Origin of the sequence: Humidesulfovibrio mexicanus, assembly GCF_900188225.1 — a bacterium.
GTDB lineage: Bacteria > Desulfobacterota > Desulfovibrionia > Desulfovibrionales > Desulfovibrionaceae > Humidesulfovibrio > Humidesulfovibrio mexicanus.
The window spans coordinates 651,634-706,773 of sequence record NZ_FZOC01000001.1; the positions used below are offsets into that span (position 1 = coordinate 651,634).

A 55,140-nucleotide genomic window follows, 5' to 3' on the forward strand; every position below is an offset into this window, starting at 1 on the left:
CGGGAAAAACCTTCTTGCCCTTCTGGATCATGCAAGCCTCCACCTCGCGGATCATGGCCACAAGTTCGGCCAGCTCCGCAGGCTCCAGCGAGGCTTTGTGGTCGGTGCCGACCTGGTTCTTGTCCAGGGTGAAGTGGCGCTCCACCACGCAGGCGCCCAGGGCCACGGAGGCCACGCTGGGGGCCAGACCGCGCTCGTGCCCGGAATAGCCCACGGGCAGGCCATAGCGTTCGCGCAGGAACTCCATCACCGGCAGACCGATCTGCTCCGGAGCGCAGGGATAGGAGCTGTTGCAGTGCAGCAGCACAAGCCTCTCGTTGCGCTGGCGGATGAGGGACACCGCGGCGTCAACCTCCTCCAGGGTGCTCATGCCCGTACTCATGATGATGGGCAGCCCGCTCGCGGCGATCTTGCGCACAAGGGGCACGTTCACCAGGTCTGCAGAGCAGATCTTGATGAGCTGCATTCCAAGACCCAGCATCTCTTCAAGGCTCACCTCGTCCCAGGCGGAGGCGAAGAACACCAGCCCGAGCGACTCGGTCAATTCCTTGAGTTCGGCCATCTGCTCCACGGAAAGTTCGAGCGCCTTGCGGTGCGCGCCGTAGGTGGGGCCAAAGCTGTTGGCGCCTGTGTAGGGAGCCTCGCGCCCGGCGCGCGTCAAAAGCGACTCCATGTGGCGCTTCTGGAACTTCACGGCGTCCACTCCGGCGCGCGCAGCCTCCTGGACCATGCGCCGGGCCTGTGCCATGTCGCCCTGGTGGTTGTTGCCCACCTCGGCCACGATGAAACAGGGATGCCCCTGGCCGATTGCACGCCCGGACGGAAGCGTTATGCTGTTGACCTGCGCCATGCTTACAACCTCACGATCTCGAGCCCCCTCCTGGTGGAGAGGGGCTGCAGTTGCTGATGAATCTCGTCCTGGCGGCCGAAAGAAGTGATGACCACGGCCTGGCAGTCCACCTGCTCCAACACCACGGGAGCGGAGATGACGTAGCGGTGGAACGGCGCGCCGTGCTTGCCCGTGTCGTTGTCCACCACGGCCACAACCTGGAAGGCGGTGTCGCGCAGGGCGGAAAGCACCACCTCGCAGGTCTCGGACGCGCCGAACAGCGCGATCCTGCGGCGTCCGCGAGCCTCCAGGCCGCGCAGGCGGTTGGCGATGAAATCCTTGATGTTGGTGTACAGGCGAATGGTCTCGCTGGAGTAGTCGCTGAACATCTGTCGGCGGCTCTTTTCGCCTCCGCTGGTGAGGACATAGCGGTAGCTTTTGCCGTTCACCGGCCGGTACTCGATGAGGTTCTGCTCCTGCAGGAGCTTCAGGTACTGGTTGACCATGGCTCCGCTGAGCTTGAGCCGCCGTCCCAGTTCGTACTGCGACAGGCCGGAATCCTGGGACAGGGAGTCCAGAATGGCCAGCACGCGCGTCTCCTTGCTGGGCTTGAGATATTTCCCTTCAGAAAGCAGCATGTTCGTTCACTCAGTGGTTGGTGCCTGGGTCCTGTTCCGCGCTATTTCGGCTTGCTCCTGGCTGCGGAAGCCTCTGCCGCATGAAGTCCACGCCACAGGCCATGCAATTTCCGGGCAACAATGCGCAAATCATTCACCTGGTCAATAATTTTCATAAAAAATCAAAGTCCAGAATAGGATTGGAATAGCCCACCCCCGCAAGCGGTGTCAAGAAGCCCCCACCTCCACGGCAGGCTGCGAACCAGTCCCGCCGCGCTTCCGGGCAGGCTTGATCATTCATGGAGCCAATGAACCGTCACTGTCAAACTTCCGCCAACAGCGTGTTTCAAACCCCGAAGCCCGGACGGGCTCATTTCCCCTTGCCACCATGTTTGCGGCCAACTATAGTCCACCGGCGCTTTTAAAGCGCCACGACGCCGCACGAGGGTTCACAATGTCTGAGATCGACCGTCCCTGGCTTTCGCATTATGATCAAAATGTCCCGGCAGCGCCCAAACTTGCCGTCAAGCCGGTGTTCGATCTGCTGGACGATGCCGCGTCGCGCTGGCCGGACCGCCCTGCCGTCGTATTCCAGAACACCAGCATCAGCTACGCCAAGCTCAAGAAATATTCCGGCCTGGTGGCGGCCAACTTGCGCAAGCAGGGGCTCAGGCGCGGCGACCGCGTGGCCGTCATGCTGCCCAACACCCCGCAGACGGTCATCGCCTACTGGGGCGTGCTGCGCGCGGGAGGCACGGTGGTCTTCACCAACCCGCTCTACATGGAGACGGAGATTCTCCACCAACTCAAGGACTCCGGCGCGCGCTTCGTCATCACCCTGGATTTGCTGTGGCCCAAGCTGGAACCCCTGCGCCCCCAGCTTGGCGTCGAAAAATTCTTCGTCACCAGCATCGCCGACTCCCTGCGCTTCCCCCTGTCCATTCTCTACAAGCTGCGCGCCTGGCGCGAGGGCCAGAACCGCAAGGTGCCCTTCGACGGTGACACCGTGCATACCTGGGGTTCGCTGTTGGGCGGGCTTTCCACCTACACGGTCAAGGGAATCATACCGGAAAAGGACCTGGCGCTCTTGCAGTACACCGGCGGCACCACTGGCCTGGCCAAGGGCTGCATGATCACCCACGCCAACCTTTGCGCCAACGCCCTGCAGTGCACCGCCATGCTGCCCGGCATGGGCGAAAAGCAGGAACTCTTCCTCGGCGTGCTGCCCTACTTCCACATCTACGGCCTCACCGTGTGCCTGAACCTGTGCACCGCGCTGGGGGCCACACAAATTCCCTTCGCCCGCTACGTCCCGGCAGACGTGCTCAAGACCATCCACAGGGAACGCCCCACGGTGTTCCCTGGCGCGCCCTCGGTGTACATCTCCCTGTTGCAGCAAAAGAACGTCGGCACCTACGATTTGTCCTCCATCCGCTACTGCGTGTCCGGCTCCGCCCCCATGCCGGTGGAGTGGTTCGAGCAGTTCCGGCAGGCCACGGGCGCGCGCATCTGCGAGGGCTACGGCCTGTCCGAGGCCAGCCCGGTGACGCACATCAACCCCCTGCACGGCGTGGCCAAGCACGGGTCCATCGGCCTGCCCGTGCCCGGCACCGACGCCAAGATCGTGGACATGGACCTGGGCGGCCCGGCCCTGCCGCCGGGCAAGCTGGGTGAACTGGCCGTGCGCGGCCCGCAGGTCATGGCCGGATACTACAACCGCCCGGACGAAACCGCCGACGTGCTCCGCAACGGCTGGCTCTACACCGGCGACATCGCCTACATGGACGAGGACGGCTACTTCTTCATCGTGGACCGCAAGAAGGACCTCATCATCAGCGCGGGCTACAACATCTACCCGCGCGAGATCGACGAGATTCTGCACCAGCACCCCAAGGTGCAGGAGGCCGTGGCCGTGGGCATCCCCTGCGATGCGCGGGGCGAAGTGGTCAAGGTGTACGTGGTGCCAAAGCCCGGGGAAACCCCCACCAAGGCAGAGATCATCGCCTTCTGCCGCCAGAAGCTGGCCGGCTACAAGGTGCCCCGCCATGTGGAATTCCGCGAAAGCCTGCCCAAGACCATGGTGGGCAAGGTGCTGCGCCGCGCCCTGCGCGCGGAGGAAGCCGAACGGACAGGGACCGGCGCCTCGCCCAAGGTGGTGGACGACACCAGCGCGGAATCCTGACCCGCCGCATCCACCGCGGCAAGACGAACCACAGCGCCCCGCCCCTCCAAGGCCGGGGCGCTTTCTTCTTCAGCGCGCATCATGTCACACGGTCGGCGTGTGCGCGACACCGGACGCAAGCATACTCTCCCCATAGGACAGCGTTCAGGCGTTGCGCAAAGTGCGCCCGCCCCTGTCCAAGGGAGGCCCCAAGCATGGACCGCACCCCGCCTGCCACGGCAGCAAAGCCCAGACACGTCACGCCCGCCTCCTCCACCGCTTCGGTCCGAGGCCTGGCGTACACCCTCTTCCGACACGGCCGCGGCCTGTCCCACGAGGAATCGCTCCGCAGGATGCGCGCATCCCTGCCCATGGGGCCGGATTGGCCGCCCAAGGCCGCCTAAGGTCGGCCGGGGGACATGAAAAAAGACGGCCCCCGCCTGAAGCGGAAGCCGCCCTGCCCTGGCGAAAACGTTCCCGGCCTACTGGGCCAAAATGCTGGCCTTCTTGATGATCACGGGCTGCACGGGCACATCGTCGAACATGCCCTTCTTGCCAGTGCGCACGCCCTTGATCTCGTCCACCACGCGCTTGCCGTCCACCACCACGCCGAACACGGCGTAGCCCCAGCCCTCGTCGGTCTTGCCGCGATGGTCCAGAAAACGGTTGTCGCGCACGTTGATGAAGAACTGGGCAGACGCCGAGTGCGGGTCCGAGGTGCGGGCCATGGCAACGGTATACAGGGTGTTTTTCAGGCCGTTGCCCGCCTCGTTGCGGATGCCGGGGCCCGTGGGCTTTTCGCGCATGTTGGCGTCGAAGCCGCCGCCCTGGACCATGAAGCCGTTGATGACACGGTGGAAAATGGTGCCGTCGTAGTGCCCGCTCTTCACGTAGGACAGGAAGTTGGCCACCGAGAGCGGGGCCTTGTCTTTGTAGAGTTCGATGACAATGTCGCCCTTGCTGGTTTCGAGCTTGACCAGGGTCTTGCCTGCCGTGGAGCCGGGCTGGGCGGCACTCTGGGCCAGGCAGGGCGCGGCCAGGGCAAGCGCCAAGCCAATGCCCATGAACAGACGGAGGAAACGCTGCATGGTGGATTCTCCTTTGTTGTCCGGATGTTCGCGGGCTTTCCCGCTTGCGGGACCCTAGCAGACGCGCCCGCCCAGGGCAATGGCGCGCATTCCCGTCTGCGACGGGGAAAATCCGCGTCCCCCGGTTGTCAGCACGCGGTCGATGGGCTAGCCTTGGGTCACCGCTCCCGCCGAACCAGGAGGCTTCGCCATGCAGACAACACCCCGCCCGTTCCGGGCCTGTCCAGTCGGGCTGGCCCTGGCCGCGCTGCTGGTCCTGGCAGTTGTTTGCCCGGCCCAGGCACAAGAGCCGGCCCAGGCCGCGCCGGAGGCGTTGTCGGCCGACCGCGCCATCGCCACAGCGCCCGTGCGGCATGTGCTGGTCAAGGCCATGGGCCAGGGCGCCACCCCCAAGGAGGCCGAAGCCCAGGCGGTGCGCAACGCGCGCGCCCTGGCCGCCGAACGGCTCAAGGCCCTTGGCGGCGAAAACGCCCTGTTCCCCGGCGAGGCCTTCCAGCGCATCGTGAGCCTGCGGCACTTCCCGGCCATGGGCTTCAGCCCGGCTCGGGCGGTGCTGCTGCTTGAACTGCGCCTGCGCGGCCAGGCCGAGCCTACACCCTCTGACGCGAAGCTTCTGACGCTCCGCGCCACGGTTCAGGATGCGGAACTCAACCTGATGGCCGACCGTCCCTGCGAAGCAGCCGTCCTGCACCTGCCCGCCGGTGCAGACGAGCCCGAATTCCTTCCAGGCGGCACGCAGGTTCTGCGCTTGACGCCTGGACGCTCCGCATCGGTGGCCCTGCCGCACGGCGCCCATGACGTTGTTGCGCTTGGCTGCACAGGGGGCCTGGCCCTCCCGGCCGATCCGGCCACGGTCAACGAAGCGCTGACAAAGGCCCGCGCGGGCAGGCCCCGCCCGGCCCAGCTGGAAGGAGTGGTCTCCGACTGCGTGGAGTTGCGGCTCGATCTTGGCGCGACGCGGCAACGCTCCATGCGCCTCAAGGGGCCGGACACGCCCGTCAACATGACCGGCGCGGCCGGACGCGACGCCGGACTTCCCGATCCCCCGGCCGCGACAGCGCCCTGACGGCCATGCCCGCGCTCTTGCCCCCACTGCCGCCGCCCGCACGCGGCCTGCTGGTCGCAGGACTGGCGGTGGCCCTGCTGAGCCTCACCTTCGCCCTTGCTCCGCAGCCCTTCGAGCGGCTGGAACTGGCGGCCTCCGACCTGCGGCTCCGCCTTGCGCCGCGACCCCAGCCCAGCCCGGATGTTGTGCTGCTCACCATCGACGACGCCACCCTGGGCGCATACGGCGGCTGGCCCCTGCCCAGAGCGGTCCATGCGCGGGTGATCGACACCCTCACCCGCTGCGGGGTCTCGCTGGTGGCCTTCGACATCGTGTTCCGGGGCGCGGCTTCCGGAGAATCCGGCCCGGCCGAGGACACGGCCCTTGAGGAAGCCATCCGCCGCAATGGGCGCGTGCTGCTGCCTGTGGGGGTGGCTCTTGTGCGCGAGACGGAAGTGGTGCGGCTGTCACCGGAACCGGACGACCTGCCGCTGTTGCCGTCGCTCATCGCACCCGGCGACCTGCGCGTTCAGAAACTGCTCCAGACCGAGCAAACGGTGCTGCCTGCGGCGCGTTTTTCCCGCCACGCCTTGGGGCTTGGGCACATCGCCGCCACCCCGGACGCGGACGGCGCGTACCGCCGGATGCCGCTGCTTGTCGGATACCATGGCCAGGTTCTGCCCGCCCTTGCCCTGCGCCTTGCGGCCAGCCACCTCAAGGCCTCCATCGAACCGCACCAGGGCCGGGTGGACCTTGTGCGCGAAGGACTGCGTCTGCCGATCCCCACGGACGCTTCTGGAGTGCTGGCGGTCAACTTCGCGGCCCCATGGGGGCGAGGATTCTGGCATCTCTCCTACGCCGAAACGCTTGATGCCGCCGGAGACCCCGCGCGCATGGCCTTCCTGCGGCAAGGGCTTGAGGGCAAGGCCGTGCTGGTGGGGCTGGCCGCCTCCGGCACCACGGACATCAAGGCCACGGCGCTCTCACGGGCCGACCCGCTGGTCACCCTGCACGCCAATCTGGCGAGCCAGATCCTGACCCGCGCCAGCCTTCCGGCCACGCCTCCCTGGGCCGGAGCGGTGATGGGAGCCGTGTTCCTTGCCGCCGCCGCCCTGCTCTATCTGCGCCTGCCGCTGCGGCTGTTCCTGCCCTCCGGGATTCTCCTCGCCCTGCTCTGCCCGGCCGCCAACATGGCCCTGTACGCAGCCACGGGCCTCGCGCCTGGACTTGTGGCACCAAGCCTCGCCGTGACCACGGGCGTACTGGCCCTGCTGGCGGACGCCCTGGCCCGCACCGCGCGCGACACCGCCCGCCAGCGCCGCATCCTGGAGGCCTACTTCTCCCCCAGCATCGCCCGGCAAATCCTGGACTCCGGCGAGGACATCATGCAGGGCAGAAGCGTGGACCTCACCATACTCTTTGCGGACATCGCGGGCTTCACCGCCATGAGCGACCGCATGGATCCCGCCGAGGTACAGCGGTTCCTGGGCGAATACTTCGAGGAAATGACGGCCTGCGTGTTCCGGAACCAGGGAGCCGTGGACAAGTACATGGGCGACGGCCTCATGGCCTTTTTCGGCTATCCGGAAACGGACACTGCGGATTCGCTGGAAAACGCCAGACTTTCGGCCGTGAACGGAGTGCGCGCGGCGGTGGAGATGCAGGCCGCCGTATCCCGCCTGAACCTCCGCTGGCGTGAGCAGGGCAGGCAGGCCGTGGCGGTGCGCATCGGGGTCAACACCGGCCACGCCATCGTGGGCGACATGGGCAGCGCCAGCCGCCGCGAGTTCACTGTGCTCGGGCGCAACGTCAACATGGCGCAACGGCTGGAAGGGGCGGCGTCTCCGGGCGACGTGCTCTTGAGCGCCCGCACGGCCGCGCTGGTCCGAAGCCAATTCCGGCTGCGCGAACCCATCGCCCTACGGCTCAAGGGGTTCGACAAGGAGATGGAAGCCCGGCCCGTGGAGCTGCCCGAGGTCTAGCCGGGCGTTGCCCCGTGCCCGGAGCGGAAACGCAGGGCCGCGCGCACGAAGGCCGGAGCCCAATGCGGCGCGCCCAGCGCGTGGATGTGCGTGTACGAAGCAAAGACATTGCCCGCGAGCAGACCATCCCGGCCGGACAGCATTCCATGCCCGCGCAGCATCCGCAACGCCAAGGGCGGCAGACTGGAGCCAGCATCGGTTTCAGTGCAGGCAGAATAATGGAATTCATGCCCGCTGAGGCGCAGGCCAAGCGGATGGAACGGGTTGTCGGCCTCCACCAGGGCCTCCACATAGCCGAGGCCCTGCGGCTTGGCGCACAGGCGGGTCGAAAGCGGGAACACGCCCGCCAAATCGTGCCGAGCGTCGTCCAGTTGCACCGCGCGGCACAGGTACATGAACCCGCCGCACTCTGCGTACATGGGCAGCCCGTGCTCCGCCAACGCGCGCACATGGCTGCGAATGCCCACGTTCGCCGAAAGGGCCGCGGCCTGGGTCTCTGGAAATCCACCGCCCAGATACAGCCCATGCAGCTCCGGCCAGGGCTCGTCCGAAAGCAGGCTCACGCGGCGCAGCTCGGCCCCGGCGCGCGCAAGCGCCTCAAGATTCTCCGGGTAATAGAACCACAGGGCCGCATCGTGAACATAGCCGATGACCGGCGCCTGCTCCGGCGTGCACACCCGTTCCGGCCAGGGGACCAGAGCGGTCGGCGCAAGGGGCGCCGCAGCCCGCGCGGTATCGAGCACGCGATCCAGCTTGACGCAGCGCTCCACCACATCGGCGATGGCGTCCAGCGCCGCCTCGCGCGCGCCGTGCTCCTGGTCGGACACAAGCCCCATGTGCCGCTCCGGAATGGGATTTGCGGTCATTTTGGGCAGGCAGCCAAGCACGGGAACCCCGGCCAGTTCCTCAATGCAACGGGTCAGGATGGCGCGGTGCCGCTCCCCGGCCGTGCGATTCAGAATGACTCCGGCGAGGGCGAGCCCTGGCTCAAAGGCCTTGCACCCGGCCACAATGGCTGCGGCGGTGCGCGTCATCTTGGTGGCGTCCAGCACAAGAATCACCGGTGCGGAGAGCTGCCGCGCCAGTTCAGCTGTGGAGCAGGTGCCCTCAACGTCCTTGCCGTCAAACAGCCCGCGATTGCCCTCGATGACGGAAATGTCCGCCGTACGGGCGCGCTCGGCGAACAGCGCAGCCACCACCTGGCGGTCAAGCAGGAAGGGATCGAGGTTGCAGGCGGGGCGACGGGAGGCGTGGAACAGCCATGCCGCGTCGATGTAGTCCGGTCCCTTTTTGAAGGGCTGGACCGCGAGTCCCTGGCGCGCAAGGGCGCGGCACAGGCCTATGGAAACAAAAGTTTTACCCGAGCCGCCGGACAGGCCGGCCAGAACGATGCGGGGTGGGTTCTGCATGGCGTTGGGCTCGCGTTCGGAAACGAGAAAAGCCTTGCCCGTCCGGGCAAGGCCCTCTCGTAACAAGCGGTGGGAGCGAAAGGTCTAGTCCTCGCCATCGGCGTGCTTGCCGGCGCCGGACAGGCCGTACATGGTGGTGCTGCCGGAAGACCAGAACACCAGAATCTCCTCGTTGACCATCTGGGTGAGGATCTTCTTCACATCGCGACCCTTCTCATCCGGGAACAGGCCGGTGAAGTCGTTGAAGTAGAACTTGCTCTTGCTCTTGGCCTTGGAATTGATGAATTCAATGATCTTGGCTTTCGCCTCTTCATACACAAGCGCCATGGTGTTGCCCCTTTGTTGAGTGAGGGGCGCGGAGAGAATCCCCGCGCCCCGTATATCTCAAGCGCTAAATTAGAACTTGAACTGGGTGGTCTGGCGCCAGGTGTAGTACGCCGGATCACGGAAGTCGTCGATCAGGTGGGCGGAGAACTCCAGATCGCACTTCTCGAAGAAGCGCTCCCAACCGATGCGGTTGGCCCAGTCGCCCAGGCGCTCGTACTTGCGGGCATCGGCGGCGTAGGCGTCCAGGATCTTCTTGATGACCTTGGTCATGGTCGGCCAGCGGGGCGGCTCGTTGGGGATGAAGGGCACCACGACCTTGGAGAAGGAGGGCTTGGTCATGCGGTTGCTGATCTTGCCGCCGACCATGAGGGCGATGCCGTCACCGTCCTTGTCGGCCAGGGGCATGGCCGGGCACATGGTGTAGCAGTTGCCGCAGAACATGCAACGCTCGTTCTTCACGGCAACGGTGTTCACCTGCTTGCCCTGGTACTCGATTTTGGTGGGACGGATTGCGCCGGTCGGGCAGGCGGCCACGGCCAGGGGCACTTCGCACACGTTGTCGAGGTTCTCGTGGTCGATGATCGGGGGCTTGCGGTGAATGCCCAGGATGGCGATGTCGGAGCAGTGCACCGCGCCGCACATGTTCAGGCAGCACGCCATGGAGATGCGCACAGGGGCGGGCAGGCGCATGTTCTGGAACTCCTCGAACACCACGTCCATGGTGGCCTTCACGGTACCAGAGGCGTCGGTGGCGGGGGTGTGGCAGTGGACCCAACCCTGCGTGTGCACGATGTTGGTGACGCCGGCGCCGGTGCCGCCGACGGGGAACTTGTGCGAGCCGCCCGCGAACTTCATGCCGTTCAGCTCGGCCTTGAGGGCCTTGGCGGCCTCAAGGGTTTCGACCATGAACTCGATGTTGTTGCGGGTGGTGAAGCGCAGGTGACCGCCGCAGTACTTGTCGGCGATGTCGCAGATCTCGCGGATGTGGGTCACGGACATGAGGCGCGCGCCACCGCAACGGATGGTGAACACCTTGTCGCCGGAGAGGGCGACGTGCATCAAGAGGCCCGGCTCCAGGATCTCATGGTAGTCCCAGTTGCCCTTGTTCTTGGCGATGATCGGGGGCAGGAACTTGGTGAAGTGCTGGGGACCGATGTCCGTGATGCGGTTCTGCATCGGTTTTTCGGGATTGTATCCGGAAGAAATGAAGGCCATGTTATGCGTCCTCCTTCAGGTTAGCGCTGGTGCTTGGAGCGGTAATCGGCGATCTCACGCTGCCAGCCGCCCTTCACGTCATCTTCCTTCCAGAAAATGTACGGATTGTGGCGGGGCTCCCTCACGTGGCGGGGATCGGCGGTCAAGCCGGTCACTTCCAGGAGCTTGGCGAAGCCGAGGCGCTTCAGGGTCTCGCCGATACGCTCGCGGTTCTTGCCTTCTTCCATCCACCAATCCCAGGTGGCTTCGATGAACTCCTTGATCTCGTCGTAGGGTTCCTCGACCTTGATGAAGGGGATGGTGAGCGAGCCCATCTGCGGGCCGTCGAGGATCGGGGCCTTGGCGCCGACCAGGATGGAGCAGCCGCGATCGTTGCCGATCTTGAGCGCGCGGGGCATGACGCAGATGCAGTGCATGCAGCGCACGCATTCCTTGTTGTTGATCTCCAGCTTGCCGTTTTCGTAACGGATGCACTGGCTCGGGCAGCGCTCGACGACTTCCTTCTGGATGTCGAACTTGCCCCAGTCGCGGCCGGCGTAGGCGCCGGCGTTGGGGGCCAGCTCGCCGCCGACGTAGGCGGCCACGGCCTTCTGGTCAACGCGGATCTCGTCGCGCCAGGTGCCGATGAAGCTCATGTCGGAGCGGGCGATGGAGGCCACGCAGCCCAGCGAGCAGCCGTCGAACTTGAACTTGAACTTGTAGGGGAAGGCGGGGCGGTGCAGCTCGTCCTGATACTGCTGGGTCAGCTGGTAGCACAGCTCCTGGGTGTCGTAGCAGGCGTACTCGCAGCGGGACTCGCCCAGGCAGCAGGCCGGGGTGCGCAGGTTGGAGCCCGAGCCGCCCAGGTCGTTGTTCATGTTGTGGGTCAGTTCGAAGAAGATTTCCTCGAGCTGCGGGGTGCTGGTGCCGATGAGCACGATGTCGCCGGTGGCGCCGTGCATGTTGGTCAGGCCGGAACCGCGCAGCTCCCAAAGGTCGCACAGCTGACGGAGGAACTCGGTCTTGTAGAACATGCCGGAGGGCTGGGCCACGCGAACGGTGTGGAAGTGGGCCACGCCGGGATACTTCTCGGGCTGGTCGCAGTAACGGCCGATGACGCCGCCGCCGTAGCCGAACACGCCCACGATGCCGCCGTGCTTCCAGTGGGTTTCGCCGTCCACATAGGAAAGCTCGAGCAGACCAAGCAGGTCGTCCGGGCACTCGGCGGGAATCTGGTACTCGACGCCCTTGGGATTCGCATACCGATGCTCGATCTCCTGCTTAATGTCGGACACAAAGCTGGGCCACGGGCCGCTTTCCAGCTGGTCCAACAAGGGGGTTTTGTGTTTCGCCATTCCCTTAACCTCCGTTGTTTGAAGTAAGATGTTGCCACACTCCTGAAACTACCCGGCATGCGCCCGCTGGCGCGCGGGGCCGTCGCCGGATGTCTTTCCTCCATCAGGCGAGGCGCTTGTGAATCGGCTCACACGGGCAGGGCCAGTGCCACCAATTCCAGCGCATGATTCCTCATCTGTTACGGAAAATCCACCGTCTCTGTCAACATAAATCCGGATTTGAATGGCTTCTCATGCGTCTTTGCGCACAAGCCGCCCCAAGAGAGCCCCGGTTGATTTCCGCTGCGGGCCGGGGTAAGCAGGCTTGCCCGGAGGTCCGGGCAAAAGGCGTATGCCAGCCTGCCCGTAACCACTAGCGCAAACCAGGCTTGCCAGGCAATCACTATCTTGACTCGCACCACCGACTCCTCCACCGGCTGCAGGCGCTGCGGCGCGTGCTGCGCCGAGGGCGGCCCCGGCCTCCACGGCGAAGACGCCGCGCTCTTCCTCGGACAGGACGCGCTGCCGCTCTCCATGCTGGTGGCCTACCGCCGCGGCGAGCCCATGCGGGACCAGATCAAGGGAATCATCGCCCCCCTGACGCGCGAGATGCTCAAGATCAAGAGCGCTTCGGGCTCGCGGGCCTGCCTGTTCTACGACGGCAGAAGCCGCTCCTGCGGGCTGTACGACCGCCGCCCGGCCGAATGCCGCGCCCTGCTTTGCCTGGACACCAGCGCCCTGGCGGCCATGTACGATGCGGACCGGCTTACCCGCGCGGACCTGCTGCCCACGGGCCACCCGCTGCGCGATGTGCTGGCCGAGCACGACGCCCTGACGCCGCCAACGCGCATCGCCACGCTGGCCGAGGCCTTCCGCGCCGGGGGCGCCGCCGGGCAGGACGCCTTAGAGGAGCTTACCCGCATGGTCCTGGCGGACAGGGCCTTCCGCAACGCCCTCGCAAGCCGCGCCGGCATCGACGCCGAGTATCACGACTTCTTCCTCGGCCGGGACATGGCGGCGCTGCTGGCCGCGCACGGGCTCGCCCTGCGCGACGACGCGGGCACCGGCTTCCGCATCCAGACCGACCCGCTGTGGCGCGCACAAGGCGCAGCGGGCACCCCCATACCACGGAGACGCATATGAAAGACGAGCTTGGCGTTTACTATTATCCCGCCCCCCAGCACCCGGAGGCGCGCATGTACGTGCGCAAATACGCCGGGCGCGTAGAGTTCCGCATGTGGCACCGCGACGACACGACCGTGTGGGACAAGCACCAGTGGCTGCCCTACGCGGTCATCGAGCAGGCCGCCGCCATGTTCAAGGCCAGCGGCAAGGAAACCGATCCCGCCAGCCTCTACGACATCAGCGTGGCGGAACGCCTGCTCATGGAGGAATAGAACGCCATGCGCAAGGCCCTTCCCCTGGTTCTTGCCGCCCTGGTCACCATGCCGGGCCTGGGTCTGCGCCTGTCCGGGATCCACCTGGACGCGCCTTCCATGGCGCTGATCTCCGGCCTGGCCATCCTTGGCGCGTCGTTTCTGCTCCTGTGGGCCTGCGACGTGGCCCAGATGGACATTCCGCAGACCCTGGCCCTGGCCGTGGTGGCGCTCATCGCCGTGCTGCCGGAATACGCGGTGGACATGTACTTCACCTGGCAGGCGGGCCAGCACCCGGAGTCCGACTACGCCCACTACGCCATCGCCAACATGACCGGCGCGAACCGGCTCTTGATCGGCGTGGCCTGGTCGGCCATCGCGGGGCTGCACTGGTTCAAAACCCGCCGCCGCGTCATTCTGGATGTTGAGCAGCGCACCGAGGTGCTGTTTCTGGGCATGGCCACGGCCTACGCCTTCCTCATCCCCATCAAGGGCAGCCTGGCCTGGTACGACGGCGTGGTGTTCCTGGCCATGTACGCGTGGTACATCCGCCTGGCCAGCCAGCGTCCCTGCTCGGATTGCGAGCTGGAAGGCCCGGCCGAACTCATCGGCGCACTGCCCAGGACGCGGCGCAGGCAGGCCACGCTCCTGCTCTTCCTGTTCGCCGCCGGGGTCATCCTGGCCAACGCCGAACCCTTCAGCGAGAACCTGGTGGCCACGGGCAAGGTCTTCGGCATCAACGAGTTCCTGCTGGTGCAGTGGCTCGCGCCCATCGCCTCCGAGGCCCCGGAGTTCATCGTGGCCATCATGTTCGTGCTGCGCGGCCAGGCGGCCGTGGCCATGGGCAGCCTCATCTCCAGCAAGCTCAACCAGTGGACGCTGCTGGTGGGCATGATTCCCGGCGTGTACGGCGTCTCCAGCGGCGGGTTCGAGGTTCCGCTGCCCCTTGGCCCGTTCCAGATGCACGAGATCTTCCTCACCGCCGCCCAGTCGCTCATGGCCGTGGCGCTGCTGGCCTCGCTCTCCCTGGGGCCGCGCTCGGCCCTGCTGCTCTTCTGCATGTTCGCGGGCCAGTTGCTCAGCCCCTATGTGGTGGAGGGCCTGAACCTCCCCGAACTTCCCTGGGGCAACGGCACGGATGGCCTGCACCAGCTCTTCAGCGCGGGCTATGTGGCGCTCTTCGCCGCAATCGCCCTGGCCAAACGGCGCGATGTCTGGGAACTCCGGCTCGGAGCCAGCGTGGAGCAGCGCATCGTGTAGCGCGCGGGGCCCGGACGGGCATCGCCGGAGCGGCTTGATTCAAAAGGAGGATGCGATGGGACACGAGTTCCAGCCTCTTGGCGTGGACGTGGACGACATCCTGGCCGCCATGCGCCAGGCCGGAAGCTACCTGGACATCACGCCCTCCGATGCATTGTCCCTGTACCGCCTTGCCTTGGGCCACGCCCTGTCGCGACTGCGGCTCGGCATCTCGGTGGAGCGGCTCATGACCCGCGAGGTCCGCGTCATCGCCGCCGACGCCCCAGCCGCCGAGGCTGCCGCCCTGCTGGCGGAAACCGGCTTTTCCGGCGCTCCCGTGCTTGAAGGAGACACCCTTGTGGGTGTGTTGAGCTTCAAGGACTTCCTCCCCAGGCTCGGCCTGCCCAGGAACGCCACGCCCATGGCCCTGGTGGCGGAACGCATCGGGCGGCCGCACGGCGGCGATGCGGCCTGCGGGGAATGCGGCTTCGCCGGGCTCGCCGCCCGTGACCTCATGACCGCTCCGGCCCTGACCATCGGCCCGGAGGCGCCCATCGGCCAGGCGGCCACCCTCATGGAGACGCGCGGCGTCAACCGCCTGCCCGTGCTGCACGACGGCGCGCTTGTGGGCATCATCAGCCGGGGAGACGTGGTGCGCGCCAGCCAGTCCCTTGCCGTTGAGGAGTAGCGTATGCGGTTCTTCGAGAAAATGCGCGGCTCGGGAACCTGCCCGCCCGTGGTGCGCCCCCTGGAGACCCTCTCGTCCTTCCTGGGTTCGCTGGCTGGCATGGCGCTGCTGGGCTGGCTGCACGCAAAGCTGGCCGACCCGGCCGGACTGGCGCTGCTCATCGGCTCATTCGGGGCCTCAGCCGTGCTGATCTTCGGCGCGCCCAAGAGCCCACTGGCCCAGCCGCGCAACCTCGTGGGCGGGCACGCGCTCTCCGCGTTCGTCGGGGTGAGCGTGGGGCTCGCCCTGCCAGAGCCGCTGTGGCTCACGGCCGCCCTCGCCGTAGCCACGGCCATTGCGGCCATGCACCTGACCAGAACCCTGCATCCGCCGGGCGGGGCCACGGCGCTCATCGCCGTCACAAGCGGCCCGGCCATCCGGTCCCTGGGCTACGTGTATGTGCTGTGTCCGGCGCTGGCCGGGGCGCTCATCCTGCTGTCGGCCGCGCTCCTGACAAACGCCCTCACCCCCGGCAGACGCTACCCGGAATACTAGTGGTGAGCCTCAGCTCCCGTCTTGCTGGGCCCGCACGGCCTGCACGCCCTCGGCGTAGGCCCGGAACACGGCCCGGCGGTTCAGCACGCCCAGAAGCCGCCCATCGCCTTCACCGCCAGCGGTCGCGGCCAACACGGGCAGTTGCGCGCAGCCGCTCTCCACGAACTTGAGCAGGGCGGAATACACGTCTTCGTCCGGCGTCACGAAAAACAGCGGCCCCATGATGTCCCGCGCCACCACCAAGTCGTGCAGTTCCTCCCGGAACACCAGGGCGCGCGCCTTGTGCAGCTCCACCAGGCCGCACAGGCGGCCGTCCGGCCCACGCACGGGAAAGGTGCGCGCGGGGCTGTTGCGCATCAGGTCGGCCATCACCCGCAGGGTGGACCCGGCCTCCAGCACCACGGGCAGGCAGGGCATGTAGCGCCCGTCCACAACGGTCTTCTCCAGCACATTCACGGTGGCGTCCGCCGCGTGGGCGGGCGAATCGAACTTGCTCTCCACCTGGTTGTCGTAAAGCGACACCTTGCGGCACAGGGCGATGCACAGGGCCGAGGAAAGCATGAGCGGGGCCAGCAGCCCGTACCCGCGCGAGAGCTCGCAGACCATCACCAACGGGCCGATGGGCGCCTTGGCGATGCCGGAGAAGAAGGCCGCCATGCCCACCAGCACATAGCTGCCGGGTTCGGGCGCGATGTCCGGCCAGCGCGCGTGGGCCACCTGCCCCACCACCCCGCCGGAAAGCCCGCCCACGAAGAGCGCCGGGGCGAACATGCCGCCGCTCATGCCCGAGCCGATGCTCAGGCTGGTGGCCAGGGTCTTGGCCAGCACCATGCCCACCAGCAGCATGACCGGAATGTGCCCCAGCAGGGCCATTTCCAGCCAACCGTAGCCCCCGGCCAGGGCCGAGGGAAACAGTGCGCCGGTGCAGCCCGCCAAGAGCCCGCCCAACCCCAGGGTCCACATGATGCCCAGGCGCTCGCGCACGGGGGCGAAAAGCCTGGTCTTGCAGGCGCGGAAGCTGCCCATGAACAGGTACGCCGCGCCGGAACAGACCACGGCCATGAGGGCATAGAAGAGCAGCTCGCGCGGGTCGCGGAACTGGAAAGCGGGCGCGGCCAAAATGGCCTCGGACCCGAAAAAGAACGTGAACACGCTGTAGGCGGTCACCGAGCTCATGACCGCGGGCAGGATGGCCTCGGCCTCGAAGTCCTCGCGGTACACCACCTCCACGGCGGTGAGCGCCCCGCCAAGGGGGGCGCGAAAAATGGCCCCCATGCCGCCCGCCGCTCCGGCCAGGAGCAGGATCCTGCGCTCGCGGGCGGAGAGCTTGAGCCGCTGCGCCAGCCAGGAGCCCACTCCGCCGCCGATCTGGGCGATGGGGCCTTCCCTGCCCGCGCTGCACCCGCTGGCGATGGTGAGGATGGAGGCCAGGCCCCGGATGACAGGCACGCGTGGGGGCACCAGCCCTCCGGCCCGGTGAAAGGCCCGGGTGGTGGCGTCCGTGCCGTCGGTGCCGGCGGTGACGGTTTCGGGCACATAGCGCTGGATGAAGAAGCCCGTGAAAAGCCCGGCGGACAAGCCGAACAGGGGCACCAGCCAGGGCCGCGGATCGCCCTGCGGCATGTGGAACAGGCGCTCGCCAGCGGGGCTGGGGAGCGGCATACCGGCCACATGGCGCAGCAGATAGCCCTGCAGCCACTCCACGGCGGCGAAGTAGCCGCTGGCCGCCAGCCCGGCGGCAAGGCCCACGGCAACCCCATAGGCCAGCCAGCGCCAGGAATGGGCGTGCCGCAACGAGCGCAGGACATCGGCCAGCGCGGCCCCCAGGCGGGTGATGCGGGAAATCGGCATGGGCTTGGCTACCCCCGTCCGACTTGAGAAGTCAACGCCGGATGCTTGCTTTCGCCCCTGGCAGCACGTATTGATGCCAATTGTCGCCCCCTCGTGGGGCAAAGGAGCGTATCATGACGCAATGGTGGCACTGGGTCGGATTCAACCTGCTGGTCCTTGTCCTGCTCGCCTTCGACCTGGGCGTGCTGCACAAGAACCACCGCGAGGTGGGCGTAAAGGAATCGCTCTGGCTCAGCTTCGGCTACTTCGTGCTGGCGCTCTGCTTTTCCGGGGTGATTTTCCACTTCGAGGGGCGCGCGGCGGGGGTCGAGTTCCTCACCGGCTATCTCATCGAAAAAAGCCTCAGCATCGACAACATCTTCGTGTTCGTGCTCATTTTCACCCATTTCCAGGTGCCCAAGAAGGCGCAGCACACCGTGCTCTTCTGGGGCGTGCTGGGCGCGCTGGTCATGCGCGCGGCGCTCATCCTGGCCGGAGCCGCGGTCCTCTCGGCCTTCCACTGGGTCATTTACGTGTTCGGGGCCTTCCTCATCCTGACCGGCGTCAAGATGCTCATGACCATCAACGAGGTGCCGGACCTCTCGGGCAACCGGGTCACGCGCTTCATGCGCAGGCACTTCCGCGTCACCGAGGGCTACGAGGGCGAGCGTTTCGTGGTGCTGCGCGACGGTGTGCGGCTCATCACCCCGCTGCTCATCGTGCTGGTGCTGGTGGAGTTCTCGGACGTGGTCTTCGCCCTGGACTCCATCCCGGCCATCTTCGCCATCACCAAGGACCCGTTCCTGGTCTACACGTCCAACGTGTTCGCCATACTGGGCCTGCGGGCGCTGTTCTTCGCGCTGGCGGGCATCATCCACCGCTTCCACTACCTCAAATACGGGCTGTCCATCGTGCTGGTGGTGGTGGGCGGCAAAATGGTCGTCAACGCCGCCTTCGGGCACGTCATCCCCACCGAGTGGGCGCTGCTGCTCACTGCGGCCATCATCGGGTCCTCCGTTGCGCTCTCGGTGTACCGCACGCGCGGCCTGCCCGCGGAGGCGGCCGAAACCGTCATGCCGCGCGGCTGGGTGCCTGGCAGCCCGCCAAAGGACGAACCAGGCGCAGACAGGAAATAGCCGGACCCGACCGCCACGGCAGAAAAACGCCCCGGCCGTCCGAACAGGACAGCCGGGGCGTTTCATCGCCGCAGCGGCGCACGGCCTAAGGGAGCAGCGCCCCGTCCCGCGAATCGGCCCGGTTTTGAGCCTCCCAGGCGGCCAGCGGCAGGCAAAGCAGCAGCGCATCGCGGCCCATGTACCAGAGCATGGGCGCCGCTTCCTCCGGACTTGAGGTGAAACAGCCGCAGGCCACGTTCAAGCCCCGCGCGTAATTGAAAACAATAGCCGCGAAAAAAGCCGCCAACAGGCCGAAGGACAGGAGCACGGCCGCGCGGCTCCACAATCCCGTATACAGGCACAGGCCCAGCACCAGCTCGAACCAGGGCAGCCAAAGGGCGGTCAGGTTCACCAGGGCCTCGGGCAGCAGGCGGTAGTCGCGCACAATGCCCGCAAAGGCCTGGGGATGAATGATCTTGTCCGCGCTGGCGTACAAAAACACCACGGCCACGGCCATGCGCAGCAGCCAGGCCACGGACTCCCAGGGAAAGCCGCCGGGCGCTACTTCTTCCCGCAATCCCGGCATTGTCCCTCCGGAGCGCCAGCCGCCCGCGACATGGCCCCGCCCTTGGCCACGGGAAGGCGCTCGGCCTGCCACAAGGCCCACCCGTTCTTGAGCTCCACCACGTTCTTGACCCCAGCGCCGCGCAGGTGCTTGGCCAACGTCGCGGCAAGGGTGCAACGCTCACCATCGCAATAGGCGATCACCGCGTCCTTGCCGGCAAGAAGGGGCTTGATGTCCTGGAACTGCGAGGCGAACTCGCGCGGGGGCAGCCACACGGCCCCCTGGATGTGCCCCATCTCGTATTCCAGCTGCGAACGGGCATCGAGGAACACCGCCCGGCCGGACAAAAAGAGCAGGGCCGCGTCCTTGACGCCGATCTCACCGGAGGCGCCCACCGTGACGGCGCTTTGGGCCGCGTGAACGAGCGGCAGGCCGTCCGGCCGCAGGGCGTTGCTCCCGGCTGCAAGAACGCCGGACAGGGCGATGATGCCCAGGCATTGGCCAATGATTCTTGAAGCATGACGCATGGCAGGTCTCCGAAACGTGTCCATCCCAAATCCCCGCGCAGCACGGGGCCCCGCTTCAAACGAGGCGCAGCCTATTCCAAGTCCAGGGGAAACGCAATTTGGCGGCTGCCCTACCCCGCCGCAAGCGACCAAGCCACTGCCAACGCCGCGCAGAGCGCCCCCACCGCGACAGGCGGCAGACGCAGCAGCGCCAGCAGGGCGCCTGCGGCCAGAACCACCGCGACCCAGTCCACGCCGCCTTCAAATCCACCAGGGAGAAAAACCGCACCCCCGACAAGCAGACACAACTTGAGCAGCACCCCGACAAGGGCCGCGCCGATGCCGACCGAGGCGGCCCGGACACGCGGATTCGCGGCAAAGGCGGCGGCATGGGGCGCTACGCCAAGGGCCAGGAACAATCCGGGAAGCAGCAAGCCCAACACGGCCAGCACCGATCCCAGAACCCCCGCCGCTGCCTGCGGCAATGCGCCAGGATGCGCCCACCCGGCAACGAAGCCCACGTGCTCGGCCACCAGGGCCAGCGGCCCCGGAGCAATGGCCGCCAGGCCCAGACCCGGCGCGAGCTGTGCGGACGAAATCCATCCCTGCCGCTGGACCACATCGGCCAGGGAGGCCAGCACGCCCCAGGCACCGCCGAACGCGAAGGCACCGGTGCGCATGGCCAGGGAAAACAGCCTGGGCAGAATGGAATCCGTCCCGAGCAGCAGGTGCGCCGCCCCGGCGAGCCCGATCCAGACCCCCGCGAACAGGGCGGCCAGGCGCAAGCCCCGCCGCCAGACACCGGCATCGGCGGCGATGGGATTGCGTCGGCTTCCGCCTTCGGCTTGCGCCCCTTCCACCGGATCGAGCCCGAAGAGTTCCGGCCGCAGCCCGCCCAGCCACAAGCCCATGAGCGCGGCGGCGATGACGATCCCCGTGAACTTGAGCCGCAGCCCCCAGCTCATGAGAAAACTGGCTGCGGCAAAGGCCCAGAACACCGGATGCGCAAGGCGCGAGCGCCCCATGCGCCACAGAGCCGACAAGGCGAGCGCCACGCCCATTGCGGACAGGCCGGTCAACGCCGCGTCCATCTGCCCCTGCCACGCCGCAGCCGTTGCGCCCCAGGTCAGGGCCAGCAGCACCAGCACCCCCGGAAGCGCCCAAAGCGCCCCAGCCAGCGCACCTCCGGCAGGACCGCGCAGTTCCCTGCCAAGGCACACAGCAAGCAGGAAGCCCTGCGGACCGGGCAACAACGCGCAGGCCCCGCGCAGGCGCAAGAAGGCCGCATCGTCCATCCAGCCCAGCCTGTCCACAAGCTCCCGGCGCAGCCGTCCAGCCTGGGCCGCGCCACCGACAAAACCGACGCAGCCCAGCCGCAGCCAACACCGGACGAAATCACGCAAGGAGATCGAACTGCTCATGGACGACCTGTGCCAACTTTGGCCGCTGCTGTCGAGTGCAGCCCGCGCTTCCACGTACAAAACCCTGCACATCACATGTGCACGAACATGCACAAAACCAGATGATCCTGTAACCGCGTGGCGCATTTGCTCGTCTTATTGGTTGGCACGAAACTCGCAAACAGCGTTTCAATCGCTTGACTTTACGCCAGGATGTGAGCCATGCCAAACACCGCCAATCCGCAGCCGGTCCACACGCGGCCCCCTGCCGCCCCACGGACCCGCACCCAGGAGACCAACTTGAATTTCAGAAACATGTTCCAAGGAAAGCGCAGGGTCGCCATTCTCGCCTGCGTCCTGCTGCTCGGTCTCGGCGTAGGCTGGCAGCAACTGCGCGGGTCCAAATCCGAAACCGCCTACAAGACGACAAAGGCGGAACGCGGGGACATCTCGTCCACGGTCACCTCTTCGGGCACCATCAACCCCGTGGTTACGGTCACTGTGGGCACGCCGGTGTCCGGCATCATCAAGGAACTCTTCGCCGACTACAACTCCCCGGTGAAAAAGGGGCAGGTCATCGCCCAAATCGATCCGGCCAGCTACCGCGCCCAGGTGGACCAGAGCCGGGGCAGCTACCTGAACGCCAAGGCCAATCTGGACAAGGCCAAGGTCACCCTGGCCGATGCCGAACGCACCTTGCGGCGCTATCAAAATCTGGTGAAGGACGGCTCGGTCTCGGTGAGCGACTACGATTCCTACGCCACGGCCGCCGCCTCGGCTCAGGCGGCTGTGACCGCCGCGCAAGGCAGCGTGGACCAGGCCAAGGGCGCCTTTGACCAGGCCAAGACCAACCTCGACTACACCACCATCACCTCGCCGGTGGACGGCATCGTCATCTCCCGCGCGGTGGAGGTGGGGCAGACCGTCACCGCGAGCATGTCCACCCCGACGTTGTTCACCATCGCCCAGGACCTGACCAAGATGCAGATCAGCGCCACGGTGGACGAGTCGGACATCGGAAAAATCCGCGAGGGCGGCGAAGCGAGCTTCACCGTGGACGCATACCCAGAGACCCGCTTCACCGGAGTCGTGACCCAGGTGCGCAACGCAGCCACCACGGTCTCCAACGTGGTCACCTATGCGGTGATGGTCGGCGTGGACAACCCGGAGTTGAAGCTGAAGCCCGGCATGACCGCAAACGTCACCTTCACGGCGGAATCGCGCCAGGGGGTGCTCAAGGTCGCCACCGCGGCCTTGCGCTTCCGTCCCAAGGGGCCCAATGGCAAGAGCCTGCCCACGGCCAAGCTTCCGGCAGGGCACAAAAACGTCTACGTGCTCCGCAACGGAGCGCCCCAGGCCGTGGCCGTCACCCTCGGCGTGGGCAACGACAAGGACACCGAAATCCTGAGCGGCGCGCTCAAGGAAGGAGACGAAGTGGTGTTGGAGGCCCTGAGCGCCAGCGAGGCCAAAACGGCGAGCAATCCCCTGGGCGGGGCTCGCGGGCCGGGCATGGGCCCCCCGCCGCGCTAAGGCCCACGTTCGCGCCAACGACAAAGGGGGAGCTTTTGCTCCCCCTTTTTTTCGCCGCTGCGCGGAGTCCTGGTGTGATGCAAAGGGGCGGAGCCCCCCGGTCCTCAGCGCGGTGATGCGGCTAGCATTCGCCATCCAAAAGAAAACGCAGGGCCTTACCCGCCCGCGTGACCTTGAACTCGACGATTTCATAGGTGGCCGCGCCCTGGGTGACAAAGGGATCCTGCTCCAGCACGGCAGCCAGTTCCCAGCGGCTCCCCGCCTGGGCCAGGATGATCCCGCCGCTGCGCGGCTCGCGCGGTCCGGACAGCAGAAATATCCCGGCCTGGTAGTTGGCCTCCAGGAACTTGCGGTGGGCGGGCAGCAATTCGTCGATGACCTCAATGGGCTTTACGTAGTTCACGTGTACAAGAAACATCTGCTCTCCTGGGTTGGAAGGGGTGGCGTTCTCGACCTTGTACGGCGGAACCCGGCCAGGACTCAAGGTGTTTTCGGGAAGAAATCCCGGAAATCGCGGGAAAGAGGCCCTCGGACGGGCAACGGGTCATTCCCCGGCTGCTGTTGCAGGAACCGAAAGCCGCGCGGTCTTGAGGGCCAGCACGCGCCCGGCCGATTGCCGGATGCGCTCCGCACTGACAGCCCCCTCGGCCACGAGTTCCATGAGCGTGTCCAGCGCCCTGCGGGCGATGTCCGGGTCGTGCTCCAGGTTGTTGCCAATGAGCAGCACGTCGGCTCCGGCGTTCACCGCAAGGCCCAGCGCCTCCTTGAAGCCGTATTGTCCGGCCACGGCGCGCATCTGCAGATCGTCGGTCACCACCACGCCGGGGAAGCCCAACCGTTCGCGCAGCAATCCCGTGACGACCGCCTTGGACAGGGTGGCCGGGCGCCGGGCGTCGAGCTTGGCGTTGAACACGTGCGCGGTCATGACCATGTCCGCCCGCCCATCGCGGATGAGCGCGGCGAAGGGGGTCAGTTCGGACTCGGTCCAAGTGGCCGTGATGTCGGTGAAGCCGAGGTGGCTGTCGGCCGTCGAAGACCCGTGGCCGGGAAAGTGCTTGGCCGCGGTGAGCACGCCCTGAGCGTGCAGGCCTGCGGCGAAGGCTCCGGCGCACACCGACACGCGGCCGGGGTCCGGGGAAAAGCTGCGGCCGATGCCGCCAATGACCGGGTTGGCGGGATTCACGTCCACATCGCACACCGGGGCGAAATCCAGGTTCAAGCCCGCACCTCGCAGCATCCTGCCCGTCGCCGTCCCGGCCTCGAAGGCCGCACGGCCCAGGGCGTCGTGCTCCGGGCAGAGCTCGGCGGCAGCGGGAGAGTCCGGGAACCCGTTCGCGGCCTTCAGGCGCTGCACACGGCCGCCCTCCTGGTCCACGGCGATGAACAACGGCGGCATTGCCGCGTCGTGCGCGGCCTTGGCCAGGGCGGCCGTAAGCCTCGCCACCTGCCCGGGGTCGACGATGTTGCGGCCGGGCGCGCCGCCCAGCGCCGCATCGCGGTCGAAGAGGATGACCCCGCCCAGGTTCAGCTCCGCCACCTGCCGCAAAATGGGCAGAGGAGCGCCGGAGGCGTCCCTGGGCTCGGCCCCGCGAAAGCCCACCAGCAGCATCTGCCCGGCCTGCCGCCGCAGTTCCGCGGAAGGAGGCTCAGGCCGCGTCAGGGCGCAGCCCTGGGCCAGGGCGACCAGCAGCAGGACTGCGGCCAGGCGGACATGGCGGCGCATGGGCTAGATCCGCTCGCCGCCGAGCGAGAAGGTGCTCTCGATGTCGTAGCTGGAGATGACGCGGTAGGAAATGAGCGTCTCCGTGCCGGTGATGCCCTGGATGAGCAGCATCTTCTCCGTGACGATGGCGGCCAGATCGTCGTTGTCCTTGGCGCGGATGATGGCGACCAAGTCATAGCGGCCGCCCACGGAATGCACTTCGCTGATGCCCTCGATGGCCACCAGCTTCTGGGCCACCACGTTGATGGCCGTGGGCTGGACGTGCATGAGCACGATTGCGTTGGTCATGGCGATCCTCCGTTGCGGCACACTACCGCTTTGCCTCGGCTTGGTCAAAGGGGATGCGGTTTGGCGGGCGCAAAAAAGGGGGAACGGCCGCTGCCGTCCCCCCTTTGCGTGTCCTGGTTGCACGGGCTAGTTCAGCAGATCCTGGCGGACGATCTCCACCTTGACGGTGGCGCGCAGGTTCTTGAGCAGGGCCTCGAACAGCTCCTGCCGGAAGGCCGCCGCGCCCTGGCTCATCCACAAACGTTTTTCCTTGTCCCACTCGCCCTCCGGGGCGGGGATGCGCTCGCCCACGCGGGCAAGAACGACAGCATCGGGCAGTTCATAGGGCTGCTTGAGCCACACCCCGGCAGCTCCGGAAAAGATGTCCTGGACGAACTGCGGGTTTCCTCCGGCCAGGGCGATTGCTCCCTGGCGGTCCAGCGGGGAGCTGGTCCTGATCTCGGCCTTGTGCTGGGCCATTGCGGCGGCGGCATCGGCTCCGGAAAGCTGGGCGAGCACGGCCTTGGCCTTTTCCAGGGCCAACTTGCGGGTCTCCTCGCGCCTCACTTCGGCCAGCACCTTGTCCTTCACGGACTCAAAGGGCAGCACGGCCTCCGGCTTGCCTTCGATCCTTTCGGCCAGCAGATACCCGCGCGCGGGCTCCATGGACAGCGGGGTCTTGGCGCCCTCGCCGTCGGCCAGGGCGAACAGGGTCTCCGCGGCCTCCTTCTTGAGGCCGAACTGGCTCTGCACGGACGCCATGTCGAGCATGTCGCTCTTCTGGGTGGCCAAGCCAAGCTTCTGGGCAATCTTGCCCAGTTTGACCCCGGCGGCGATCTCGTCCATGCTCTGGTCCAGAATTTCATTGATCTTCTCGCTGGCGCGTTCCTCGGCCATGCGCTTGCGCAGTTCCGGGGCGGCTTCCTCAAGGGCCACCTTGCCCGCCGGGCGCGCGGCCTCAAGCTTGATGAGGTGCCAGCCGAACTGGGTGCGGACGGGTTCGCTCACCTGTCCAGGCTTGAGCGCCTTGGCCGCGTCCTCGAAAGGCTTGACCATCGCCCCCTCGGCGAACCAGGGCAGCTCGCCGCCCTTGCTTGCGCTGCCGGGGTCCTGGGAGAACTTCTTGGCCAAGGCTTCGAAGCTGGCGCCCTTCTTGAGCTGCTCCTGAATCCCCTTGACCGTGGCGAGCACCGTGTCCGCGACGTTCTGGGGGGCGTTTTCGGGCACCTGCAGCAGAATGTGCCGGGCGCGCAGCTGCGCGGGATGCTTGAAGGCGTCGGCGTTGGCCTCGTACTGCTTGCGCACGTCCTCGTCGCTCACCTTCTGGGCGGCGGCCAGGTCGGCGATGCTGATGGGGAGATACTCCAGACGGATGCGCGCGGGCTCCTTGTAGCGATCCTTGGAGGCCTCGTACTGGGCCTTGAGCTGCTCCTCGCCGGGGTTCACCTCACCGGCCAGGGCCGCAAGCGGAAACGCCAGGGTGTCCACGCGCACGGTCTCGCGCGCCCACTGGAACAGACCTTTGGCCTCGGGCTCGGAGACCCAGGCGGCCACGGCCGAAAAGCCCTGCAGCTTCTGAATGATCTGGCTGGTCTTGAGCTCGTCCTCAAAGACCTTGGGCGTGGTGCGGTTCTGGGCCAGGGAATTCTTGTAGATGGCGGGATCGAAAGCCCCGTTGGCCCCGTGGAACGCCGGGATGCTGCTGATGACCGCGCGCAGTTCCGGCGCGGACACGGTGACGCCCATGTCGCGGGCGGCGGCCAGCAGCAGCCTGGTGTTCACCAGTTCGGCCAGGATGGCCTGCTTGAACTGGGGCGTATTGAGCTCCTCGGCGCTGGCGCCGGGATTCTGCCGGCGCATGGACGTGACCGCGTCCTCGTAGGCCTTCTGGAACTCGCGGGCGCTGATGGCGTCCTTGCCCACATAGGCGACCACGGGCTCCTTCTTGTCAGAGAAGTTGCCCATGCCGAAGTAGAACACGAACACGACGATGATGATGCCGAAGGCGATCTTGATGCCCCAGCTCTGGGCGTTCTGGCGTAACCTTTCGAGCATGGTGTCTCCGGTGCTTGGCGGTCGGTTGGCGGCTGGCTGGCGCGCTAGGACAGGCGGACGGTGTTAAGCAGTCCGCCCGATTGGATAATCTCCAGTTCCTTGGTCGTCAAATCATTTGTTACGGCCACTTTTGCCCCGCCCTCCACGGCGATGTCCACGGCCTTGCCGGGCCGGATGTCTGCCACGGGGATGGTGAGCGAAGCGCCCTGGGCCAGGGTGTCGTAGTCGTCCTTGTTGACGAGCAGCAGCGGCAGAATGCCGAAATTGACCAGGTTTGCGCGATGGATGCGCGCCAGGCTCTTGACGATGACGGCCTTGACGCCCAGGTGGCGCGGGGCCAGCGCGGCGTGCTCGCGGCTGGAGCCCTGGCCGTAGTTCTCGCCGCCCAGAATGAAGCCGCCGCCCAAGGCCTCGATGCGGGAGACGAAGTCGGGATCGACCTTCTCGAACACGTGGCGGCTGATGGCCGGGATATTGGACCGCAGCGCCATGATGGCCGCGCCCGCGGGCATGATGTGGTCGGTGGTGATGTTGTCGCCCACCTTGAGGGCGATCTTGCCTTCCAGGCTGGCGGGCAGGGCGGAGAAGCGCTCCAGGGCCACGATGTTGGGGCCGCGCAGGATCTCAACGTCGCGGCCTTCCTCGGGCGGGAACACGAAGAGCTGGCGGATGCCCGGTACGCGCCGGGGCAGTTCGGCCTTGACCGGGGCCGAACCCCAGGTGGCGGGATCGGTGAACTTTCCGGCCAGCGCGGCGTTGGCGGCGGTCTGCGGGCTCACCAGGTACACCTGGGCGTCCTGGGTGCCGCTGCGGCCCTCGAAGTTGCGGTTGAAGGTGCGCGCGCACACGCCCTTGGAGACCGGCGAACCGCCGATGCCGATGCAGGGGCCGCAGGCGCACTCAAGAATGCGGGCGCCAGCGTCGAGCAGCACGTCCAGCAGACCCTCGGCGGTGAGCAGCTTCAACACCTGCTTGGAGCCCGGCGCAATGAGCAGGTCGCAGGCCGGGTCGATGCGCTTGCCGCGCAAAATCTCGGCCGTGGCCTTGAGGTCGGTGTAGGAGGAGTTGGTGCAGGAGCCGATCGCCGCCTGGTCCACGCGCATTCCGTCCAGATCCTTGATGCGCACCATGCGGTCGGGCATGTGCGGGGCCGCGGCCAGCGGGGCAAGGGCGGAGAGGTCGATCTCGACCTCCTCGTCGTAGGTGGCCCTGGGGTCGGCGCAAAGGGCCACGAAATCCTCGGGGCGGCCCATGCGCGCCAGGAACTTCTTGGTCTGGGCGTCGCTGGGGAAGATGCTGGTGGTTGCGCCCAGCTCCGCGCCCATGTTGGTGATGGTGGCGCGCTCCGGGACGGTCAAGGTGGCCACGCCGGGACCGGAGAACTCCATCACCTTGCCCACGCCGCCCTTGACGGACAGCAGCCCCAGCAGATGCAGGATCACGTCCTTGGCGCTGGCCCAGCCGACAAGCTGGCCCACAAGCCGGACCCGCACCACCTTGGGCATGGGCAGCATGTACGGCTCGCCAGCCATGGCGAGCGCCACGGAAAGCCCGCCCGCGCCCATGGCCAGGCTGCCCACGCCGCCCGCCGTGGGCGTGTGGGAATCGGAGCCGATGAGGGTCTTGCCCGGCTTGGCGAAATTCTCCAGGTGCAGCTGGTGGCAAATGCCCGTGCCCGGGGGCGAAAACACGATGCCGTATTTGGCGGCGATGGTGCGCAGGTAGCGGTGGTCGTCCGGGTTGCGGAAGCCGGTCTGCAGCGTGTTGTGGTCCACGTAGCTCACGGAAAGCTCGGTGCGCACGCGGGGAATGCCGATGGCCTCGAACTGCAGGTAGGCCATTGTGCCCGTGGCGTCCTGCGTCAGGGTCTGGTCGATGCGCAGGCCGATCTCGGCTCCCGGCGTCATCTTGCCGGAAACGAGGTGCTGGGCGATGATCTTCTGGACGAGGTTGCGCGCTTTGGCCATGTTTCGCTGTGCTCCTTGTGCTTCCTGGAATGTCAGGGACGCCGCTAAAAAGCGAGCCCGCCTGCGCGGGTCACGTCGTCCTCGCTGATGCCGAGACGGATGCGGTTGATCTTCTTGCGCCGGAACTCCATCTCCACCTCAAGGCGCAGCTTGTCCTGCTGCAGGCGGAAGATTTCAGCCGCGTGAAAAACCCCCTTGGCGGGGTCCTCCGCGGCCAAAAGTTCGCGGCACTTGGCCACGCAGGCGTCACGCTCCACGGCAAAGGCCGCCATCTCCGCCTCGCAGCGGGAGATGGCCTCAGCCGGAGATTCTGACTCTGCGGTTTTTGGGCTTTGCGTCATGCTTCTCGGGCTCCTTGGGGGCGGGCGCGATGTCGCGCGCCACGGGCAGGGAGTTGAACAACGCCCAGAACCTGGGCCACAGGGCGGCCAGGCCGCCGGGATTGTCCAGGGCGATGCCCGGCCGGACAAAGGAAATGAGCGCCAAGCCCAGGGTGGCCCAGGGGTCCGGCGCGGTCCACACGCCCTCCCACGGGGCGGTGGGGCCGCTCGTCACCTCAAGGCTGTCCCCGTCCGGGCCATCGTCGGCGGTAAAACGCGCGCCCAAACGATCCAGCAGGTCCATGATCCACACGCGCGCGGCGGAGCCCTGCGCGCCTGCGGGCAAGGCCACACGCGCACCGCCAGCCTTGAGGGCCAGGGCCAGGGCCAGCGGCAGGTAGCGCGGATCGCGCCCCATGCCCAAGGTCTGGCCGGGGTTGAGGGCCGCGCCCCGGCATACGGCCGCGCCGCCCTCGAAGGTCGGGGCCAGGCCAAGGGCCTTGAAATCCGCAAGAACCTGGGCGGACAGCGCCAACTCGCCGGACAGGCGGGCAAACCCGCCGGCCAGCGCGGGCACGGCCAGGGCATAGGCGCACAGCGCCGGGTCCAGCGGCAGCGCCGGGGCCTTGGGCACGCGGGGAGAACCGGCAGAAATGACATATTCGTCACCTTTGCGCCCAGCCTTCACCTGGCACAGGGTCAACACGGCCACGGCCTCGTCCAAGGCCTCGGCCTGGGCGGCGGCGGCGCGGGGCTCACGGCACAAGGCGATGCGCAGGCCCTCGGGATAGCTCCATGCGGCCGTGGCCAGGGCCTGGGCGAAGAGCGCCGGGGTTTCCGGGGCGAGCTCGATGCGCGAGGCCATGCGGCCGCCGGACTCCAGCCTGGCGGGCAGGCCGCGGGTGCGGGGGTTCATGGGCGCAAGACGTGCGCCCAGCTGGGGCAGTAGGGCGTCGAGCGGCCGGAGGTCCAGGGACTTCAGGCCCACGCCTCCGGCGAATTTGCTTCGGCCCGCGTCGCGCAGGGCCAGGGCGATGAGCGCATACAGGGTGAAGGGCTCCTCGCCGGCAAAGACGAGCGCGTCTTCGAAATGCAGGGGAAACTCGTCGGAGGTCTTCTCCAGCCCTGCGGCCTCCAGGGCGTCGTCGGTCCAGGAAAGGTGCGCCCCGCACTGGTTGAGCGCCTTCACCAGCTCGATGAGCGGGTCGGAGAGGACCACCCCGCCAATGCGCAGGGACTGCCCCGTGGCCGCGGCCAGCAGGGCCAGCAGCCTGACGCGGGCGCGGGAACGCGGGCCGGTGATGTCCATGTCCACGCTTTCGGAGCGGGGAGCAAGGGTGAAGGGCTTGTCCGCCGCACGGCGCTGGGACTGGGCCTCCAGGCCGAAAGCGCCCAGCAGCGCGAAAAGCTGGCGAGTAAGGCGCGGGTCCAGGTCCTGCTGACGGCTCATCTGGTCGAAGGCGCTCCAGAGCTGCTTCTCCAGGTCGCGGTCCAGCACCTGCCGCCCTTTGGCGGCGCGCTGCACCAGCTTCATCCTGCGGGCCACCTGGGCCAGCAGACGGGCGTCAATGTCGAGCAAATCCTCCAGGATGCCGGTCCTGTGGCGCGGTCCCTTGTCAAATGCGATGGGGCTGTCGGTCATGGATTCCCTTTTCCGGGGGTAGTGTAAAAAGGGACTCATAGCCCGAATTTACCCGGCGGGCAAGCCTGGCCGCAAACGGGAAATCCCGTCGGCGAGAAGGCTTGATTCTCGAAGAATATTCTGCGCATGTCATTTTTTTACAACAAACCCGCCGCAAAAACACGACTAAACCCTGCGCTTACATTTTTTGCAAATCTTCACGCTTGATTTTATTCACCAGGAGTCTTTATACTGCGCGCCACCTATGGCAAATCTTGAACTTTCCGACATCAGCGTCCGCTTCGGCGGCTTGCAGGCCCTGACCGACGTCTCCTTCCGCGTTCGCGAGGGCGACATCGTCGGGCTCATAGGCCCCAACGGCGCGGGCAAGACCACCGTGTTCAACGTCATCACCGGGGTCTACAGAACCAGCGCGGGCCAGGTGCGCTACGACGGCGCGCCCCTTTCCGGAATGCGGCCGCACAAAATATTGGCCATGGGCGTGGCGCGCACCTTCCAGAACATCCGCCTGTTCCAGAACATGACGGCCCTTGAAAACGTCATGGTGGCCCAGCATTGCCGCACCAGGGCCGGCGTGCTGGGGGCCGTGCTGCGCACGCGCGCGCAAAAGCGGGAGGAAGCGCGCATCCGCGAGAAGTCCCTGGCTGCGCTGGAGTTCATGGACCTGGGCGGTTTCGCCCACGAACTGGCCTCCAACATGGCCTACGGGCTGCAACGCAGGCTGGAGATCGCCCGGGCGCTTGCCAGCGAGCCCAAGACCATCCTGCTGGACGAACCCGCCGCCGGACTGAACCCGGCGGAAAGCCGCGAGCTGATGCACACCATCGCCCGCATCAGCTCTCTGGGCATCAACATCCTCATGGTGGAACACGACATGAAGGTGGTCATGGGCATTTGCCGCCACATCGTCGTGCTGGATCACGGCGTGATGATCGCCGAAGGCAAGCCTGAAGAGATTCAGCGCGACCCCAGGGTGATCGAGGCATATTTGGGGAACGAACATCACTAAAGGGGGAATTGACTGATGAAACGTGCGTTCAAACTGCTGTCCATGCTGGCGCTCGCCTCGCTGGTGGCCTTTGGCTGCGGCGGCGAGAAGAAGGAAGAGAAAACGGCCGAGGCCCCTGTGGCCGGCATCAAGATCGGCAGCCTGGGCCCCCTGACCGGCCCCTACGCCGCCGACGGCAACGACATCAAGAACGGCGTCATGGCCGCCATCGAGGTCATGAACCCCGAAATGGGCGCGCTGGGCCCCGTGACCCTGCAGTCCGAAGACGACGCCTGCGATCCGCGCCAGGCCGTGGCCGCCGCCAACAAACTCATCAACGAGAAGGTCACCGCCGTCATCGGCGCGTACTGCTCCAGCGCCACCATCCCCGCCTCCGAGCCGCTCATCAGCGCCAAGATATTCATGATCACCCCGGCCTCCACCAGCGAGAAGGTCACCGAGCGCGGAATGCCCTACATGTTCCGCACCTGCGGCCGCGACGACGACCAGAGCAAGGCCGCCATCAAGTTCATGACCGACCAGCTCAAGGCCAAGACCGTGTACATCGTGGACGACAAAACCACCTACTCCCAGGGCCTGGCCGACAACGTGGAGAAGCTGGCCGCCGACGCGGGTCTGCAGATGCTGGGCCACGAGCATGTGAACCAGGGCGACAAGGACTACTCCGCCGTGCTGACCAAGGTGAAGGCCGCCAAGCCCGACGTGTTCTACGTGAGCCTGCAGAACAGCGCTTCGGCCGCTCCCATGCTCATCCAGACCGCGCGCATGGGCATCAAGGCCAAGATCCTGGCCCAGGACGCCGTGTACCACCCGCAGTTGATGGAGCTGGCCAAGAAGGACGCCGAGGGCGTGTTTCTGACCTTCGGCTACACCGACAAGGAGACCCCGGAGTACAAGAAGTTCTACGAGGCCTACAAGGGCAAGTACGGCGAGCCCGGCGCGTATTCCGCCTACTCCTACGACTCCACCGTGGCCTATCTGAAGGCCGTGAAGGCCGCCGGATCCACCGACCCCGAAAAGGTCAAGGCCGAGCTCATGAAGCTTGAGTTCAACGGCGCCTCCAAGAAGATCAAGTACAAGGAGAACGGGGACTCCGGCTCCAACTATGTCATCCAGGTGGTGAAGGACGGCACGTTCACCAACTACTGGAACCCCGAGACCGGCGAGCTCTTCGCGAAGTAGGTCCGGCTTCCCAATCCTGTGACACAATGGCGGGGGTCCTGCGGGGCCCCCGCCTGCAAAAGGCGCATACCCACGTGGAATTCCTTCTCCAGCAGCTCGTGAACGGCATCACCCTTGGCGGGGTGTACGCCCTGGTGGCCCTTGGCTACACCATGGTCTACGGCATCATCCAGCTCATCAACTTCGCCCACGGCGAAATCTACGCCGCTGGCGGCTACATGGGGGTCATCCTCATCAGCTGGCTGTTCTCCCAGGGCTTTCCTCCGGCCGTGTGCCTGGGCGCGGCGCTCCTGCTGGCCATGGGCTACTGCGCCATGCTCGCCATGGCCGTGGAAAAGGTCGCCTACAGGCCCTTGCGCCAGTCCTCGCGGCTGTCCGTGCTGCTCTCAGCGCTGGGCATGTCCATATTTCTGCAAAACGGCCTCATGCTTACCCAGGGCGTGTACGACCGCGCCTACCCCACGGAGATGGTCCAGGGAGGCTTCGAGATGGGGGGGGCCGTGGTCTCCTGGATGCAGGTCATCATCGTGGGCCTTACGGCCTTTCTGCTGGTGGCGCTGAACCTGCTCGTGTTCAAGACGCGCATCGGCAAGGCCATGCGCGCCACCGCCCAGGATAAGACCATGAGCGCCCTGGTGGGCATCAACTCCAACCGCATCATCAGCATCACCTTCGCCATCGGCGCGGGGCTGGCCGCCGCGGCCGGCATCATGGTGGGGCTCTATTATGGCTCCGTGCGCTACGACATGGGCTTCGTCCCCGGCATCAAGGCCTTTTCGGCGGCGGTGCTGGGCGGCATCGGCAACATCACCGGCGCCATGCTCGGCGGGCTCCTCATCGGCATGATCGAGGTCTTGGCCGCGGGATACATCTCCAGCGAATACAAAGACGTGTTCGCCTTCATCATCCTCATTGCCGTGCTGTATTTCATGCCCACCGGCATCATGGGAGAAAACGTTGACGATACGCGCGTCTAAGCTCTGGCTCGGCTATGGCGTAGCCATGGCTTGGTTCTACCTGCTGCTCTGGCCGCTGCTGGGCATCAAGCCCGAGGGCCTCCAGTTCGCGGGCAGCTTCGCCGTCTGGCTCAAGGTGGCCGTGGCCGCCGCCATTCTCGTGGCGCTCTACCAGCTCAAGCAGGGCGGGCTGTTCCGCTTCCTCGAAGCGCCCAGCCGGGCCGTGGGGGAGGCCGTTTCCGCCGCCGCCGGGCGCGTGCCCCGCTGGCTGTCCTTGAGCCTGCTTTTGGCCTGCGCCATCGCCTTCCCCTTCTTCACCGAACGCTACGCCCACGACGTGGCCATCAGCGTGCTGGTGTACATCATGCTGGGCCTGGGGCTGAACATCGTGGTGGGCTTGGCCGGCCTGCTTGACCTCGGCTACATCGCCTTCTTCGGCGTGGGCGCGTACACCTATGCCCTCTTGTCCGTGCACTTCGAACTGTCCTTCTGGCTGTGCCTGCCCATTTCGGCCTGTTTCTCGGCCATCGCGGGTTGCATCATCGGCTACCCCACCCTGCGGATGCGCGGCGACTACCTGGCCATCGTCACTTTGGGCTTCGGCGAAATCGTGCGGATCGTCATCAACAACTGGATGAGCCTCACCAACGGTCCCAACGGGGTGCTCGGCATCAAGTCCCCTGGGGCCTACTGGTTCAAGGACGGAAGCTTCGAGCACATCTGGCTGAACCATCTGGAGCAGCTGTACTTCGTCATCCTGGCGCTGGCCGTGTTCACCATCCTGGCCGTGTACCGCATCAACTATTCGCGCATCGGCCGCGCCTTCGAGGCCGTGCGCGAGGACCAGACCGCAGCCGAGCTCATGGGCGTGAACACCTTCCGGCTGAAGCTCCTGGCCTATGCCCTGGGCGCGGTGTTCGGCGGCCTTGCCGGAAGCTTCTTCGCCGCGCGCATGAAGTTCGTCTCGCCGGAATCCTTCACCTTCATCGAGTCGGCCATGGTGCTGGCCATGGTGGTGCTGGGCGGCATGGGCTCCATCCCCGGCGTCATCCTGGGGTCGCTGGCGCTCATCGCCCTGCCCGAGGTGTTCCGCGGATTCGAGATGTACCGCATGTTCGTGTTCGGCGGGGTAATGGCCGTGATGATGATCTTCCGCCCGCGGGGCCTGTGGCCCGCCAAGCGCATGGGCGCCCGCAGCGAGGAGAAGGACTAGCCCATGCCCCAGACGCCCCCCCCCATTCTCGAACTCAGGAACGTCACCAGCGCCTACGGCCGCATCAAGGCCATCCACGAGGTGTCCCTCAAGGTCTACCCCGGCGAGGTGGTGAGCATCATTGGCGCCAACGGCGCAGGCAAGAGCACCACCCTCATGAGCATCTGCGGGGTGCTCAAGCCGGTTTCCGGCGAGGTCTGGTACGATGGCGCGCGCATCGACGGCCTGGCCGCCGACCTGTTGCCCGCAAAGGGCCTGTGCCAGGTGCCGGAAGGCCGCCGCATCTTCCCCCGGCTGACCGTTGAGGAAAACCTGGACATGGGCGCCTTCTTCCGCAAGGACGCCGAAGGCATAGAGCACGACAAGAACCGCGTGTTCCAGATGTTTCCCATCCTGCTGGAACGGCGCAGACAACACGGCGGCACCCTCTCCGGCGGCGAGCAGCAGATGCTGGCCATGGGCCGCGCCCTCATGGGCCGCCCCAAACTGCTCTTGCTGGATGAGCCGTCCCTTGGCCTGGCTCCGCTCATCGTGCACCAGATCTTCCGCATCATCCAGGAGATCAACGACGTGGACGGCGTGACCGTTGTGCTGGTGGAGCAGAACGCCAACTTGGCGCTCAAGCACTCCAACCGGGGCTACGTGCTGGAGACCGGCAACGTGGTCATGGAGGACGACGCCGCGTCGCTTTTGGCCAACCCGGCCATCCGCAAGGCCTATTTGGGCGAATAGCCGGGGTTGCGAACAGCGGACGAACAGTCTGCGAACACAGTTTTCCACATTTCGTTCAAACAGATCCCCCCGGTGGCCCGTGCGGCTTCCGGAGACATTTTGCCCCAGCCCCCCCACTGGCGTCCCGTGCCGTTGTCGGCTAGGATGCGGCCATGAACGCCGATCCTCAGACCCTGTTCATGGCCTTCGGGCTCACGCTCTTCGCCGGGCTCTCCACGGGCCTGGGCAGCGCCCTGGCCTTCTTCACCCGGCAGACCAACACGCGCTTCTTGTCCATGTCCCTGGGGTTCTCCGCCGGAGTCATGCTCTACGTGTCCTTTGTGGAGATCCTCTCCAAGGCGCGCGAGGCCCTGACGCCCGACTGGGGCGTGGCGGGCGGCGCATGGATCGCCACGGCGGCCTTTTTCGGCGGCATCGCCCTGATCGCCCTCATAGACAAGCTGGTACCCGGCTACGAAAACCCCCACGAGCTGCACTCCATCGAGGAAATGGACCAGCGCTACGAAACGCTGCCCAAGAACGAGGCCCACGACTTCGCCAAGCTCAAGCGCGTGGGCGTGTTCACCGCGCTCACCATCGGCATCCACAACTTTCCCGAAGGACTGGCCACCTTCACCTCCGCCCTCACGGACCCGGCCCTGGGCGTGGCCATCGCCGTGGCCATCGCCATCCACAACATCCCGGAGGGCATCGCCGTGTCCGTTCCGCTGTACTTCGCCACGGGCTCGCGCGCCAAGGCCTTCCGCTACTCCTTCCTCTCCGGCCTGGCGGAACCCGTGGGCGCGGTGGTGGGCTACGCGCTGCTCATGCCCTTCTTTTCGCCCACGCTGTTCGGCGTGCTCTTCGCCTCGGTGGCGGGCATCATGGTCTTCATCTCCCTGGACGAGCTCCTGCCCGCCGCGCGCGAGTTCGGCGAGCCGCACCTGGCCATATACGGCCTCATCGCGGGCATGGCGGTGATGGCCGTGTCCCTGCTGCTGTTCCTGTAGGCCGGAACGCTTCCATGAAACTGCGCACCAACGGCATGGAACTCCTCGGCGCGGTGGCGCCTGGCGAGGCTGCGACACTGCGCCTGCCTCTGCTTTTGACCGGCGTGCAGGCGGGCTTCCCCTCCCCGGCCGACGACTTCATCGACAAGCGGCTGGACCTGAACGAGCACCTCATCCGCCATCCGGCGGCCACCTTCTTCGTGCGCGCCGTGGGCGACTCCATGCTCGGGGCGGGCATCCACGATGGGGATCTGCTGGTGGTGGACCGCGCCGTCGATGCCTGCGCGGGCAAGGTGGTCATGGCGGCCCTTGGCGGCGAGCTCACCCTCAAGCGTCTGGAACGCAAGGGCGAGCGGCTCTTCCTCTCGCCCGCCAACCCGGACTTTCCAAGCTTCGACGTGACCAGCCGCGAGGACTTCGAGGTCTGGGGCGTGGCGACCCACGTCATCCACAGGCTGTAGCTCCGGAGGTTCCGTGCCGCTTTTCGCTTTGGTTGACTGCAACAACTTCTACGCCTCCTGCGAGCGCCTGTTCCGGCCAGGGCTCAAGGGGCGGCCCGTGGTGGTGCTCTCCAACAACGACGGCTGCGTCATCGCCCGCTCCAACGAGGCCAAGGCCCTGGGCATCCCCATGGGCGCGCCCGCCTTCCAGTGGGAACACGTGTTCCGCAGGCAGGGCGTGGCCGTGTTCTCCAGCAACTACGCCCTGTACGGCGACCTTTCCGCCCGCGTCATGCGCGTGCTGGAGGAGGCCGCGCCCGCGGTGGAGGTGTATTCCATCGACGAGGCGTTCCTGGACCTCTCCGGCGTGCAGGAGCCCGAGTCCTTCTGCCGCGAGCTGCGCCAGCGCGTGACCCGGCACACGGGCATTCCGGTGTCCGTCGGCCTGGCGCGCACCAAAACCCTGGCCAAGCTGGCCAACCGCCACGCCAAGAAGCAGCCGACCACGGGCGGGGTTTTCGACCTTGCGGCCCTGCCCGACCCGGAAGCCCTGCTGGCGGCCACGGAAATCGGCGACGTGTGGGGCATCGGCCCCAGGCACGCCAAGCGCCTCGCCGCGCGCGGAGTGGCCACGGCCCTGGATTTCATCCGCCTGCCGCGCGACTGGGTGCGCAAGGCCATGACCGTGGTGGGGATGCAAATCCACATGGAGCTGTGCGGCATCTCCTGCCTGAGCCTGGAACAGGCCCCGCCGCCGCGCCGCTCCGTGCTCTGTTCGCGCTCCTTCGGACAGCTCATCCGCGACCGCGAGCACCTGCGCGAGGCCGTGTGCTCCTTTGCCGCGCGCGCGGCCGAAAAGCTGCGCGCCGGGGGCCTGGACGCCCAGGCCGTGCAGGTGTTCGCCCTCACCCCCCGGCACCGCGAGGAGCTGCCCCAGCACCAGGGCCAAGCCACCGTGACCCTGCCCTGCCCCACGGACCACAGCCCGGACATCGTCACCGCCGCCCTGCGCGGCCTGGAGCAAGCCTTTTGCGAGGGCTTCGCCTACCAGAAGGCCGGGGTGCAGCTCCTGGGCCTCACCCCGTCCGCAAGCCGACAAGCCTCGCTGCTGGACCTGCCGCCCGAGCAGCGCCAGCGCCGCCGCGCCCTCATGGACGTGCTGGACCTGGTGAACCGCCGCCATGGCCGACACGCCCTGCGCCTGGCGCTGGCCGCGGCTCCGGAACGCCCCTGGCACATGCGCCAGCACAGGCGCTCGCCCCGCTACACCACCAGCTGGGACGATCTGCCCCGCGTGGGCGAATAGCCGCCAGCGCCCCCCCTCCAAGGCCTCACCCCCCAACGCCAAGCCCAGAACCACACTCCTCCTCCCCCTTTCTGCCGGGTCCGGGGGCGGCAAGCCCCCGGCCGCCGGAGGCATCCCCGCGCACGCCGCCAGTCCCCGCCCGTCCCTTCAGCCCTTGATCTCCCGCTCCAGGCAAAAAAAAAGGGCGGCCGCAGCCGCCCCAATACACCGTCATGGAATGCAATCAGAGAATGCCGTGTTCTCCCGTGCGGATGCGCATGGCCTGCGCCAGTTCCACCACGAAGATCACGCCGTCGCCCTCGTTGCCGGTCTGTCCGCCGGTGTTGATGGCCTCGACGGCCTTGTCCAGGAAGTCGTCGTTGACGCCGATCTCCAGGCGCACCTTCTTGAGCAGATTCACTTCCATGGCCACGCCGCGATAGGTCTCGGTGAAGCCTTTCTGCCGTCCCGCTCCCAGCACGTTGGTCACGGAGAGGGAGTATATCTCCCTGGAGTACAGCTCCTGCTTGACCGCATTCAGGCGGTCGGGCCGGATGTAGGCGATGATCAGTTTCATGTGTGTCCTCCTCGTATTGCGTCCGGCGGCGGGCTACTCGTTGGTGAAGATCTGGAAGCCGCTGTAAGCCTCCTGGCCGTGTTCGGTAATGTCCAGCCCCTTCACTTCCTCTTCGGCGGGCACGCGGATGCCGATGGTCACCTTGAGGATGAAGAAGAGCACGAGGCCGGTGCCGAAGGCCCAGAGGAACACGCTGCCCACGCCGATGAGCTGCGTGACGAGCAGCGCGGTTCCACCGCCGTTGAACAGGCCGACCACGGCGTTGGTTCCGCCGTACTCTGGGCTGGCGAACAGGCCCACGCAAATGGTGCCCAAAGCGCCGCACACGCCGTGCACGGAGATTGCGCCCACCGGGTCGTCAATCTTGAGCACCTTGTCGAGGAAGTCCACGGAGTAGACCACGACCACGCCCGCGATGGTTCCGATGACGAGGGAGCTGGCGGGGCTCACGTTGGCGCAGCCTGCGGTGATGGCCACCAGCCCGGCCAGCACGCCGTTGAGGCTCATGGACACGTCCGGCTTGCCATAGCGCATCCAGGTCACGACCATAGCCGCCACGCCGCCCATGCAGGCGGCCAGGTTGGTGGTCACAGCGATGAGGGCGATGTTGGACTGGGCGGCGGTGGTGCTGCCGGGGTTGAAGCCGAACCAGCCGAACCAGAGGATGAACACGCCCAGGGCCACCAGGGGCAGGTTGTGGCCGGGAATGGCGCGGGACTTGCCGTCCGGGGTGTACTTGCCGATGCGCGGCCCGATGAGCAGCGCTCCGGCCAGGGCGATCCAGCCGCCCACGGAGTGGACCACGGTGGACCCGGCGAAGTCGATCATCGGGGTGGCGAGCTTGGCCAGCCAGCCGCCGCCCCAGATCCAGTGGCCGGAAATGGGATAGATGAGGCCGGTGATGACCACGGAGACGATGAGGTAGGCAATGAACTTGGTGCGCTCGGCGATGGCGCCGGACACGATGGTCGTGGCCGTGGCCGCGAACACGCACTGGAAGAACCAGTAGGTGAAGCCCCACATGCCTTCGTCATTGGCGGTGGTGAATTCGGAAAGGCCGAAATTGGACCAGCCGAAGAGTCCGCTCTGGTCCGCGCCCATCATCAGGCCAAAGCCCACCAGGAAGAACACCGGGCTGCCCGCGGCGAAGTCGAACATGTTCTTCATGAGGATGTTGCCGCTGTTCTTGGCCCGGGTCAGTCCGGTCTCGACCATGGCGAAGCCTGCCTGCATGAACATCACCAGAATGGAGGCGATGAGGGTCCACATGATGTTGGCGTTGGACTGTGTAAGATACTCCACGGCCTTTTCGGCGACCGAGGCGGCCTCTGCGGGCGCTTCCTGAGCCAGTGCGAGGGTGGGCGCAAGGACGAGTCCAAGCAGGGCGGCCCCCCGGAGGGCTCCCCTCAGCCATGATCCAGTGGACCTTTTGATGAACGGCATACGATTCCTCCTTGCAAATGTGCAGGTGTTTGACCAGTGGATAGCAATCCATGGGCCAAACAGCACAACATGCTGAATTTGTAGGAGATATTTACGCTCACCTCTTGCAGCCAGATCTCAGTGATACAAAATGTTGCAATTTTGCACGCAAAATCACAGAACTTCATACGCATAAATTACAAAATTGATATTTCAGGTATTGCGTTCCGGCGGGGACTCGGCGCAGCCCTCTGCGTCTCCCCTGTTCCGGGACAGCGGAGATGCCGACTCCACGGCCGGGCCTGCACAAAGCCCCCGCCACCAGCCAGGGCCGGGCCGCCAAGGCAATCTCCGCGAACGTCCCGAACCCGCCAAGGACCACCACCCGCCACCCCGCATAGCGACGAAAGAGCCCACGCCAGCCGCAGCCCAGGGCCAGTTTGTCCCCGCAACGGGCCGTGCATTCGTCGATTCGTCAATTGGTGCAGATTCGCATCGAGTATTCAAGAAGCAGAAACCAGAAGATCACAAAAACGTGATTCGCACCAACGCACCGCAAGCACGACTGAAGGGAGAGGGGGAATAAAACCGGTCCTTGGCCTTAGGCCAACACCAGGACGGACGCGGAAGGCGCACGGCAGGCGAAGCCAAAACGCCTGATGCCGGAGCGCGGGAACGCACGCCCGCGCGCGGGGGAAGCCGCCGAGGGAATGGAGCGCTTTGCGGGGCCTTGAGCGGGGAGCTACTCCGCAGGATCCGGAGGATGGCCCAGGGTGCGTGGGGCGCGGCCTGCGCGCAGTTCGGCAAAGGCCTGGGCCAGGCGTTTCTGGATGGCCTCCCAGCCGCCGGGACCGTGCGGAAGGGTGCAGCCGGTGCAATCCTTCACCAGCCCGCGCCAGGCCGGGTTGCCCCCGCAGTCGGCCAGGAAGTACAGCGGGCAATAGCAGAACAGGCAATTGAACTCCGCCGGGTCCACGCCCTTGTGGCAGGGGAAGTATTCGCAGGCGGTGTTCTGATGGAACGCGAAATGCCGACTCATACCGCCACCTGCTCCCCCAAGGGCTGCACAAGCACCGTGCGCCGCCTGGGGCCGTCGAACTCGCAAAGATAGATCTTCTGCCAGGTCCCGAGAGCCAGCCGTCCTGCCGTGACCGGGACAAGCTGCGACGGCCCCATGAGGCTGGTCTTGATGTGCGCGTCGCTGTTGCCCTCGGCGTGGCGGAAGGCGGGGCTCTGCGGCACCAGGGCGCGCAGGTGGGCCAGCATGTCGCGCTTCACGTCCGGGTCCGCGCCCTCGTTGATGGTGATTCCAGCGGTGGTGTGCGGCGAATAGACAAGCAGCGCGCCTTCGGTCAGGCCGCACTGGCGCAGGGCCTGGCCCACCTGCTCGGTCACGTCCACGAATTCCTCGCGCGTGCTGGTGTCCACGGCAAAGCGCGGCATCACTCCGCTCCCTCGGCCCCAGCGCCCTCGGCAGAGGGCGAAGGCTCCCGCGCCGCGCGCCAGCCGTGGCTGAAGTCCGCGTCGTACAGGCGCGAACGCGAGGCCTCCGGGGCCAAGTCCTGGCCGGGCAGCACCAGGAACACGGTCTGCCGCGTAAACCCCGCCTCGCGCGTCGTGCGGGCGAGTTCGCCAAGGGTGGTGCGCACGGTATCTCCGCCGGGCCAGCCCACCTTGTGGCCAATGACCACGGAGGTCTCTGGCGCATAGCCCCCCTGGACAAGTTCGTCCTGCACGCGCTCCGGGTCGGAGGCGGAGAGCAGCACGGCCATGGCCGCGCCGTGGGCGGCAAGGAGCGGCAAGGCTTCGGATTCCGGAACAGGCGTGCGTCCGGAAAGCCGCGTGAGGATGAAAGTCTGCGGGCCGCCGGGCACGGTGAAGGAGACCCTGGCGGCGGCGGCGGCGGCAAAGGCGCTGGACACGCCCGGCACCACGCCCCACGCGATGCCCTCGGCGTCGAGCAGGGCGGCCTGCTCGCGCACCGCGCCGTAGAGCGAGGGCTCGCCCGTGTGCACGCGCGCGGCCATGCCGCCGTTGCGCGCGCATTGGCGCAAAAGGGCGTGGGTTTCTGCCAGGGAAAGCGGCGCGGAGTCGATGACGGGCACGCCCGGACGCGCCACGGCGAGCAGCTCGCGCGGCACCAGCGAGCCCGCATAGACCACGCAGTCGGCCTCGGCGATGAGCCTGCGGCCCTTGACCGTGATGAGTTCCGGGTCTCCCGGCCCGGCCCCGATGAACCAGACCTTGCCCGTCGCGTCGCCCATGCAGCTCTCCTCGCACAAAGCGAAAAAAAGGGAGGGCGCGCGGCCCTCCCCGGTTTGGTCGCGTTGCCGACCTAGGCCGACAGCTTGGCGTTGATGGCCTGGCCCACCTTCTTGCCCAGCTCGAAGCAGGCCTGGAAGGTGTCGTGGTCGGGCTTGTTTTTCACCTTCACGGCGGGCTCCACCATTTCCATGCCCATGCCCACAAGGTGCTCGGTGAGGATCTTGACGCACTCGCCGCTCCAGCCGAAGGAGCCGAAGGCCGCGCCGATCTTGTTTTGCGGCCGCAGGCCCTTCATGTAAGTGAGCACATCGGCCACCAGGGGCAGAATGCCGTTGTTGTGCGTGGGCGAGCCCACAAGGACCGCGCCAGCGTCCAGCACCTCGCGCATCACCGCGCTGTGGTGGTTGTGCTTCACGCTCATGATGCGCACGCTGATGCCCTCAGCGGCCAGGCCGTCGCAGATGGCGGAGGCCATTTTCTCGGTGCTGTGCCACATGGTGTCGTACACGATGACGGCCTTTTTCGTGGGCTTCTGCAGGGCGAACTGGCGGTAGCAGTCCAGGGCGTAGGCCACGTCCTCCTTGCCACGCCAGATGAGGCCGTGGTCCGGGCAGAGCATGTCGATGTCGAGGTTCATGCCTACCAGGGCGTCCAGGGTCTTCAGCACCACGGCCGAGTACGGCAGCACGATGTTGGCGTAGTAGTCGGCCAGGGAGGCGAAGATAGCCGAACGGTCCACCTCGTCGCAAAACCGCTCGGTGCTGGCCCAGTTCTGGCCGAAGGCGTCGGAGGAAAAGGCGATCTTGTCCTCCGGGATGTAGGACAGCATATTGTCGGGCCAGTGCAGCATCCGGGTCTCAATGAACTGCACGGTGCGCTTGCCGATGGAGATGGACGACCCGGTGGGCACGGCCTCCACAGGCCAGTCCTTGGAATCATGGTGATAGGAACGCAGGTTTTTTTCTCCCATGGGGGAGCAGAAGATCTTCTCCGGGTGGAAGCGCTCCACGATGGTGCTCAGGCAGCCCGAGTGATCAGGCTCCAGATGGTTCACCACCATGTAATCGATGCGGGGCGTTCCCCCGCAGGCCTGGGCGATGGCGCACAAAAATTCGTCAAGATGGTCGTGCTTGACGGTGTCGAACAGGGTGACCTTCTCGTCCTTGACAAGAAAGGCGTTGTAGGTGGTGCCGCTCGGCGAAAGGGAATAGCCATGAAAGTCGCGGCTGTTCCAATCCACCACGCCAACCCAGAAGATGTCCTTCTTGATTTCAACAGGTTTCATGCTCGGTCTCCATTTCAAGGATGGGTGCGTGCCCGCCCCGCTCCGCAAACTGCGAAAACGGGCAGGTCTGTTGGCCGATTATGTCAAAACACAGGGAGCGCCCCCCTGTCAAGGAGACGCTCCCGGGATGATTATGCTGGGGGCGGCGGCCGCCCCGTCGCAGGGCTATTCTTCCGGGCTGAAGTTGTCCTTGCTGGCTCCGCAGATGGGGCAGGTCCAGGAGGACGGCACAGCCTCCCACTTGGTGCCGGGCTTCACGTCGTTGTCCGGATCGCCCTCGGCGGGGTCGTACACGTAGCCGCAGATGTTGCACACATACTTCTGCATGGGAGCCTCTCCTTTTGTAGGGGTGGGGCAGCTCACCTCTTGGGTGGAGCCGGGGCCGGCCAGCGGCCGGAAGCACTTTTTCGTGCCGCCGCAAATGGGGCAGCGCCAGTCGTCGGGCAGATCCTCAAACCGGGTTCCCGCCGGAATCTTGCCTTTGCGGTCGCCCTTGTCCGGATTGTAGATGTAGCCGCAGTTGGTGTTCTGGCACTGATACATCTCTTCAGGCTGGGCCATGGCGTTGCTCCTAGGTTGCGTTGCCTCGCCTCAGGACTTGGCGGTCCACAGGCCGTGGATGTTGCAGTATTCGCGCGCGGTGACGCTCGCGGCCTCGGTGCAGAAGACGGCCTCAGGCGCGTCCCCCGGCTTCAGGAAGCGCGTCATGGACACGCCGTCGGCCACGAGCTCGATCCACTGGATGTAGTGTTTCTCCTCCATGGGATGCGCCACGCCGCCCACCAGGACCTTGTAGCCGCCCGACACCTTCTCGATGACGGGCACGTGCTTCTCCTTGGAGGCGTCCACGGTGTTCTCGACCATGAGCTTCATGGGCTGGCCGCAGCACACCAAATCTCCGCCTCCCGCGACCATAAGGGTCACGATGTTGCCACACACGTCACACTTGTAGACCTGTCCACGTTCCATGAATGGGACCCTCCTCTCGCTGTTTCGGTGCTACCAGTTCTCTTCGGCGATCTCGAAATGGGCCTGCGGATGCGCGCAAGCCGGGCACTTGGCCGGGGCGGACTCGGCTTCCAGGATGTAGCCGCAGTTGCGGCAGCGCCACAGCACCTTGGAGGTCTTCTTGAACACCTTGCCCTCCTTGATGTTGTTGGCCAGGGCCAGAAAGCGCTTTTCATGGAAGCGCTCAGCAACGGCTATGGCCTCGAACACGCAGGCGATATCCTGAAAGCCTTCCTCCCTCGCGATCTTGGCGAACTCGGGGTACATGCAGGAATGCTCGTGGTTCTCGCCCTCTGCGGAGGCCAGGAGGTTCTCCAGCGTGGTGCCGATGACGCCTGCCGGAAACGCCGCCGTGATCTCAACCTCGCCGCCCTCAAGCAGCTTGAACAGGCGCTTGGCGTGCTCCTTCTCCTGATTGGCGGTCTCCTCGAAAAGGGCCGCCATCTGCACAAAGCCTTCCTTCTTGGCCACGGAGGCGAAGTAGCTGTACCGGTTGCGGGCCTGGGACTCGCCAGCGAAGGCGGTGAGGATGTTTTTCTCTGTGCGGGTGCCACGAATGCTCATGGGGCTTACTCCTTTTGATGACGCACCGGGAGAAACCGGCCGTTGCTTTTGATTCAACGCTACCAGATTATGGGCAAAGAGCCAGAAAAATGTGTCGAGTTGTCCGTACGGCTACATTTTCTTCGCAGCGCACAGGGGGCACACGCCCACAAACTCCACATCGCACCTGAGGTTGGTGTAGCCCATTGCGTGCGCTTCGGGGAGCTCCGGCAACTCAAAAAAAGGCTCCACGTCCTCTACCCTGCCGCACACGGAGCAGCGCACATGCGGATGCGGAACGGGATTTCCATCAAAGCGCTTCTGCGTTCCGGCCCCGCCGATACGCAGCACCAGGCCCCTGCTGCTCAGAAAATCCAGGTTCCGGTACACGGTTCCAAGGCTGATGCGCGGCATGGTCTTGCGCACCATCTCGTACACCTCGTCAGCGGTCGGATGCGTCGTCACCTTGCACAGCTCGGCCAATATGGCTTCTCGCTGCTTGGAGAGCCGCATTCCCTTCCTTTCTTCTTCAATCATGGTTCACCTCTCGTGCTTTCACGAGAACTTAAATAGTAATTTTTCTCACCAGAGTCAAGCACAAAAAAAAGCGGCCAAAGGCCGCTTGCTGCCATCAGCGCTGATCGGAAACCGAAAAGTGAACACCCCCCGCACAACCAATCAAATTCGTATGAACTCTACCCCACCAGCTCTTGCAGGGTGCGCAGCCCCACTTGCAGCGGATAGACGAACTGCAATCCATACTCCGCTCCATCTCGCCAGCGGATTTCGCTCTGCAGCTGCTGCAGCAGGCCGTTGTCGTTCACAGCCTGAACGCAAACGACAACATCGCGCACGTCGTCGCCAGGGCGAGGCGGAGAACAACGGACCCGCGCACCGCCAGCGCTGATGTCGATAAGCTCGGCCCGGGAGGATTGCCCTGAAAACTCCAGCGTGCAGGTCTTATTGCGGCCATGCGCCAAAAGGTGCACACGGCCATACTGTCTGCGCTCGATTCCTGTTGCCATCGCCCACCCCCGAACAGAGTATTCAGAGGGAGCTTACTCCTCGCTGCGGAATTTCTCAACCAGCCGGGCGAGATTTCTTGCCGTTTCGGCCAAATTGGCGATGTCGCCGTTGGCCTGCTGCACATCACCCGCCATTTGCGAGGCCAACGTGTTTATTTCGCTGACGTTCGAGTTGATCTCGTCGCTGGTTGCGGACTGCTGCTCGGCTGCGGTGGCGATGGAGCGCACCATGTCGGCCATCTGTTCGGATGCATCGACAATCTGCACCAACATGCCGCCCGCCCCTCCGGCCAGATCACTGGAGCGGTCCACACGCTCCTTGGTGGCCTGCATCTGATTCACGGCGTCGGCCGTGCTGTGCTGAATGAGCTGGATGGCCGACTCCACCTCCTGGGTGGCGTTCATGGTCTTTTCCGCCAGCTTGCGCACCTCGTCGGCCACCACGGCGAAACCGCGTCCCGCATCGCCCGCGCGCGCGGCCTCAATGGCGGCGTTCAGGGCCAGCAGGTTGGTCTGGTCCGCAATGTCGTTGATGACGCTCATGACCTGCCCGATGTTCTGGGCGCTGGTCGACAGCTCGCCCAAAGCCTTGGCAAGGTTTTCCGCCGTGCCCGAGACCTGGCGTATCTCTGTCAGGGTCTTTTGCACCATTTCGCCGCCCTCGCGGGCCACGTTCCTGGCCCGGCCGGAGGCGTCCGCCGTGTCGCTGGCGTTTTTGGCCACCTCAAGCACGGTGGCGTTCATTTCCTCCATGGCGGTGGCCATCTGCGTGGTGCGGTCGCTGGTGGTGTCCATGCCGCGGGTCAGGTGGTCCATCTGCCGGGTCAAATCGCCGGAGGCCTCCTCCAGGCGCATGGCCACGGTGGTCACCTCGTTGGCCACGGCAAGCAGATTCTGGCGGTTGGCCTCAATGCGCAGGCGGTCCTGCTCCTCCTGGCTCAGGTCGATGAGCACGCCGATGGAGCCCACAACCTGGCCCTGCGTATTTTTGAGAGGCGAAATCTCCACATGCAGGGGGAAGCGGACCCCGTCGGCACGCGTGTAGCTGATGCTCCCGCTCACGGAGGAGCAGGTCTTGATGGCCTTGTCCGTGTAGGTCTCACGCTTCTCGCCGTAGAAAACCGTGTCCATGCATTTGCCCAGCACCTCGCTCTCGTCCTTGCCCAGAATGGCGACGAGCGGCCTGTTGGCCACGGTGATGACGCCCAGTTCATCGGTGACGATCATGGGCACGATGATGCCGTCGAGCAGCCCCTTGTTGTACTCCAACTGGTCCTTGATGCGCGAGACCATGGCCCCAAGGTGGCTTGAAAGATTGGCAAGTTCGTCGTTGCCCGTGACCGTGAAGCGGGCGTCCAGGTTGCCGGAGATGACCTCGTCGGCGCTGGTGGCGATGGACTTCACCCGGCCCAGCACGGCGCGGTCCATGAAATAGTTCAGGGTCAGCACCAGGGCGGCGAGGCCCGCCAGGCACAGGGCCGCGGTCAGGTACTGGGTCATGTGCAGGGCGGACATCTGGCTGGTCAAATCCTGGCGCATGACCATGGAGCCCAGAATCTGCTTGCTTTTGCCGTGGCAGTGGTGGCACGCGGGCTCGTTGGGGATACTCTTGACCTCGGTGAAGAAGGGCGTTCCGCCGATGGTCATGAGTTCGCTGTCCTCGCGGACGGCCTTGAGGCTCTCGGCCACCAGGGCGGCGCTTTTCTCGTGGCCCAGCACCTCGGCCACGTCCTTGCGCTCGTCCTCCTTGCGGGTGGAGTAGGTCACATTGCCGGAAAAGTCCGCCATGACCACGCTGATGTTCTTATGCTCCTTGGAAAGCTCCTCGAAACGGGCCAGGGTGGTTTCGGTGTCGCCCTGGCGCATGGGCCCCTCCACCACCTTGGAGATCATCTTGGCGGAGCGCTGCGCGTTTGCGCGCACCTCGTCCAGCATGGCTTTCTTTTGCCAATGGCTGGTGGCCAAAAACAGGCAGGCGAACACGGCCAGGCTCACCAGGCTGGAGAGCAGCAACACCTTGAGGCGCAAGGAAGCGTTCACTTTTTCCATGATGCCCATGACGCCCTCCTAGTGTCCGCCGCTGTACAGCCGGGGCTTGTAGCGGAAGTTCACCACCCGCGGGTCGTTGTGGCACTTTTCGCAGTGTTTGAGGTTCAGGCGGCCCTTGCCGAGGATCTTGTCCTTGGCGCCCCCGGAATCCACATGGGCCGAGCCCGGCCCATGGCAGGACTCGCAGCCCAGGTGCCCCAGGTCAGGCGTTTTCTCGAAACTCTCGAAGCCGCCCGGCTGCCCGTAGCCGGTGGTGTGGCACCGGTAGCATTCCTTTATTTCTTCCGGGGTGAGCTTTCTGGCCATGAGCTTGACGCTCTTGTCCGACTTCGCCTTGCGGGAGTGCTTGGTGAAGGTCTCATACTCCTTTGCGTGGCACCCCTCGCAGGTGGAGGATCCCACATACGCGGCCTGGCCGCCTTGCGCCAAGGCGCTCACGACGGAAAGGACGCAAAGACCAAGAACGCACGTCAAGGCGAACACAAGGTTGCGCACCGCATGGCCTCCCATTTGAATGATACTTGAATCTATCGGCAAATTTGATGCACTCTTTACATCGCAAATACGATTTTGTCATCTTGAAATATTTATCCAAGCACAAGAAAAGCCGCCGGACCCCCCACATGCGAGGGCTCCGGCGGCTTGAAGCGCTGGTTGCGCGCCGCTACCAGTTCAGCGGGGCCTTGAACGCCTGGGCAAGGGCTTCCACTTCTGCACAGACTACGTATTCTTGCCCCTGCGTAACAGTAAGCGCGCCATGCACGGCTTCACCAATGCACGCGCAATGCTGCCCGGCGAAGTGGGCCTCGAAGGCCGCCGCGTTCTCCGGGGCCACCCCCACCAGCAAACGGCTGGCGGACTCGCTGTACAGCAGCTCCAGGGCGTTGGCGCAGCCGCAGGACGGCACCTTGGCCAAATCCACCCGCGCGCCCAGCCTGCCGCCGATGCACATCTCGGACAGAGCCACGCCCAGACCGCCATCGGAGCAATCGTGGCAAGAAGACACGAGCCCCTTGTGCACGGCCTCGAAGTACCGCAGGTAGCGTTCCCGCGCGGCCACCATGTCCACCTGGGGCACCTCGCCCCCGGCGATGCCGAGCTCGCTGGCGAGTTCGCTGCCGCCAAGCTCCGGCCGGGTCAGGCCCAACACGTAGAGCCGCTCGCCCGGCCGCTTCAGGTCAGAGGTCACGGCGCGCTTCACGTCGGGCATTTTGGCCATGACCGAGTACAGCACCGTGGGCGGGATGGAGATTTTGACCCCGCCGCCCTTGTAGTCGTTCTTCATGGAGTCCTTGCCGGAGACGCAGGGCACGCCGAAACCCCGGCAGAAGTGGTCCAGGGCCTGGTTGGCGCGCACCAGCTGGGCCAGCTTGTACTGGCCGTCGGGCGTGGTCTCGCTCTCCACGGGGTCGCACCAGCAGAAGTTGTCCACGCCCGCCATGTGGCGCAGGTCCGCGCCCACGGCCACGGCCCCGCGCACGGCCTCGTCAATGGCGTTGGCCATCATCCAATAGGTGTCCAGGTCGCTGAACTTGGGACAGATGCCGTTGGAGAGCACAAGTCCCTCGTCGCTTTCAAAATCCGGCCGGATGACCGCCGCGTCGGCCGGGCCGTCGCGCTTTACGCCCACCAGGGGCTTGACGATGCTCCTGCCCTGGACCTCGTGGTCGTACTGGCGGATGACGTATTCCTTGCTGCAGATGTTGAGGCGGCCAAGCATCCGACAGAGCAGCGCGCCCTGGTCCTGATCGGCCGGGAACGGGTCGGCCTTGGCCGCAGGCTTTTTCCAGCGGGCCTTGAGCTCCATCTGCGGCAGGCCCTCGTGCAGAAACTCCATGGACAAGCGGGTGACGGTCTTGTCCCCGTAGCGCACGTGGAAGAAGCCGGAGTCGGTGTAGGTGCCAAGGGCCGTGCTCTCCACGCCCATCTCGCGGGAAAGGGCCATGAACGCGTCCAGTTTTTCCGGCGGCACCGCGCAGGTCATGCGTTCCTGCGCCTCGGAGACGAGAATCTCCCAGGGCTTGAGCCCGTCGTACTTGAGGGGGGCCTTGGCCAAGTCCAGGTCGCAGCCGCCGCAGTCCTGGGCCATTTCGCCCACGCTGGACGACAACCCGCCAGCGCCGTTGTCGGTGATGGCGTTGTACAGACCGCGGTCGCGCGCGCGCATGAGGAAGTCGTACATCTTGCGCTGGGTGATGGGATCGCCGATTTGCACCGCCGTTGCGGGCGACCCCTCGTGCAACTCCTCCGACGAGAAGGTTGCGCCGTGGATGCCGTCCTTGCCGATGCGGCCGCCGCTCATGACGATAACGTCGCCGGCGCGGGCGCGCTTCTCGTGGCTAGGCCTGCCCGCCACGGTGACGGGCATGGTGCCCACCGTGCCGCAGTACACCAGCGGCTTGCCCAGGTAGCGCTCGTCGAACACGATGGCTCCGTTCACGGTGGGGATGCCGCTCTTGTTGCCGCCGTGTTCCACGCCCTCGCGCACGCCCTCGAACACGCGGCGCGGGTGCAGCAGCCTGGGGGGCAGTTCGCCCTCGTAAAACGGCGAGGCGAAGCAGAACACATCGGTATTGCACAAAAGATTCGCGCCAAGGCCGGTGCCCATGGGGTCGCGGTTCACGCCCACGATGCCCGTGAGCGCGCCGCCGTAGGGATCCAGCGCAGAGGGCGAGTTGTGGGTCTCCACCTTGATGCAGACGTTCAGCCGCTCGTTGAAGCGGATGACGCCCGCGTTGTCCTTGAACACGGACAGGCAGAAGTCGTCCGTGCCCTTGGCCTGGCGGATGGCCTGGGTGCTGCCCTTGATGCAGGTCGAGTAGAGGCTGTCGATGCGCGCGCAGCGCCCGCTCTCCTCGTCAGCATAGTCGATCTTGGCGGTGAAGATCTTGTGCTTGCAGTGTTCGCTCCAGGTCTGGGCCAGCACCTCCACCTCGGCGTCGGTGGGGTTGCCCGCCAGTTCCGGGGGCAGGCCCGCGGCCGCGCGCGCGGCGCGTACCGCCGGGTCCGTGTAGTAGGCGACGATGGTTTTCATCTCCGCCAGCGAAAGCGCCAGGGTGTTGGAGCGGCTGAAGGCGGTCAATTCCTCGTCGCTCATGGTGGCGAGGGGAATCACGGCCACCTCGTCGCTGGCCTGGCCGGTGACGCGCGCGGTGCGCGGCGCAAAGCCCGGCGCGGCCGCCCACTGCTCGGCGCTTTTCAGCTCAAAGCGTTGGATGAGCTCATTGGCGAGCAGGTCGCGGGCGATGTGCAGCGCGGTCTTCTCGTCCAGCGCGCTTCCGGGCGCGCCCTTGAGCAGATATTGCACGCTGGTATAGACGCTCACGGCCTTGGCAGCCTGCCCTTCGAGCCCCAGCATAAGCAGGATGGTCTCGCGCGCGGTCCGGGCCTCATTGTCGGTGACGCCAGGGCGGAAGCCCACCTCAAGGGCCCAGTCAAAGCCTTCCGCCTTGGCAATGGGCGCAAGGGAAATCTCGTGCAGCACCGGGTCGTGCAGGGCGGCTGCATCCATGACCGCCTGGGCCTGCGCCTGGTCCAGGCCCTCCACGGCGTACACGCGGACGATGCCCACGCGGGCCAGCTCCAGCCCCAGCTCGCCCTTGATCTTGCGCAGAACGCGCTCGCCCACAACGTCGCGCACCTGGGGTTTCAGCCCCAACTCGAAGCGCAGAAGCATACCGGATTCTCCTTGAGCAAGGCCGGTGGTCCGGCCGTTTCTAGTGTGTCAGCGCAACACGGGGCCGTCGTCGCCCACCATGGCGTCGCCGCCGGCGGCCTTGGCCGCGTAGGCCCAGTTGTCCACTCGTTTGAGCAGGCTCTTTGCGCTGTCGTCGTCCCGAAGATATGAAAAGCCCAGACTCACGCTCACCAAATCGCGCAGTTGGACGCGCACGTCCTCGCGAATGCGCCGGGCGATGGCCGCAAGGCGCTCCCGGTCCACCTCGGTGACGATGACGGCGAATTCGTCACCGCCGTAGCGGCAGGGGTGGTCCATGCCCTGGCGCACCAGGCGCAGCAGCAGCCCGGCCACGGACTTGAGCACCTCGTCGCCCGCGGCGTGCCCCTTGGAGTCGTTGACCTCCTTGAAGCGGTCCAGGTCGAAAAACACCAGGCCCAGGCCGCGTCCTGTGCGGCGGCTGCGCGCCACCTCCCGCTCCAGGGTGGCGTGGAACTGGTAGTGGTTGTACAGGCCGGTAAGCCCATCAAGCAAGGCCCGCGCCTTCAGCTTGGCCTCCAGGCGGCGAATCTGCGTCAGGTCGCGCCCCACCACCAGGCACTCGCGGCTCCGGGGCGCTGCGCCTTCGGGCTTGCCGCCAAGGGGGGCGAAGGACAATTCGTAGGGCAGCTCGGCCCCGCCCTGGGCGTGCAGCAGCACCTCCACATGGGCATGGCCTTCGGCTTCAAGCAGTTCCGGCCCCCACCCGTCCACGTGGCTCACCGCTGGCGAGAACACCTCCAGGAAGTCGCGCCCGGCCAGCCCCAACTCCATCTGCGAGCAGTACTCGACGACGCCGGACGGCGAAACGGTGAGCACCAGCTCGTGCATGGAGGAGACAAGGCGTTCCAGAAAGCTCTTGCGGCGCAGGGTCTGCACTTCCAGCTCGGAAAGCTCGCGCAGGTCCTCGAAAAGCACCAGAAAGCCGCCATCCGGCTGCCTGTGCGCCGAAAGGTACAGAACCCCGTCACGCGCGGCCCCGTCCTGATCGACCCCCAGGAAGTAATCAATGGCGGCGTAACGTTCCCTGTCAACATCGGTCACGAAGGCGGCGAACGCCGAGCAGGTTTCGGCGGGCAGGCGGCTGGGCAAAAGCTCCACCAGGGGCCGCCCCTTGGCCGAGGGGCAAAGGCTCAGAAATCGAGACAGCCTCCCGTTGGCCTCGACCACGCGCCCCTGCGCGTCCAGCCGGGCCACGCCGACGGGAATGGCGTCAAAGGCCAGGGCCTTCTCCTCCAGCACGGCCTGGCGGGCGCTGTAGTGCTCAAACCCCTGGGCAAAAAAGCGCAAGTATAAGGAAAGATTTGTCATATCCTCGCGGGTGAGGGTGGCTTCGCCCAGCCGCAGTTCGCCCAGCCGCGTGCCGGAACAGGAGATTTCCAGGCCGGAGGTGCGCAGACGCCAGGGAATGGCGCCGGGCCGGAACAGGCCGTCGGTCCGCTCCAGGCTGCCGGAGGGCGTCAAATGGTACAGGCGGTAGCCCTGGCTCTGCGGCGCGCGCAGGGCCACGTCCCAGCTTTTCACGTCCCAGTTGAGCTTGATGTGCTTGCCCAGCACCCGCGCCACGGAGGAAAGCCCGCCCTCGACGGTAAGCAGATCCATGCTGAGAAAGCAAAAGCCCTGCATGATCTTCACCGAGTGCCGGTAATAGGCGCGGTTTTCCTCGCCCTCGGCAATGCCCAGGGAGCCCAGCATGGAGCGGAACCGCTCCAGGCAGCGCTTGCGAAACTCCTCCACCTCACGCTCGGAAAGCCCCAGCACCGTACGCAACAGCCCCTCGAACTGCACTACGCCAAACGGCCCGCTCACGTGGCCAAGCTCCACCTCGGACCACTGGGTGGCCAGCGCCACGGCCTGGGCAAGGGGGGGCAGGTCGGCCAGCGAATCCACGGCGTGATGGAAGCGCACGCTCTCGCAAATTTCCGCCGGAATGCCCCAGCGCACCAGCAACATCTGCGAAAGGGCCGCGTGGTTCATGCCCCAGGCCTCGGCCTCGCGGTCCAGCTGGCCCCGCTCCAGCACGGTGAGCCGGTCGCGCTGTTCGGGCTCCGGCAGGTATTCGCTGGCCGCGCAACGCAGAAACAGCAGCGACACATCCTTGAGCAGGCAGCAAAGGTAGGCTTGGTCGGCCTGCGCGGGGCACAACTTCTGGGCCAGCAGCTCGGCGGCGATGGACGACCAGGTCACCAGCCGCCAGTCGGGGTAGAAATCATAATGGCATTCGGGAAAGCCGCTCTCCAGATCCTTGTGCAGGGTCATGGAAACGGCCACTTTGAGGATCTCTCGGCTGCCGAGCACAAGGGCCGCGCGGGAGAGGTCGGTGACCTTCTGCGGCAGGCCGTAGAAGGCGGAGTTCACGAGGTTCAGGACCGTGGTGGCCAAGGCTGGGTCCAGGCGCAGGGTCTCGCCCATGACGCCGAAGTCCGGCTCGGGCTTCAGCGCCTCCTGCATCAGCCGGAGCATGACCGGAGAAAGCGAGAGCCTCTGGAGCAGATGCGGCGAATTGAGCAGCAGGTTCCCGGCCATCGGCCCCCCGTCATTTGCGTCTGGAAAGGACGTACTCCGCAGCCTGGGCCAGGACCGCCCGCTCAGGCGTTTCCGGCAGGGCGCCAAGCGCCGCCAACGCGGCGTCAACATAGCGCCGCGCGGCCTCGCGGGTCTCGTCGGCAAACCCCTTTTCCCGCACCTCGGCCACAATGCGT

General features: G+C 66.0%; 53 protein-coding genes and 1 pseudogene (2 of these 54 cut by a window edge). 19 read left to right on the top strand and 35 right to left on the bottom strand.

The window, feature by feature from the left end; genetic code table 11:
• Both CHB73_RS03085 and CHB73_RS03090 read right to left on the bottom strand, forming a co-directional pair.
• On the bottom strand, positions 1-850 hold the 5' portion of the coding sequence (locus CHB73_RS03085) for an N-acetylneuraminate synthase family protein (protein ID WP_089271943.1). Its footprint begins 245 nt before the window's first position; the window shows 850 of its 1,095 coding nt (coding positions 1-850); its start codon is at positions 848-850; its stop codon lies beyond the left edge, outside the window.
• Between the two features lie 2 nt (positions 851-852).
• Entirely contained in the window at positions 853-1,467 is a 615-nt protein-coding gene (locus CHB73_RS03090; RefSeq protein ID WP_089271945.1) for a winged helix-turn-helix transcriptional regulator, read from the bottom strand.
• A gap of 433 nt (positions 1,468-1,900) precedes the next feature.
• On the opposite strand from CHB73_RS03090, the gene CHB73_RS03095 reads away from it, so the two are divergent.
• Both CHB73_RS03095 and CHB73_RS03100 read left to right on the top strand, forming a co-directional pair.
• On the top strand, positions 1,901-3,628 hold the full coding sequence (locus tag CHB73_RS03095) for a long-chain-fatty-acid--CoA ligase (protein ID WP_089271947.1): 1,728 nt from the start codon (positions 1,901-1,903) through the stop codon (positions 3,626-3,628).
• Positions 3,629-3,822: 194 nt separating this feature from the next.
• A complete protein-coding gene (locus tag CHB73_RS03100) occupies positions 3,823-4,011 on the top strand; it encodes a hypothetical protein (RefSeq protein WP_089271949.1) in 189 nt (62 codons plus the stop codon).
• Positions 4,012-4,089: 78 nt separating this feature from the next.
• Here the strand turns inward: CHB73_RS03100 and CHB73_RS03105 are convergent, their stop codons facing one another.
• Complete coding sequence (locus tag CHB73_RS03105) at positions 4,090-4,695, bottom strand: peptidylprolyl isomerase (protein WP_235641487.1); 606 nt, start codon at positions 4,693-4,695, stop codon at positions 4,090-4,092.
• A 190-nt stretch (positions 4,696-4,885) separates the two neighbouring features.
• Between CHB73_RS03105 and CHB73_RS03110 the strand changes: the two genes are divergently transcribed.
• Complete coding sequence (locus CHB73_RS03110; RefSeq protein ID WP_089271951.1) at positions 4,886-5,761, top strand: hypothetical protein; 876 nt, start codon at positions 4,886-4,888, stop codon at positions 5,759-5,761.
• 5 nt (positions 5,762-5,766) lie between these two features.
• A complete protein-coding gene (locus CHB73_RS03115) occupies positions 5,767-7,722 on the top strand; it encodes a CHASE2 domain-containing protein (protein ID WP_089271953.1) in 1,956 nt (651 codons plus the stop codon).
• Here CHB73_RS03115 and CHB73_RS03120 read toward each other — a convergent pair.
• From CHB73_RS03120 to dsrA, 4 genes are all read right to left on the bottom strand, one after another.
• Positions 7,719-9,131, bottom strand: coding sequence for a cobyrinate a,c-diamide synthase (locus CHB73_RS03120; protein ID WP_089271955.1), 1,413 nt, complete (start codon positions 9,129-9,131; stop codon positions 7,719-7,721). The two genes, CHB73_RS03115 and CHB73_RS03120, sit on opposite strands and share 4 nt — an antisense overlap.
• Positions 9,132-9,215: 84 nt before the next feature.
• Positions 9,216-9,458, bottom strand: coding sequence for a dissimilatory sulfite reductase D family protein (locus CHB73_RS17050; RefSeq protein ID WP_089271957.1), 243 nt, complete (start codon positions 9,456-9,458; stop codon positions 9,216-9,218).
• Between the two features lie 69 nt (positions 9,459-9,527).
• On the bottom strand, positions 9,528-10,673 hold the full coding sequence (dsrB, locus tag CHB73_RS03130; RefSeq protein WP_089271959.1) for a dissimilatory-type sulfite reductase subunit beta: 1,146 nt from the start codon (positions 10,671-10,673) through the stop codon (positions 9,528-9,530).
• Between the two features lie 20 nt (positions 10,674-10,693).
• Positions 10,694-12,007 carry a dissimilatory-type sulfite reductase subunit alpha gene (dsrA, locus tag CHB73_RS03135; protein WP_089271961.1) on the bottom strand — a complete coding sequence of 438 codons (1,314 nt, stop codon included), beginning with the start codon at positions 12,005-12,007 and terminating at the stop codon, positions 10,694-10,696.
• Positions 12,008-12,394: 387 nt separating this feature from the next.
• Here dsrA and CHB73_RS03140 point away from each other — a divergent pair, with 387 nt between their 5' ends.
• Genes CHB73_RS03140 through CHB73_RS03160 form a run of 5 tightly spaced genes read left to right on the top strand, consistent with a single transcriptional unit; the run spans position 12,395 to position 15,823 of the window.
• A complete protein-coding gene (locus CHB73_RS03140; RefSeq protein WP_179216867.1) occupies positions 12,395-13,129 on the top strand; it encodes a YkgJ family cysteine cluster protein in 735 nt (244 codons plus the stop codon).
• Positions 13,126-13,383: a hypothetical protein gene (locus tag CHB73_RS03145; protein WP_089271965.1), complete on the top strand. Its 258-nt coding sequence runs from the start codon at positions 13,126-13,128 to the stop codon at positions 13,381-13,383. The genes CHB73_RS03140 and CHB73_RS03145 overlap by 4 nt, the downstream gene beginning before the upstream one ends.
• 6 nt (positions 13,384-13,389) lie before the next feature.
• On the top strand, positions 13,390-14,622 hold the full coding sequence (locus CHB73_RS03150) for a sodium:calcium antiporter (RefSeq protein ID WP_089271967.1): 1,233 nt from the start codon (positions 13,390-13,392) through the stop codon (positions 14,620-14,622).
• A 55-nt stretch (positions 14,623-14,677) separates the two neighbouring features.
• Positions 14,678-15,289, top strand: coding sequence for a CBS domain-containing protein (locus tag CHB73_RS03155; protein ID WP_179216868.1), 612 nt, complete (start codon positions 14,678-14,680; stop codon positions 15,287-15,289).
• Positions 15,290-15,292: 3 nt separating this feature from the next.
• Entirely contained in the window at positions 15,293-15,823 is a 531-nt protein-coding gene (locus CHB73_RS03160) for an HPP family protein (RefSeq protein ID WP_089271971.1), read from the top strand.
• 9 nt (positions 15,824-15,832) lie between these two features.
• Here the strand turns inward: CHB73_RS03160 and CHB73_RS03165 are convergent, their stop codons facing one another.
• Positions 15,833-17,674 carry a chloride channel protein gene (locus tag CHB73_RS03165; protein ID WP_089271973.1) on the bottom strand — a complete coding sequence of 614 codons (1,842 nt, stop codon included), beginning with the start codon at positions 17,672-17,674 and terminating at the stop codon, positions 15,833-15,835.
• 113 nt (positions 17,675-17,787) lie between these two features.
• Between CHB73_RS03165 and CHB73_RS03170 the strand changes: the two genes are divergently transcribed.
• Entirely contained in the window at positions 17,788-18,789 is a 1,002-nt protein-coding gene (locus CHB73_RS03170; protein ID WP_089271975.1) for a TerC family protein, read from the top strand.
• Between the two features lie 85 nt (positions 18,790-18,874).
• On the opposite strand, the gene CHB73_RS03175 is transcribed toward CHB73_RS03170, so the two are convergent.
• From CHB73_RS03175 to CHB73_RS03185, 3 genes are all read right to left on the bottom strand, one after another.
• Positions 18,875-19,354, bottom strand: a complete 480-nt coding sequence (locus tag CHB73_RS03175) for a MauE/DoxX family redox-associated membrane protein (protein ID WP_089271977.1) — start codon at positions 19,352-19,354, stop codon at positions 18,875-18,877.
• Positions 19,330-19,860 (bottom strand): rhodanese-like domain-containing protein, encoded by a 531-nt coding sequence (locus CHB73_RS03180; protein ID WP_089271979.1) that lies wholly within the window; start codon positions 19,858-19,860, stop codon positions 19,330-19,332. The genes CHB73_RS03175 and CHB73_RS03180 overlap by 25 nt, the downstream gene beginning before the upstream one ends.
• Positions 19,861-19,970: 110 nt before the next feature.
• Positions 19,971-21,260, bottom strand: a complete 1,290-nt coding sequence (locus tag CHB73_RS03185) for a chromate transporter (RefSeq protein WP_179216869.1) — start codon at positions 21,258-21,260, stop codon at positions 19,971-19,973.
• Positions 21,261-21,539: 279 nt separating this feature from the next.
• Between CHB73_RS03185 and CHB73_RS03190 the strand changes: the two genes are divergently transcribed.
• Positions 21,540-22,769, top strand: a complete 1,230-nt coding sequence (locus CHB73_RS03190) for an efflux RND transporter periplasmic adaptor subunit (protein WP_235641488.1) — start codon at positions 21,540-21,542, stop codon at positions 22,767-22,769.
• Between the two features lie 121 nt (positions 22,770-22,890).
• Here the strand turns inward: CHB73_RS03190 and CHB73_RS03195 are convergent, their stop codons facing one another.
• The 7 genes from CHB73_RS03195 to CHB73_RS03225 form a co-directional block, all read right to left on the bottom strand.
• Positions 22,891-23,187 (bottom strand): YciI family protein, encoded by a 297-nt coding sequence (locus tag CHB73_RS03195; protein ID WP_089271983.1) that lies wholly within the window; start codon positions 23,185-23,187, stop codon positions 22,891-22,893.
• Between the two features lie 126 nt (positions 23,188-23,313).
• Entirely contained in the window at positions 23,314-24,492 is a 1,179-nt protein-coding gene (locus CHB73_RS03200) for a glycoside hydrolase family 3 N-terminal domain-containing protein (RefSeq protein ID WP_089271985.1), read from the bottom strand.
• Positions 24,493-24,495: 3 nt separating this feature from the next.
• Positions 24,496-24,780, bottom strand: coding sequence for an Lrp/AsnC family transcriptional regulator (locus CHB73_RS03205; RefSeq protein WP_089271987.1), 285 nt, complete (start codon positions 24,778-24,780; stop codon positions 24,496-24,498).
• A 126-nt stretch (positions 24,781-24,906) separates the two neighbouring features.
• Positions 24,907-26,814, bottom strand: a complete 1,908-nt coding sequence (locus CHB73_RS03210; RefSeq protein ID WP_089271989.1) for a peptidylprolyl isomerase — start codon at positions 26,812-26,814, stop codon at positions 24,907-24,909.
• 44 nt (positions 26,815-26,858) lie between these two features.
• Positions 26,859-28,781, bottom strand: coding sequence for an aconitate hydratase (locus CHB73_RS03215; RefSeq protein WP_089271991.1), 1,923 nt, complete (start codon positions 28,779-28,781; stop codon positions 26,859-26,861).
• A gap of 44 nt (positions 28,782-28,825) precedes the next feature.
• Complete coding sequence (locus CHB73_RS03220) at positions 28,826-29,122, bottom strand: hypothetical protein (protein ID WP_143337297.1); 297 nt, start codon at positions 29,120-29,122, stop codon at positions 28,826-28,828.
• Positions 29,079-30,743, bottom strand: coding sequence for a chorismate mutase family protein (locus CHB73_RS03225; protein ID WP_089271995.1), 1,665 nt, complete (start codon positions 30,741-30,743; stop codon positions 29,079-29,081). Before CHB73_RS03225 ends, CHB73_RS03220 begins: the two co-directional genes overlap by 44 nt.
• A 244-nt stretch (positions 30,744-30,987) precedes the next feature.
• Here CHB73_RS03225 and CHB73_RS03230 point away from each other — a divergent pair, with 244 nt between their 5' ends.
• The 8 genes from CHB73_RS03230 to CHB73_RS03265 all read left to right on the top strand — a co-directional run bounded on the left by CHB73_RS03230 (position 30,988) and on the right by CHB73_RS03265 (position 38,570).
• Complete coding sequence (locus tag CHB73_RS03230; protein WP_089271997.1) at positions 30,988-31,752, top strand: ABC transporter ATP-binding protein; 765 nt, start codon at positions 30,988-30,990, stop codon at positions 31,750-31,752.
• A gap of 15 nt (positions 31,753-31,767) precedes the next feature.
• Positions 31,768-32,934, top strand: coding sequence for a branched-chain amino acid ABC transporter substrate-binding protein (locus CHB73_RS03235; RefSeq protein WP_089271999.1), 1,167 nt, complete (start codon positions 31,768-31,770; stop codon positions 32,932-32,934).
• A 74-nt stretch (positions 32,935-33,008) separates the two neighbouring features.
• A complete protein-coding gene (locus tag CHB73_RS03240; protein WP_089272267.1) occupies positions 33,009-33,911 on the top strand; it encodes a branched-chain amino acid ABC transporter permease in 903 nt (300 codons plus the stop codon).
• A 25-nt stretch (positions 33,912-33,936) separates the two neighbouring features.
• Positions 33,937-35,103, top strand: a complete 1,167-nt coding sequence (livM, locus tag CHB73_RS03245; RefSeq protein WP_089272002.1) for a high-affinity branched-chain amino acid ABC transporter permease LivM — start codon at positions 33,937-33,939, stop codon at positions 35,101-35,103.
• Positions 35,104-35,106: 3 nt separating this feature from the next.
• On the top strand, positions 35,107-35,835 hold the full coding sequence (locus CHB73_RS03250; RefSeq protein WP_089272004.1) for an ABC transporter ATP-binding protein: 729 nt from the start codon (positions 35,107-35,109) through the stop codon (positions 35,833-35,835).
• Positions 35,836-35,987: 152 nt separating this feature from the next.
• Complete coding sequence (zupT, locus tag CHB73_RS03255) at positions 35,988-36,824, top strand: zinc transporter ZupT (protein ID WP_089272006.1); 837 nt, start codon at positions 35,988-35,990, stop codon at positions 36,822-36,824.
• 14 nt (positions 36,825-36,838) lie between these two features.
• Positions 36,839-37,285 carry a LexA family protein gene (locus CHB73_RS03260; RefSeq protein WP_089272008.1) on the top strand — a complete coding sequence of 149 codons (447 nt, stop codon included), beginning with the start codon at positions 36,839-36,841 and terminating at the stop codon, positions 37,283-37,285.
• A 13-nt stretch (positions 37,286-37,298) separates the two neighbouring features.
• Entirely contained in the window at positions 37,299-38,570 is a 1,272-nt protein-coding gene (locus tag CHB73_RS03265) for a Y-family DNA polymerase (protein WP_089272010.1), read from the top strand.
• Between the two features lie 223 nt (positions 38,571-38,793).
• On the opposite strand, the gene CHB73_RS03270 is transcribed toward CHB73_RS03265, so the two are convergent.
• From CHB73_RS03270 to CHB73_RS03345, 17 genes and pseudogenes are all read right to left on the bottom strand, one after another.
• A complete protein-coding gene (locus CHB73_RS03270; RefSeq protein WP_089272012.1) occupies positions 38,794-39,126 on the bottom strand; it encodes a P-II family nitrogen regulator in 333 nt (110 codons plus the stop codon).
• A 33-nt stretch (positions 39,127-39,159) separates the two neighbouring features.
• Positions 39,160-40,569, bottom strand: coding sequence for an ammonium transporter (locus CHB73_RS03275; RefSeq protein ID WP_089272014.1), 1,410 nt, complete (start codon positions 40,567-40,569; stop codon positions 39,160-39,162).
• Between the two features lie 721 nt (positions 40,570-41,290).
• A complete protein-coding gene (locus tag CHB73_RS03280) occupies positions 41,291-41,587 on the bottom strand; it encodes a cysteine-rich small domain-containing protein (RefSeq protein WP_089272016.1) in 297 nt (98 codons plus the stop codon).
• The gene (locus tag CHB73_RS03285) at positions 41,584-41,991 is read right to left on the bottom strand and encodes a secondary thiamine-phosphate synthase enzyme YjbQ (RefSeq protein ID WP_089272018.1); all 408 of its coding nucleotides are present in this window, start codon (positions 41,989-41,991) and stop codon (positions 41,584-41,586) included. Before CHB73_RS03285 ends, CHB73_RS03280 begins: the two co-directional genes overlap by 4 nt.
• On the bottom strand, positions 41,991-42,812 hold the full coding sequence (gene cobM, locus CHB73_RS03290) for a precorrin-4 C(11)-methyltransferase (protein ID WP_089272020.1): 822 nt from the start codon (positions 42,810-42,812) through the stop codon (positions 41,991-41,993). Before cobM ends, CHB73_RS03285 begins: the two co-directional genes overlap by 1 nt.
• Before the next feature lie 71 nt (positions 42,813-42,883).
• A complete protein-coding gene (locus CHB73_RS03295) occupies positions 42,884-44,098 on the bottom strand; it encodes an FprA family A-type flavoprotein (protein WP_089272022.1) in 1,215 nt (404 codons plus the stop codon).
• A 165-nt stretch (positions 44,099-44,263) separates the two neighbouring features.
• Positions 44,264-44,425: a rubredoxin gene (rd, locus tag CHB73_RS17055; RefSeq protein ID WP_235641501.1), complete on the bottom strand. Its 162-nt coding sequence runs from the start codon at positions 44,423-44,425 to the stop codon at positions 44,264-44,266.
• Between the two features lie 15 nt (positions 44,426-44,440).
• A pseudogene (locus CHB73_RS17210) lies at positions 44,441-44,659 on the bottom strand (rubredoxin); the annotation flags it as partial.
• Between the two features lie 30 nt (positions 44,660-44,689).
• Positions 44,690-45,067, bottom strand: a complete 378-nt coding sequence (locus CHB73_RS03305; RefSeq protein ID WP_089272026.1) for a desulfoferrodoxin — start codon at positions 45,065-45,067, stop codon at positions 44,690-44,692.
• A 30-nt stretch (positions 45,068-45,097) separates the two neighbouring features.
• A complete protein-coding gene (gene rbr / locus CHB73_RS03310) occupies positions 45,098-45,670 on the bottom strand; it encodes a rubrerythrin (RefSeq protein WP_089272028.1) in 573 nt (190 codons plus the stop codon).
• A 111-nt stretch (positions 45,671-45,781) separates the two neighbouring features.
• The gene (locus CHB73_RS03315) at positions 45,782-46,186 is read right to left on the bottom strand and encodes a Fur family transcriptional regulator (RefSeq protein ID WP_235641489.1); all 405 of its coding nucleotides are present in this window, start codon (positions 46,184-46,186) and stop codon (positions 45,782-45,784) included.
• 158 nt (positions 46,187-46,344) lie between these two features.
• Positions 46,345-46,674 (bottom strand): PilZ domain-containing protein, encoded by a 330-nt coding sequence (locus CHB73_RS03320; protein WP_089272032.1) that lies wholly within the window; start codon positions 46,672-46,674, stop codon positions 46,345-46,347.
• 33 nt (positions 46,675-46,707) lie between these two features.
• Positions 46,708-48,732, bottom strand: coding sequence for a methyl-accepting chemotaxis protein (locus CHB73_RS03325; protein ID WP_327438361.1), 2,025 nt, complete (start codon positions 48,730-48,732; stop codon positions 46,708-46,710).
• Positions 48,733-48,741: 9 nt separating this feature from the next.
• On the bottom strand, positions 48,742-49,161 hold the full coding sequence (locus CHB73_RS03330; protein WP_327438362.1) for a cytochrome c family protein: 420 nt from the start codon (positions 49,159-49,161) through the stop codon (positions 48,742-48,744).
• Positions 49,162-49,387: 226 nt separating this feature from the next.
• Positions 49,388-52,399, bottom strand: coding sequence for an AIR synthase-related protein (locus CHB73_RS03335; RefSeq protein WP_089272036.1), 3,012 nt, complete (start codon positions 52,397-52,399; stop codon positions 49,388-49,390).
• Positions 52,400-52,447: 48 nt separating this feature from the next.
• Positions 52,448-54,964 (bottom strand): sensor domain-containing diguanylate cyclase, encoded by a 2,517-nt coding sequence (locus tag CHB73_RS03340; protein ID WP_179216870.1) that lies wholly within the window; start codon positions 54,962-54,964, stop codon positions 52,448-52,450.
• A 10-nt stretch (positions 54,965-54,974) separates the two neighbouring features.
• Positions 54,975-55,140: the 3' portion of a polyprenyl synthetase family protein gene (locus CHB73_RS03345; RefSeq protein WP_089272271.1), read on the bottom strand. Its footprint extends 803 nt past the window's final position; 166 of the gene's 969 nt are visible here — the last part of the coding sequence; its start codon lies off the right edge, out of view; its stop codon occupies positions 54,975-54,977.

What these genes read in the sequence shown, in the direction of transcription:
- CHB73_RS03090 (WP_089271945.1), bottom strand. Translation starts at nt 1,467, where the DNA reads ATGCTGCTTTCTGAAGGGAAATATCTCAAGCCCAGCAAGGAGACGCGC.
- CHB73_RS03095 (WP_089271947.1), top strand. Translation starts at nt 1,901, where the DNA reads ATGTCTGAGATCGACCGTCCCTGGCTTTCGCATTATGATCAAAATGTC.
- CHB73_RS03100 (WP_089271949.1), top strand. Translation starts at nt 3,823, where the DNA reads ATGGACCGCACCCCGCCTGCCACGGCAGCAAAGCCCAGACACGTCACG.
- CHB73_RS03105 (WP_235641487.1), bottom strand. Translation starts at nt 4,695, where the DNA reads ATGCAGCGTTTCCTCCGTCTGTTCATGGGCATTGGCTTGGCGCTTGCC.
- CHB73_RS03110 (WP_089271951.1), top strand. Translation starts at nt 4,886, where the DNA reads ATGCAGACAACACCCCGCCCGTTCCGGGCCTGTCCAGTCGGGCTGGCC.
- CHB73_RS03115 (WP_089271953.1), top strand. Translation starts at nt 5,767, where the DNA reads ATGCCCGCGCTCTTGCCCCCACTGCCGCCGCCCGCACGCGGCCTGCTG.
- CHB73_RS03120 (WP_089271955.1), bottom strand. Translation starts at nt 9,131, where the DNA reads ATGCAGAACCCACCCCGCATCGTTCTGGCCGGCCTGTCCGGCGGCTCG.
- CHB73_RS17050 (WP_089271957.1), bottom strand. Translation starts at nt 9,458, where the DNA reads ATGGCGCTTGTGTATGAAGAGGCGAAAGCCAAGATCATTGAATTCATC.
- dsrB (WP_089271959.1), bottom strand. Translation starts at nt 10,673, where the DNA reads ATGGCCTTCATTTCTTCCGGATACAATCCCGAAAAACCGATGCAGAAC.
- dsrA (WP_089271961.1), bottom strand. Translation starts at nt 12,007, where the DNA reads ATGGCGAAACACAAAACCCCCTTGTTGGACCAGCTGGAAAGCGGCCCG.
- CHB73_RS03145 (WP_089271965.1), top strand. Translation starts at nt 13,126, where the DNA reads ATGAAAGACGAGCTTGGCGTTTACTATTATCCCGCCCCCCAGCACCCG.
- CHB73_RS03150 (WP_089271967.1), top strand. Translation starts at nt 13,390, where the DNA reads ATGCGCAAGGCCCTTCCCCTGGTTCTTGCCGCCCTGGTCACCATGCCG.
- CHB73_RS03155 (WP_179216868.1), top strand. Translation starts at nt 14,678, where the DNA reads ATGGGACACGAGTTCCAGCCTCTTGGCGTGGACGTGGACGACATCCTG.
- CHB73_RS03160 (WP_089271971.1), top strand. Translation starts at nt 15,293, where the DNA reads ATGCGGTTCTTCGAGAAAATGCGCGGCTCGGGAACCTGCCCGCCCGTG.
- CHB73_RS03165 (WP_089271973.1), bottom strand. Translation starts at nt 17,674, where the DNA reads ATGCCGATTTCCCGCATCACCCGCCTGGGGGCCGCGCTGGCCGATGTC.
- CHB73_RS03170 (WP_089271975.1), top strand. Translation starts at nt 17,788, where the DNA reads ATGACGCAATGGTGGCACTGGGTCGGATTCAACCTGCTGGTCCTTGTC.
- CHB73_RS03175 (WP_089271977.1), bottom strand. Translation starts at nt 19,354, where the DNA reads ATGCCGGGATTGCGGGAAGAAGTAGCGCCCGGCGGCTTTCCCTGGGAG.
- CHB73_RS03180 (WP_089271979.1), bottom strand. Translation starts at nt 19,860, where the DNA reads ATGCGTCATGCTTCAAGAATCATTGGCCAATGCCTGGGCATCATCGCC.
- CHB73_RS03185 (WP_179216869.1), bottom strand. Translation starts at nt 21,260, where the DNA reads ATGAGCAGTTCGATCTCCTTGCGTGATTTCGTCCGGTGTTGGCTGCGG.
- CHB73_RS03195 (WP_089271983.1), bottom strand. Translation starts at nt 23,187, where the DNA reads ATGTTTCTTGTACACGTGAACTACGTAAAGCCCATTGAGGTCATCGAC.
- CHB73_RS03200 (WP_089271985.1), bottom strand. Translation starts at nt 24,492, where the DNA reads ATGCGCCGCCATGTCCGCCTGGCCGCAGTCCTGCTGCTGGTCGCCCTG.
- CHB73_RS03205 (WP_089271987.1), bottom strand. Translation starts at nt 24,780, where the DNA reads ATGACCAACGCAATCGTGCTCATGCACGTCCAGCCCACGGCCATCAAC.
- CHB73_RS03210 (WP_089271989.1), bottom strand. Translation starts at nt 26,814, where the DNA reads ATGCTCGAAAGGTTACGCCAGAACGCCCAGAGCTGGGGCATCAAGATC.
- CHB73_RS03215 (WP_089271991.1), bottom strand. Translation starts at nt 28,781, where the DNA reads ATGGCCAAAGCGCGCAACCTCGTCCAGAAGATCATCGCCCAGCACCTC.
- CHB73_RS03220 (WP_143337297.1), bottom strand. Translation starts at nt 29,122, where the DNA reads ATGACGCAAAGCCCAAAAACCGCAGAGTCAGAATCTCCGGCTGAGGCC.
- CHB73_RS03225 (WP_089271995.1), bottom strand. Translation starts at nt 30,743, where the DNA reads ATGACCGACAGCCCCATCGCATTTGACAAGGGACCGCGCCACAGGACC.
- CHB73_RS03230 (WP_089271997.1), top strand. Translation starts at nt 30,988, where the DNA reads ATGGCAAATCTTGAACTTTCCGACATCAGCGTCCGCTTCGGCGGCTTG.
- CHB73_RS03235 (WP_089271999.1), top strand. Translation starts at nt 31,768, where the DNA reads ATGAAACGTGCGTTCAAACTGCTGTCCATGCTGGCGCTCGCCTCGCTG.
- livM (WP_089272002.1), top strand. Translation starts at nt 33,937, where the DNA reads ATGGCTTGGTTCTACCTGCTGCTCTGGCCGCTGCTGGGCATCAAGCCC.
- CHB73_RS03250 (WP_089272004.1), top strand. Translation starts at nt 35,107, where the DNA reads ATGCCCCAGACGCCCCCCCCCATTCTCGAACTCAGGAACGTCACCAGC.
- zupT (WP_089272006.1), top strand. Translation starts at nt 35,988, where the DNA reads ATGAACGCCGATCCTCAGACCCTGTTCATGGCCTTCGGGCTCACGCTC.
- CHB73_RS03260 (WP_089272008.1), top strand. Translation starts at nt 36,839, where the DNA reads ATGAAACTGCGCACCAACGGCATGGAACTCCTCGGCGCGGTGGCGCCT.
- CHB73_RS03270 (WP_089272012.1), bottom strand. Translation starts at nt 39,126, where the DNA reads ATGAAACTGATCATCGCCTACATCCGGCCCGACCGCCTGAATGCGGTC.
- CHB73_RS03275 (WP_089272014.1), bottom strand. Translation starts at nt 40,569, where the DNA reads ATGCCGTTCATCAAAAGGTCCACTGGATCATGGCTGAGGGGAGCCCTC.
- CHB73_RS03280 (WP_089272016.1), bottom strand. Translation starts at nt 41,587, where the DNA reads ATGAGTCGGCATTTCGCGTTCCATCAGAACACCGCCTGCGAATACTTC.
- CHB73_RS03285 (WP_089272018.1), bottom strand. Translation starts at nt 41,991, where the DNA reads ATGCCGCGCTTTGCCGTGGACACCAGCACGCGCGAGGAATTCGTGGAC.
- cobM (WP_089272020.1), bottom strand. Translation starts at nt 42,812, where the DNA reads ATGGGCGACGCGACGGGCAAGGTCTGGTTCATCGGGGCCGGGCCGGGA.
- CHB73_RS03295 (WP_089272022.1), bottom strand. Translation starts at nt 44,098, where the DNA reads ATGAAACCTGTTGAAATCAAGAAGGACATCTTCTGGGTTGGCGTGGTG.
- rd (WP_235641501.1), bottom strand. Translation starts at nt 44,425, where the DNA reads ATGCAGAAGTATGTGTGCAACATCTGCGGCTACGTGTACGACCCCGCC.
- CHB73_RS03305 (WP_089272026.1), bottom strand. Translation starts at nt 45,067, where the DNA reads ATGGAACGTGGACAGGTCTACAAGTGTGACGTGTGTGGCAACATCGTG.
- rbr (WP_089272028.1), bottom strand. Translation starts at nt 45,670, where the DNA reads ATGAGCATTCGTGGCACCCGCACAGAGAAAAACATCCTCACCGCCTTC.
- CHB73_RS03315 (WP_235641489.1), bottom strand. Translation starts at nt 46,186, where the DNA reads ATGATTGAAGAAGAAAGGAAGGGAATGCGGCTCTCCAAGCAGCGAGAA.
- CHB73_RS03320 (WP_089272032.1), bottom strand. Translation starts at nt 46,674, where the DNA reads ATGGCAACAGGAATCGAGCGCAGACAGTATGGCCGTGTGCACCTTTTG.
- CHB73_RS03325 (WP_327438361.1), bottom strand. Translation starts at nt 48,732, where the DNA reads ATGGGCATCATGGAAAAAGTGAACGCTTCCTTGCGCCTCAAGGTGTTG.
- CHB73_RS03335 (WP_089272036.1), bottom strand. Translation starts at nt 52,399, where the DNA reads ATGCTTCTGCGCTTCGAGTTGGGGCTGAAACCCCAGGTGCGCGACGTT.
- CHB73_RS03340 (WP_179216870.1), bottom strand. Translation starts at nt 54,964, where the DNA reads ATGGCCGGGAACCTGCTGCTCAATTCGCCGCATCTGCTCCAGAGGCTC.